The sequence below is a fragment of the Curtobacterium sp. PhB78 genome (assembly GCF_003751685.1).
In the GTDB taxonomy this organism is placed as follows: Bacteria; Actinomycetota; Actinomycetes; order Actinomycetales; family Microbacteriaceae; genus Curtobacterium.
Genome location: NZ_RKIA01000001.1, coordinates 1 through 55463, shown reverse-complemented (window position 1 = coordinate 55463; position 55463 = coordinate 1). Strand labels below are relative to the sequence as shown.

Here is a 55463-nt window from a genome sequence, read left to right as displayed (position 1 = left end):
CGCGACCAGACGCGCTGCGAGCCAGTGCATGTGTACGGACGAGTGCCAGTCGTACGACGTGGCGAAGGCGGGGTGCAGCTCGACCGGCAGCGCCCGGTCGTCCGGGCCGGACGTCGTGTGGTGCGCCGCGTACGGGTACTCGCGGGTGGTGTTCTCGGCGACGACGGACGCGAAGCGGTCGGCCCACGCGGCGCGGGTCAGGTCGAGCGGGGCAGCATCAGAAAGCGACAAGGTACATGACTCCCATGTTGACGACGAGCAGGATGGCGGCGGTCGGGATCTGCGCCTTGATCGGACCGTACTTGTCCCGCATCTCGAGCAGGGCAGCCGGCACCAGGTTGAAGTTCGCGGCCATCGGCGTGACGAGCGTGCCGCAGAACCCGGCGAGCATGCCGATGGCGAAGATCGCGGCGGGGTTGCCGTCGAAGCCCTGCACCAGGACGGGCCAGCCGATCGCGGCCGTCATGATCGGGAAGGCGGCGAACGCGTTGCCCATGATGATCGTGAAGAGCGCCATGCCGAGGCAGTAGACGACCACCGCGGCGATCAGCGACCCGCCGGGCAGGATCGACTTGATGATCGTGCCGACGGCGTCGCCGACCCCGGCCTGGGTGAAGACGATGCCGAGGGTGGAGAGCATCTGCGGCAGCAGCGCTGCCCACCCGATGGCCTGCAGCAGTCGGCCGCCCTCACGGATGGGCGTGGCGATCCTCGGCGGGCGCAGGACGAACACCGCGACGACCACGGCCAGCACCGAGCCGATGCCCAGTCCGGTCAGGGTCGCGCTGCCCTCGGCGAGCAGGGGTGCACCGCCGATCGAGACGAGCGGACCGAGCGTCGCCACGAGGACGGCGACCACGGGCACGACGAGCGCCGGGATGAAGAGCTTGTTGCCGAACCGGGTGGCGAACGCCGCGCGCTCGTCGGGGCTGGTGGTGGCGAGGACACTCGTGCTGGCGGACGGCTTCGTGGCCGCAGCGGTGGGTTCGGCCGGGCCGGTCTCCGCCCCCGTTCCGGCACCCGGGATGCTGGCGACGCGCGTGCGACTGGTGGTCCCGGTGAACCCGAGTCCGGCGAGGGCGACCATCACGAGGACGGCGATGCCGAGCACCCACGACGGCGCCGTCTTCGCGGCGACGAAGGTGCCGTAGAAGAACGAGACCCCGAGGATCCCCCAGAACGCCGCGTTGCCGAGTCGCTTCGCGTGCGAGGTGTCCGTGACGATGAGGACGGCGACCGCGATGAAGAACGCGCCGATGAGCCAGTAGAGCCATTCGCTGGTGATCACGCTGCCGCTCCCTGCGTCGGGGCGTCCACGCGTGCGTCGGCGGCCATCTTGTCGAGCGTGCGGTCGAACAGCAGCAGCCGCGTGCCGTGGACCAGGAGCGCGGCGATACCGGTCGGGATCGCCCACAGCGCCAGGTCGATGGGTTCGAGCGACAGACCGTAGGTGGCATCGACGAAGGTCGTGATGAGCAGGATCGAACCGACGGCGACGAAGACGTCCTCGCCGAAGAAGACCCCGACGGTGTCCGACGACGCCGAGTAGCCCTTGATCTTCTCGCGCATCCGCTCGTCGATCCGGCCGTACTTCTTGATCGCCGCCCCTTCGGCCATCGGGTGCACGAGGGGCCGCACGGTCTGCGCCGGCCCGCCGATGCTGGTGAGGCCGACCGCGGCCGTGACCTGCCGGATGGCCAGGTACCCGGCCAGCAGACGACCCGTCGTGAGCTTGTCGAGCTTCGCGATCAGGCGCTTGGCCTGGTCCTGCAGCCCGTAGCGCTCGATCAGGCCGATGACGGGCAGGACGAGCGCGAAGGTCGTGACGGACCGGCTCGACGCGAAGCCGTCGCCGAAGGCGGTGAGGATGCCGACGGGACCGATCCCGCCGATGGCCGCGGTGACGATGCCCGCGACGGTCACGACGAGCAGCGCGTTGATGCGCAACGCGAACCCGATGATGACGACGGCGACGCCGATGAGGACGAACATGCGGGACAGTCTGGACCGCATTGTTCAACAATCGCAAGGGGGTGTTCTGCTCTGTAACACGACGGTCACACGGTGCGGGGTTCGCACCTGCGATGCCCGAGGCCGTGTCAGGATCGGGACATGACCCGAACCGTCAGCGGTGCCGACTCGACGGCCGACCGGCTGCGCACCATGATCGCGGCGGGCGAGTTCTCCCCCGGGGCGCAGCTGTCGGAAGAACGGTTGAGCGACCAGCTCGGGGTGTCACGGAACACCCTGCGCGAGGCCTTCCGGCTGCTCGCGCGGGACCGGCTGGTCGAGCACGTGTTCAACCGTGGGGTCTTCGTACGACGACTCGCCGCCGAGGACGTCACGGACCTGTACGCCGCCCGACGGGTGCTCGAGGAAGCCGCGGTCCGCGCGTGCTCGCCGACGTCACCCGCGCTCGACGCAGCCGCGGCGGCCGTCACGGCTGCACGGGACGCTGCCGCCGCGGGCGACTGGGGCGCCGTGGGCACCGCGGACATCCGGTTCCACTCCGAGCTCGTCCGAGCGGTCCCGAGCACGCGGATCCACGGCCTGATGGACGGGCTGCTCGCCGAGATGCGGCTGGCCTTCCTGACGACCGACGACCCGGGGTCGTTCCACGCTGAGTTCGTGGACCGGAACGACGCCATCGTCGCGGCGCTGCGCGCCGGCGACCAGGCGGGGGCCTCGGCACTGCTGGCGGACTACCTCGACGATGCGGAGCGGACGCTGCGGGTGGCCGCGGACGCGGCAGGCTGACGGGAGGCCCGGTGCGGTTCCTGCCTGCGCGCTCGGCCCGCCTCGACTAGCGCTGGTACCGGCCGAGGCCGCGCTTCCTGTCGCGGAGTGCGACGGCGAGCATGCTGCCGCCCAGCAGGAGCCACAGGACGGCCATGATCGCGCGGAAGACACTCGGATCGATGATCGCCAGGACGCTCCAGAGCAACCCGACCGCGAGCCACACCACGCCGACCCAGACCAACGGCCGCCCGAAGGTCGCGCGGAGGAACCGGTTGTCGCTGCTCATGAGCCGAACCCTACGCCCGGCCGTGTGCCACGTCAGCCCCCGACGAGCGCCTTCACCGCGTCGATCACGATCTGCCGACGCCGCGCAGGTGCGACCGCCGCGACCAAGGAGCCGTACTCGGGGGAGGTCGAGCTCCAGAACGCGGCGAGGTGCATCACCAGACCGAGCAGCACCGCCGGCCGGTAGCTGCGCGGCAGGACCCCGGCGCGCTGGGCGTGTTCCACCGCGGCGACGGCCTCGGCATTGTTGGCGATGACGGCTTCGAGCGCACCGTCACTCCCCCGCTCGAGGCGGTGCCACGTCGCAAGCCGTTCGGCCCACGGACGCCGGACGTACGAGTCGTGCAGGCGAGCAGCCCACTCGGCGAGGTCGTCGGTGTCGACGGGGACCTCGTCGAACGTCTCGGCGACGGTCTGGGCGAGGAGCGCGTCGAACAGCCCCTCCTTGCTGCCGAAGTAGTGGAAGATCTGCGCCTTGTTGCTCGACGACGCCGCGGCGATCCGCTCGATCTTGGCGCCGACGAGCCCAGCCGCGGCGAACTCGTCGCGTGCTGCGAGCAGGAGTCGTGCGCGCATCGCGTCGGCGGCTGGGGGCGTGAAGCGTGCCATGGGGACAACCGTATCGACCGAGTCCGCACCGCGGAGCCGGACGGCCGCGATGCCGGGCCGGTCAGGCGCGCTGCCGCCGAACGACACCCCTCAGGACCAGCCCCACCGCCAGCAGGACGCCGGCGACCACCGATCCCTGGACCAGGTCGGAGAAGCCCTGGCGCACGTCGGAGTTCCAGAAGAGGACCACGGCGATGAGAGCTGCGGTCAGGCCGAGCACGATCGACCGGGCGCGCAGTCCCCCGCCGGAACGACTGACAACGACGTCGATCGCCACGAGCGGGACCGGAAGCAGCGCGGCGAGTGCAGTCGATCCTCCGAACACCGCGGTTCCCACGAGGGCGCCCGCGCCGAGTCCGATCGCTGCACCAAGCCAGTTCGCCCGGCGCACGCGGAGGGTCGTTGGAACAGCGCTCCTGCGCGATGCGAGCACGAGGGCGAGGGCGAGGAGCCCGAACACTCCCAGTACGAGCAACGTCGAGCCCACGTCCCACCAGGCAAGGTCCGGGCCGCCGACGATCGTGACTCCGAGGCCGAGGGCACCGAGGCACGCGAGTGACACCCACGATTCGTCGATCGTGCGGTCGCGCGGTTCCTTCTCTTCCACCTGACGAACATACCGCCGAATCCGACCATACGGCGTGTGAAACATCAGCACTGTAGAGAGCGAGGGAGGCCCCACGTCCGAGAAGTCTCGTGTCCGCCGCATCGTCAGCACTGGGCTCGCGGTCGGCTCAGTCCTGCTCGCCACAACCTGCGTCGTACTCGTCGCTGGTGGCTGGCCACTTGCCGTCGCAGCCGGAGCAGCCGGACTGTCCGCGTCGGGCTTCGCGGGCACCGTCGACCCGAAGAGCAAGGCCGCCCCGGCCGCCTTCTTGATCTGCGTCGCAGCGATCGGCCTGGCGCTGCTCTTCCACCAGATCCGCGCCTGAGCGGCGATGCGTTGCGCAGGGGATCGACTTTCCCGCGCGGAGAACGGCGCCGCGCACGAATCCCCCGGAAATGGGCAAGAATGCGTCCCCCGATCCTCCCTAGGCTCATGACAAGCGCACCACCACGCCGCAGATCCGCGGCTGACCCAATGACGGGAGGTTCGACATGTCACAGTTCGTCCAGGAGTTCACGCAGGGCGCCATCGTCGGAGAACCCGAGGTCGTCGAGGACCGTCCGTCGGTGCGCGAGGTCGCCGAGCATCCCGCGTGGACGCGGCTGAAAGCCGCTGTCGTGTCGTTCCGTGCGCTGCAGACAGCCGATGGCTCTGTACCCGACCAGGCGGACCACGCGACCGCTTCCGAGCACCTGGCCACGATCCTCCCGGCCATTGCCGAACTGGCCCCGTTCTTTCCGCACGATGCGGCGTACCTCGCTGCACTGCAGCGCGATTTCGCACGCTGGGAACGCGACGGTTTCGGCGTTCCCGACTTCCTCGACGCACTAAACGCATTCCAGCCGCAACAGCACCGCATCGACGGACTCGGCCACCTGGTCGTCTTCCCGATGGTGACGCAGAACGGCAGTTCCTCGCGGTTCGTCGAAGCCGTCCTGGTCGAGGTCATCTGGCCGGAGTTCATCGCGGAACTCGAAGCGGGCGACTACAGCAACACGCTCTTCGTCGCGTTACGGTTCGTCGACTTCACGCCCGGGTACGACACGAATTCTGCGGTGCTGTTCCCCGAGACGGTCGCGATGCGCGAGATCCCGACGTTCACGTGGGGCGCGATCTTCCAGGACCGCGAAGCCGCTCGCTACCGCCGAGTCGTCCGTGCCGCTGCGGAGATCACCAAACTGGAGTTGCCGGACGACGCTGCAGCAATGCTCGACGACCAGGAGCTGACGGAACAGGTCTTCGTGATGTGGGACATCATCCACGACCGATCGCACATGCGCGGGGACCTGCCGTTCGACCCGTTCATGATCAAGCAACGGATGCCGTTCTTCCTCTACTCGCTGGAAGAACTCCGCTGCGACCTGACGGCGTTCCGGGAATCCGTGCGGCTCGAGCGTGCACTTTCTGCTGTGCCGGACGCGGACCTCGACGAGGCGCAACGCGCAATCCGCGACCACGCCCACCTGGTGCAGTACGCCGTCGTCTTCGACCGCATCTTCCGGTTCGCGATCACCGGCAGCCGCGTCCGGAACTACGACGGACTCGGCGGGCAGTTGTTGTTCGCGTGGATGCACCAGCACGATGTCCTGCACTGGACGGACACGCAGCTCACCATCGACTGGGATGCCGTTCCCGATGTGATCATCGCGCTCAGTGATCAGATCAACGAGTTGTACCGGCGGTCGATTGACCGGCCGAAATCGGCGCACTGGCTCGCTGCGTACGAGATGCTCACCCGGACGCTCACGCCGCACCCGGCCTCGAGATGGGCGCGGGGACTGCCGGAGGAAACGCTCGCCGGAATGCCCAAGGGCTACACCGACGCGGTGCTCGACGACGAATTCCCGCTGTCGATGTTCTACGAGGCACTGAACAAGAAGATGGCTGCGGTCATCGCTTCGACGGCCGGCATAACCGGCTCGTCGTCGGTTGCTCCGCCCGCTGCTCCGTCCGTTCCGGACGTCGCCGCGTGAGCGCTGGGTCCCTGTCCGGTCGCACGGTGCTGGTCGCGGGCGCGACCAGCACCAGCGGCGCGGCGGTCGCGCGCGCACTCACCTCCGCCGGGGCGGCCGTCGTCGCGGTCGGCACCAGACCGGACGCACTGGAGGCCCTGCGCGCCTCCGTCCCGGGCGTCACGACCCACACGTGCGACCTCGCAGACCTCGGCGCGGTCACCGCGCTCGCGGCTGCGGTCCACGAGACGGCGGGACCGGTCGACGGGCTGGTCCACCTGGTCGGTGGGTGGCGCGGGGGCGGCGGCATCGCCGGCCAGTCGGACGACGACTGGGACTTCTTCGACCGGGCGTTCCGCACCCTGCGGAACACCACACGCGTGTTCTACGACGACCTGGTGGCGTCCCCGGCCGGACGGCTCGCGTTCGTCTCGTCCACCGCCGTCGACACCCCCACCGCGGGTGCCGCGAACTACGCAGCCGCCAAGGCCGCCTCCGACGCGTGGGTCCGTGCCGTCGCCCAGGGCTTCCGGAAGGACGCACCGCACTCGGCGGCAGCCACGGTCTTCGTCGTCGGTGCCCTCGCCGGTCTCGAAGAGCGGCTCGGCGACGAGGTCGTGCGGCTCTGGACGGCACCGCCGGCCGACGTGAACGGCGCCCGTCTCCCGCTCTCGGCCGCTCCAGCCGCGGCCTCGAACCTAGGATGAACCAGTGACCCTTCGACTCCACGACCTGGACCTGCGGGGCTTCGCCTCGGACAACTACGCCGGTGTCCACCCCGAGATCCTCGACGCGATCGCCGCGGCCAACGACGGCCACCAGATCGCCTACGGCGAGGACGTCTACACGGCCCGTCTCAACGAGGTGATCGGCGACCACTTCGGCTCGCAGGCGCAGGCGTTCCCGGTGTTCAACGGCACCGGCGCGAACGTCGTCGGGCTGCAGTCGATGCTGCCGCGGTGGGGCGCCGTCGTGTGCACCACGACCGCGCACATCCACACCGACGAAGCGGGCGCTCCCGAGCGCATCGGCGGGATCAAGCTGCTGCCGGTCGAGACCCCCGACGGCAAGCTCACCCCCGAGCTCATCGACAAGGAGGCCTGGGGCTGGGGCGACGAGCACCGCGCCCAGCCGCTCGTCGTCTCGATCACGCAGACCACCGAGCTCGGCACCGCCTACACGGTGGACGAGATCCGGGCGATCGCGGACCACGTCCACCCGCTCGGCATGACGCTGCACATGGACGGCGCTCGCATCTCCAACGCCGCCGCGACCCTCGGCCTGCCCCTGCGCGACTTCACCACCGATGCCGGCGTGGACGTGTTGAGCTTCGGCGGCACGAAGAACGGCATGCTCTACGGCGAGGCGATCGTCGTGCTCAACCCCGACGCGTCAGAGGGGCTGCACTACCTGCGCAAGATGAACATGCAGCTGTCATCGAAGATGCGGTTCGTCTCCGCGCAGCTCATCGCACTGCTGTCCGACGACCTGTACCTGCGCTCCGCCGGGCACGCCAACGCCATGGCCGCCCGACTCCGCGGCGCACTCGAGGCCCGGATCGCCGACGGCAGCATCCAGGGCGTCGGGTTCAGCCAGGAGACCCAGGCCAACGGGGTGTTCGCGACGCTGCCCGCGGGGGTGGCCGAGCGGCTGCGCAAGCACTTCCGGTTCTACGACTGGGACGCCAGCCGCAACGAGGTGCGGTGGATGTGCGCGTACGACACGTCGGAGCAGGACATCGACGACTTCGTGGCGGCGTTGACGCGGGAGCTCGACGCGGCCTGATCCAACGTAGAATCCCGTGTGATCTCCGAGCAGCCCGAACCCAGCGGCATCCTCCCCGAGGACCTCGACGCCACGCTCCGGGTGCTCGAGCAGATGAGCGACATCGACGAGACGCACCCCGACTTCGTAAGGGTGCGTCAGGCCACGGCGAAGATGTTCAAGGCCGTGAAGCGGGCGCACCGACTCGAGAAGCGCGCGGTCATCGCCGAGGCCGACCGCCTCGTGATCGCCGCGACCGCGACCGGCGCCGCCGACCGGATCGACGACGAGACCCGCGGCGTCCCGATCAGCACCTCGACGACGGCGTCCACCGCCGGCACCCTGCTGAAGTCCCGCCCCTGCTACATGTGCAAGCAGCAGTACACGGTCGTGGACGCGTTCTACCACCAGCTGTGCCCCTCGTGCGCGGCGATGAGCCACGCGAAGCGTGATGCCCGGACCGACCTGACCGGCAAGCGGGCGCTGCTGACCGGCGGCCGCGCGAAGATCGGCATGTACATCGCGCTCCGCCTGCTGCGTGACGGCGCCCACACGACCATCACGACGCGGTTCCCCCGCGACGCCGTGCGCCGGTTCACGAGCCTGCCGGACTCCGCCGACTGGATCTCGCGCCTCAAGGTCGTCGGCATCGACCTGCGCGACCCGGCCCAGGTCATCGGTCTCGCCGAGGACGTCGCCGCTGCTGGCCCCCTCGACATCCTGATCAACAACGCGACACAGACGGTTCGCCGGTCGCCCGGCGCGTACCAGCCCCTCGTCGACGCCGAACTCGCACCACTGCCGGACGGCCCGCTGCCCGAGCTCGTGACCTTCGGGCACACGAACGACCAGCACCCGCAGGCGCTCGCCCGCTCGGTGACGGCGCACCCCATCCTCGCGGCCGCTGCAGCCCGGGCCGACGAACTGACCGAGCAGGCCATGGCTCCGGGGTCGAGCTCGCTCGAGCGCCTGGCCATGGGCACCGCGATCGACGCCGGTGGTCTCGTGCCCGACCTGCACGACGTGAACTCGTGGACGCAGGCCGTCGACGAGGTCGACCCGCTCGAGATGCTCGAGGTCCAGCTCGCGAACACCACCGCGCCGTTCATCCTGATCTCGAAGCTCCGCCCCGCGATGGCGGCGAGCGAGGCGCACCGCACCTACGTGGTGAACGTCAGCGCGATGGAGGGTGTGTTCGGCCGCGCCTACAAGGGGCCGGGACACCCGCACACGAACATGGCGAAGGCTGCCGTGAACATGCTCACCCGCACGAGTGCGCAGGAGATGTTCGAGACCGACCGCATCCTGATGACGAGCGTCGACACCGGGTGGATCACCGACGAGCGACCGCACCCGACGAAGGTCCGGCTGGCGGAGGAGGGCTTCCACGCGCCGCTCGACCTCGTCGACGGGGCTGCACGCGTGTACGACCCGATCGTTCGGGGCGAGGCGGGCGAGGACGTGTTCGGCGTGTTCTTGAAGGACTACAAGCCCAGTTCCTGGTGAGCTCGGCGGCCGGAGCCGCTTCACTCCGGTCCGGCAGCGCTGCCATACTGACGACGTGACGAAGGCGCAGCCCGTCATCGGGCGTGAGCGGGAGACCTCGGCTCTCCGAGACGCGGTCGGTCACGTGGACAGCGGTGGTTCCGCGTTCGTGATCGACGGCGAAGCGGGCATCGGCAAGTCGTCGCTGGTCGCCGATGTACTCGAGCACGCGAGCCTCCGCGGACTGCGGACACTCACGACGACCGGCACCCTCGCCGAGTCGGCGGAGCCGTACTCAGCGCTCCACATGCTCCTGTACCCGTTGCGCGGCGGCATCGCGAACCTGCCGTCGCCGCAGCGACGGGCGTTGGACGTCGCGTTCGGGGTCGCCACGGGAATCCAGCCGTCGCCGCTCCTCGCCGGGCTCGCCGCGCTGACCCTGCTCTCGGACGCGGCGGCCGAACGTCCGCTCCTGATCGTCGCCGAGGACCTGCACTGGATGGATGCACCCTCCGAGTGGGCGCTCCGCATGATGGCCCGTCGCGTCGGTGAGGACCCGGTCGTCATCGTCATGACCACGCGGAACACCGATGCGGTGGAGAACCCGGGCATCCGACGCCTGCACCTCCGTCCACTCGACCAGTCCGCTGCCGACGAACTGCTCGACGGAGTGCCTGGAGCGCCGACGGGGCAGGCGCGACGCGACCTCGTGCTCCGCGCCGAGGGCAACCCCCTGGCACTGCACGAGCTCGGCCGGTCAACTGCGGCGGCCGAGCGCACGCGGGAACGACCCGTCGTCGGACGGGTCGAGCAGGAGTTCGCGGATCGGTACACGGAGCTCGACCAAGGGGTCCGGTTGGCGATCCTCGCCGTGGCACTGTCCGGCGGCACCGTTGCCGAGGAAGCCGCCCGAGTCGCCGCACGCGCAATCGGCAGGTTCCCGACGCCGACCTGGACCGAGCAGGCATCAGCGGCCTCGCTCCTCGAGTGGGTCGCACCCCGTGCAATCCGGTTCCGGCACCCGCTCGTGCAGTCGGCGGTCCTGTCGGTGGCGTCACCGCCGGAGCGCACCGCTGTCCTCCGGTCGCTCGTGCTCGAGCACCAGGACGACCCGGCACGGACCATCTGGTGGCGCGCCGAGCTCGCCACCGGTCACGACGATCCCCTCGCGGACGAGATCGCCGCGCTCGGCGACGAACGGACCGCGATGTCCGACACCTTCGTCGCGAGCCGGGCGTACGAGCGTGCCGCCGAGCTGACGTCGGACGTGGCCCGACGCGTCGAGCGTCGCATCGTCGCGGCGGAACTCGCCGGGCTGTCCGGCAGGACCTCAGACGCGTCGCTCTTGGTGCAACAGGCTCGCGGCGAGGCGCCTCCCGGGTTGCTCGCGGCGCGCGCAGCGTGGGTCGCCGAGACCCTGCCCACTGGTCGGACGGGCCTGGCAGTCGGCGACCTCGGACCGGCGCTCCACGCCGTCTCCGAGATGCAGCTGGCAGGCGGGGTCGAACACGCCACCGCCGCACTGCTCCACCTGGCCGCGATCGCCTGGGACCACACTGCCGAGGCGGACCCGGGCGACCCGATGCTCGTCGTCGTCGAAGCCCTCGCGCTTCCAGAGGACGACCCTCGGTCGATCCTGCTTGCCGCCCGGACCGAGCCGCTGGCCCGGGGCGATCGTGTGCTGGAGCTCGCGTTGGCGGCGGCGCCCGCGGCCCTGGACGAAGAGACCGCGTGGCTCCTCGGGTACGCGCTCAACCTCGTGGGCGAGATCGACACGGCTCGTGTCCTGCTCGACCGTGCCCTCGCGAGCATGCAGACGCGTGGCGAGTTGCGGACGTTCCCGCAGGCCCTCATGGGGACCTCGATGACCACGTACCTCGCCGGGGACGTCGCCCGGGCGCGCGCCCTCGCGCAGCAGGCCGCGTCGCTCGGACGGGACCTGGGCGACGCCGGGTTCTCCGCCGCGGCGCGGTGCGCGCTCGCCTGGTTCGACGCCCTCGAGGGCGAACAGCCCGACACCGAGCGGATCGCCGGCGGGACCGAGGCGGGCGCGCAGGTGCTCCGCTCGAGTGCGATGCGCGCAACGCTGCTCGGCGCGACCGGATTGGCGCACCTGGTCTCCGGCCGGGCAGCGGACGCACTCGAGCCCCTGCGACGTCTCTTCGACCCCGACGACGACGCGTTCAACCCGACCTTCGCCGTGCTGACCTCCCACGACTACGTCGATGCCGCGTTGGAGTCCGGCAACCGACCGGACGCCGAGCAGCGGTTGGCGGACCTCGAGCGGCTCCACGAGCGGTGGCACGCTCCCCTGGTGCGCACGGCCGTCCACTCCGCCCGGACCGCGCTCCTGTCGGACGACGACCTCGAGTCGGCGTGGGCGACCCTGCAGCACGATCGTTGGCCGGTCCCGTACGTGCAAGCGCGAGCGCTCCTCCGACTCGGTCGCCGTCTGCGTCGCGCAGGGCGGAGCACCACCGCCCGAGCAGTCCTGCACGCAGCCCTGGACCTGTTCGAGGCGATGCCCGCACCGATCTGGGTAGAGCGGACACGAGACGCCATCCGGGCCACGGGCGAGCGCCTGCCGACGACGGGGCAACGCAGCATCGACCTGCTCACCCCGCAGGAGCTCCGGGTCTGCACGCTCGCAGCCCAGGGCCTGAGCAACCGCGCCATCGGCGAACACCTCTTCGTCTCCCCCAGGACGGTGGGCGCCCACCTGTACGCGGCGTTCCAGAAGCTCGGCATCTCGACCAGGCAGCAGCTGCCGTCGGTCCTGGCACCCGGGGCGACCGCGGCGGACGACTAAGTCACACGACGCCACATCTCGGTCATCGTGACCGATGTGCACCGCCGGCCCGCGGCCCTAGCGTCACGGACGGAAGCAGACGCTTCCACCACCGACGGAGGTCCACGGCACCGGCTGCGGACCGGGACGGACCGCACCGTGACCGAATCGCCCACCATCGTGCTCATCCACGGCGCCTTCGCCGACGCCGCCAGCTGGGCGCCCGTCACGAAGCTCCTCCTCGATCAGGGGCACGAGGTCCTCGTTCCGCCCGTGTTCAACCGCAGCCTGTCCGGCGACGCGGCCTACATCAAGTCGTTCGTCGAGCAGATCGACGGACCGGTCCTGCTCGCCGGGCACTCCTACGGCGGCGCGATCCTCACCGTCGCAGGCGTCGCCGAGAACGTCGTCGGGCTCGTGTTCGTCGCCGCCTACGCGCTCGAGGAAGGCGAGAGCCTCGGCGCCCTCCAGGGCGGGTTCCCCGACAGCGACCTCGCGGCGAACCTCGTCTACGCGCCCTACCCCGTCGACGGCGCCGAGCCCGGCACCGACGTCTCCGTGGCCATCGACGCCTTCCCCGCGGTCTTCGCGGGCGGCCTCGACCTCGAGGAGGCCAAGGTCCTCGCAGTGTCGCAGCGCCCGCTGTCCGCGGTTGCGTTCGGCGAACCCGCATCCGTCGCGGCGTGGAAGACCAAGCCGTCCTGGGGCATCGTCTCCAGCGCCGACCACACCATCAACCCGGACGTCGAGCGTTTCGGCTACCAGCGCGCCGGGGTCCGCAAGGTGGTCGAGATCGACGGACCACACCTGGTGATGCAGACGCACCCCGCCGAGGTCGCGGCCTTCATCACGGACGCCATCGCCGAACTCGGCTGACCACCCACCGACCACCACAACCGAACACCAGCCACAGGAGACCGACCATGGGTTACGTGACCACCGACGACGGTGCAGAGATCTACTTCAAGGACTGGGGCAACGCCGATGCGCAGCCGATCGTGTTCCACCACGGCTGGCCGCTGTCCTCCGACGACTGGGACGCGCAGATGCTGTACTTCCTGGCCGAGGGCTTCCGCGTGATCGCGAGCGACCGACGCGGTCACGGGCGCTCCTCGCAGATCGGCACCGGCCACGACATGGACCACTACGCCAGTGACGTGTCCGCCGTCGTCGAGCACCTCGATCTGCACGATGCGATCCACATCGGACACTCCACCGGTGGTGGCCAGGTCGCCCGCTACGTCGCGAAGTACGGTCAGCCGCAGGGCCGGGTCGCCAAGGCCGTCCTCGTGTCCGCCGTGCCGCCCCTGATGGTGAAGACCGACGCGAACCCCGAGGGCACGGACATCGCGGTCTTCGACGGGTTCCGCCAGGCACTCGCCGCCAACCGCGCCGAGTTCTTCCAGGCCGTCGCCTCCGGCCCGTTCTACGGCTTCAACCGTGACGGCGTGACGCCGTCCGAGCCGGTCATCGCCAACTGGTGGCGTCAGGGCATGACGGGCAGTGCCGTCGCGCACTACGAGGGCATCAAGGCGTTCTCGGAGACGGACCAGACCGAGGATCTGCGCGCGATCACCGTGCCGGTCCTCGTCCTGCAGGGCGACGACGACCAGGTCGTGCCCTACGCGGACGCCTCGCTGAAGCAGGCCGAACTCCTCAGCGACTCGATCTTGAAGGTCTACGAGGGCTACCCGCACGGCATGCTGACGACCCACGCGGACGTCATCAACCCCGACATCCTCGCGTTCATCCGCGGCTGACGTCGCTGACGCTGCGTTCGCAGCGACCCGGACTGGAGGCGCGGTACAGGTGAGTCGATCGACTCACCTGCACCGCGCCTCCAGTCCGTTGCCCACCGTGCGTCAGCGGACCGGCCGGCGGTTCAGAACAGGTAGCCGCCAGACGCGACGTCCGTGACGAACTCAGCGACGACGAAGGCCGCCAGGAGGCCGGCGAGCGTGCCCAGGGCGGCGAAGGACCCCGGCTGCCACCGGCGCCGACGGGCGACGGCCCAGCACGTCCCGACGACGGCGATGACACCCGACACGAGCGGATACGCGATGAGGACGACCGAACTCGCGTCGTAGTTGCAGTTCCTCGCGGTGTCCGTGCATCCGACGAAGGCCATCTGGCTGAGCACGACCCAGAACCAGGCGAGGGGCGCGGCGACGTAGGTGACGGCCAGCGTGACAGCGGTCACGACGAGGTCGATCGCGCCGGGCTTCGTCGGGACGTACGGTGTCCGAGGCTGCGCTCGTGCCGGGCGGAGGTACGCGTCCTCATCGGGGCCGAACCACTGGTTGCGCTGTTCCCCCATGCGCTCACGGTAGTGGATCGTCGCACCACTCCGGGGATGCCTCGGTCCAGGGCTCGACGGCCGCACGGAGCAGCTCCGCCCCTCAGTCGCCCTCGTGCGCAGCCAGGGTTGCGAGTACGAGCTTCGTGATCCGACGCTGCCCCTCGTCGTTGGGGTGGATGCCGTCCGTCGAGTAGATCCCCGTCCCGGACGTGTCGGCCTCGGGGAAGGTGTCAGCCATGCTGACGTACGCGGCACCGCCCTTCGCCGCGGCACGCTTGATCTCGGCGAGGTAGCTCGACCACTCGCTCGACATGCCGTCCGTCATGCTCGAGGCCGGGGTGAACTCGCCGATCACGAGCAGCGAGGGCTTCGTGGGCAGCGCCGCGAGCGTCTCGAGGAACGCCACGTACTGGGCGCCGAGCTCGTCGGGTGTGAGGTTCGCCGCGTCGTTGCCACCCAGCGTGATGGTGATGAGGTCCGGTGCAGCACGACGCATCGCCGTCAGGAAGCCCTCCTGGTCATCGGTGAACGTCGCGATCGTCGAGCCCGAGTGCGCGGAGTCGTAGCGGTGGATCCCCTTGTCCCGGTCACCGTCGTAGATCGTGAACCCCAGCAAGGAGAACGGCGCGACGGCGGTGACGGTCACCGTGTGCTCCCCGCTCGACAGTCCGTCCACCGTCGTGATCGTCCCGGTACTGGCAGTCCCGGTGGTGGCGACGGTCGTCGGTGCTGCTCCGTCGACGCTGTAGGTGAAGTCGCCGGACCCGGGGTAGCGCGCCCACCAGATGTCGATCCCGGTGCCCGTGAAGCCGTAGCTCCGCGAGGCGCCCGCCTGCATCGCGACCGATCGGTAGCCGAGGTCGGGGGTGGTGATGTCGAACTGGCTCTTCCCCGTGCGCGCGGCCGCCCAGTCACCCCAGGTCGAGTCCGGTGCGTACACGGCGAACTGTGCCGGCAGGTACCCGGCCCCTCCGGCGACCCCGTCCGTCGGGTGCTCCGTGCGCAGCTGGTCGAGCGTGAGGTCCATCCACCGGGTGGAGCGTGACGAGGCGCCCTGCCCCTCGGTGATCGAGTCCCCCAGGGCGACCCAGTTCGCGGGCGCCTCGGTCCGGTCGGCCACGGCGGCGTTCCAGGTCGCGAGCGGCTCGGCGACCTCCGGGGTCTTCGCCGCGGAGCACCCCGTCGCGACGATCGACACGAGTGCGACGACCAGGCCGGCGACGAGCCGGGGAGCCCCTCGACGCTGACCGCGATCGGTGGTGCGCTCGTGGCCGTTCACGTTGTCTCCCTTGGGTGGGACGGAGTCCGCGACCGGGCGCCGGGTCGGGCAATGCTAACCGCGCAACCCTGGTGAACTACCGTCGTCTCCGTGCCCTCCTCCACCGGGACTCCGGACCCGACTGCCGGTCCAGCGACCGCGCCGCACTCCGTCAGACGGATCATCGCGGTCAGTCTGGCGATCGCCGTGTCGGCAGCTGCCCTGGTCGGCATCGATGCGGTCGCCGGGTCCGCTGACACCGCGGCGTCGCCGGTGACGGTCACCAAGGTCACCGCAGCGTCCACCGTCACCTCGACCGGCAGCGGCGTGCGGGCCACCCTGAAGGTCACGAACACCACCTCGGTGCGGAAGCCGGCTTCGTCCGCCTGGCTCTCCCTGTCCACCGGCACGAAGAAGTACTCGCTCGGCCGGGTCGCGGTGAAGCCACTCGCCCCGGGCTCGAGCACGACGGTCAGCGCGGTCCGCACGACGCCTTCCCGTGCCGCGGCCGGGAAGTACTCGGTGCTCGCCTGCGTCGGTGCGTACTCCGGGCAGCACTGCCGCACGTCTGCTTCGACCGTCATCACCAAGCCCACGTCCCGCGCACGTCCCCAGACCGGCGTGATGCTCGACGTCGCTCGCGCCTACTACCCCGTGGCACTGATCAAGCGGTACATCGACCTGCTCGCCGACGACGGCGGCCGCTTCCTGCACCTGCACCTCACCGATGACCAGAACGTCGGGATCGAGAGCAAGACCCTCGGTCAGACCCTCGCGAACGCCGATCTCGACCACGGCGTCTACACGAGCCGCGTGACCGGCCGTCCGTTCCTCAGCGCCGCACAGGCACGCACGATCGCCGACCACGCGGCGAAGCGGGGCGTCGCGATCGTGCCCGAGGTCGACACTCCCGGCCACATGGCTGCCGCCTTCGCCCTGCTCGAGGCGGAGCACGGCACGAAGTGGGTCGATCGCATCCGTTCGGGCGAGAGCGAGCTCGACCCGTCGGCGCCGGGCAGTCTCGCGCTGGCGACCAAGCTGTACGCCGAGGTGCAGCGGACGTTCCCGTCCAGTCGCACCGTGCACATCGGTGGAGACGAATGGGGCGGAGACGTCACCGCCGCCCAACGCGTCGCGTGGATGAACGCGATGGCGGCCGCGCTCGGCAACCGCGAGGTGTGGGCCTGGAACGACGGGATCGATCGCGCCGCGGTCGGGCGACTGGATCCGCGCATCCACGTCACGTACTGGAGCTTCGACGGCGACACCGAGGACGCAACGGAGCGTCGCGAACGCCGGGCGCGACGGGCCAGTGCGGTCGACCTGCAGCAGGCCGGGATCGACCTGCTCAACTACAACTCGTACTACCTGTACGAGGTGCCGACCGACCTCGACCCGGCCGACAGCGAGTACACCGTCGCCGATTTCCGCGAGCACCGGTCGCTCCGGACGTGGGACGGCGACTCCGGAGCACGTCTTGCTGCTCCGATGTCGGGCGCGGCCGTCGCGATCTGGGGCGAGGACCTCGAGAGCCCACCTGGTGACGCCCTCCTGCGGTGGAGCGCGCCGCACGTGACGGCGATGATCGAGACCGCAGCCTCCTGACGGACGCGTGACGGGCCTCCAGGCCGACCACCGGACCCGCCGGACCAACCGGACCCGCCGGATCCACCGCCGGACCTACCCCAGCGGCTCGACGCCGTAACTGGTGACCACCGCGCGCAACTCGTCCAGGTAGGTCTGCGCCTGCACGGTGAGGGGAACCGAAGCGTGCGCGATCCAGCCGATCTCGATGCGTTCGTCGACGTCGAGGGGGATGGCGACGATCTCCGGGTCGAGGTCGTCGCTGATGAGCCCGGTGGAGATCGTGTACCCGCCGAGGCCGATCATGAGGTTGAAGATGGTCGCCCGGTCCGAGACCCGGATCTCCCGCTTGCTCGACATCGTCGACAGGATCTCCTCCGCCAGGTAGAAGGAGTTGTTCGCGCCCTGGTCGAACGTCAGCCGCGGCAGGTCGGCGAGGTCTTCGAGGGTCGCACGCTCCCGTGACGCGATGGGGTTCCGACGGGCCACGAAGATGTGCGGCTCGGCGACGAACAGCGGTGTGAACACGACCCCTGCGTCCCGTAGCAGCTTGCCGAGCACCTGCTTGTTGAAGTCGTTGCGGTAGAGGATGCCCACCTCGCTCCGCAGGGTGCGGACGTCCTCGATGATGTCCCAGGTGCGTGTCTCGCGCAGCGAGAACTCGTACTCGTCCGCGGCCGCGCCCTCGACCATGCGGACGAAGGCCTCCACGGCGAACGAGTAGTGCTGGGAGGACACCCCGAGGAGCCGACGCGACCGCTGCCGGCCGACGTACCGCTGCTCGAGCAGGGAGACCTGCTCGATGACCTGCCGGGCGTACCCGAGGAACTCGACGCCGTCGACGGTGAGGACGACGCCCCGAGCCGATCGGGTGAAGAGCGGGCGCCCGATCCGCGTCTCCAGGTCCTTCATCGCCGCGGACATCGTCGGCTGCGACACGTAGAGCAGGTCGGCCGCGGCGCTGATCGAGCCCTCGGTCGCGACCTCGATGAAGTACCGGAGCTGCTGCAGGGTGATGTCGTTCGAGACACGGGCCATAGGCCGAGGCTATACCGGTGCATAGCGTCTCGGTATTACCTGATGGCCTGCGGTTCCCGCCATCATCGAGGTACCCCTTCCCCAGTGCCCTTGGGCGCTCGACGAACAGATTGCCGACCATGGCGAACGACCTCACCTTCAGCATCACCCGGACCCGGTTCGACGAGGACTACTCCCCCGCCGACAGCTCCCGGCTGACCACGAACTTCGCCAACCTGGCGCGGGGCGAGCACCGTCAGCAGAACCTCCGTGCTGCGCTGGCGATGATCGACGGACGCGCGAACGACCTCTTGGCGGCCGGGGATCGTTACCGCCTGGAGCTCGACATCGTCTCGGCCTCGCTGCAGTTCTTCGACGATGGAGCGGACGCCGAGTTCCCGCTGCTCGAGATGCTCGACGTCACGATCGTCGACCAGCACACCGGCGAGCACCACCACGGCATCCTCGGCAACAACTTCTCGTCGTACCTGCGCGACTACGACTTCTCGGTGCTGCTGCCGTCATCGCCGGGCTTGCCGTCTGACTTCGGGGCGCTGCACGGGGCGCTCTTCCAGCGCTTCCTGGAGTCCTCCGCGTTCCGCTCGGATTTCGGTGCCGAGCCCGTCGTCTGCATCAGCGTCTCGACGAGCCAGACCTACCGCCAGAACGGGTACGTCCACCCCGTCCTCGGCGCCGAGTACGAGCACGAGCACTCCTCGCTCACCGACGACTACTTCGGCCGGATGGGCATGCGGGTCCGGTACTTCCAGCCCGCCGGAGCGTCGGCCCCGCTCGCGTTCTACACGCGCGGTGACCTGACCGGGGACTACACGGACCTCCAGCTCATCGGCACGATCGCCACCATGGAGACGTTCCAGAAGATCTACCGCCCGGAGATCTACGCGGCGAACACCCCGGCCGGCAGCACCTACCACCCCACCCTCGACCACACCGACTTCACGCCCACCCCGGTCACCTACGACCGTGCGGAGCGCAGCCGCCTCGGGATCACCCAGGGCCGGTGGACCGAGGAGCACCTCGTGACGCCGCACCACGCGCTTCTCACGCGTTTCGCTGCCGACTCCGTCCCCGCCCGCTGACCGTCTGGATCTTCACCTCCATGAGTTCTCTCCTCCCCACCTCGATCGTCGGCAGCCTGCCGAAGCCGTCCTGGCTCGCCGAGCCCGAAAAGCTCTGGTCCCCCTGGAACCTGCAGGGCGCAGCACTCACCGAGGGCAAGCAGGACGCACTCCGCTCCGCCGCGCACGAGCAGGAGCGCCGCGGCATCGACATCGTCAGCGACGGCGAGCAGACCCGCCAGCACTTCGTCACGACGTTCATCGAGCACCTGGACGGTGTCGACCTCGAGCGCAAGGAGACCGTCCGGATCCGTGACCGGTACGACGCGGCCGTCCCGACCGTGGTCGGTGCCGTGAGTCGCCGGAAGCCGGTGTTCGTCGAGGACGCGAAGTTCCTGCGCGCCCAGACCGACCGGCCGATCAAGTGGGCGCTCCCCGGCCCGATGACCATGATCGACACGCTCTCCGACCAGCACTACAAGAGCCGCGAGAAACTGGCGTGGGAGTTCGCCACGATCCTCAACCAGGAAGCGCGCGAGCTCCAGGACGCCGGCGTCGACATCATCCAGTTCGACGAGCCCGCCTTCACCGTCTTCCACGACGAGGTGCAGGACTGGGGCGTGGCCGCGCTCGAACGCGCGACCGAGGGCCTGCGCGCCGAGACCGCCGTGCACATCTGCTACGGGTACGGCATCGAGGCGAACAACAAGTGGAAGGAGACGCTCGGAGCGGAGTGGCGGCAGTACGAGCAGTCGTTCCCGCTGCTGCAGCAGTCGTCGATCGACATCGTCTCGCTGGAGTGCATCCACTCGCACGTGCCGCTCGAGCTCGTTGAGCTGATCCGCGGGAAGAAGGTCATGCTCGGGGCGATCGATGTCGCGACCGAGACCGTCGAGACTCCGGAAGAGGTCGCGGAGGTGCTGCGGCGGGCGCTCGAGTTCGTTGATGCCGACAAGCTCATCCCGAGCTCGAACTGCGGGATGGCTCCCCTTGCGCGTGGGGCTGCGCTGGACAAGCTCGGGGCGTTGTCCGCTGGGGCGGACATCGTGCGGGCTGAGCTCGTCGGCTCGGCCGTTCCGTCGGCGCGTTAGTCGTCGTCAACTGCAGGGCGGCTCCCTTCCGCAAGGAGGGGAGCCGCCCTCTTCGTTTCGCCCGCCTCGTGGCCGGCTCTCGATCCGGCCTGGAGGCGCGGCTGCCGTCCGGCTGACAGGTCGCGTTGGTACTGCCGTCACTCTTCAGCGCCTCCAGCGGCTCGGTCATCGACCGTCGCGTTTCGATCGCACCTCCTGCTCGATGAGCGCCGTGGCGATCGTGTCTGCCGCATGCGGAGCCTTCGCGAGCGTGTGGACCACGGCGGTGACTCCTGCCGCGTTGGCGATGACCGCTCCTGCCGCTCGCACCTCTCCGTTGATCCAGATCGATGCCGCTTCCCGCTGCCAGCTCACCGTGCGGGAGCGCCCAGCGCCGGGCTCGAGCGCCCAGTCGGCGTAGCGGCAGAGATCGTCGAACGTGGACCAGACGCCGCCTGCAGCCGCGAACGACGATTCTCCGAGCGCCCACGGCTTGATCGCGCGACCGAAGAGCTTCGGCACTACCCGGTCTGCGTGCGCCGGTACGAGGGCCGCTGAGCTGATCCCAGCCGGCTCGAGGATGTGCTGGCGTACAGCGGCGAACCAGTCGCCGAGCAGCGCGTACCCGAGGTTCGAGTACACGAAGCGGCCTCGCGGCGTGGCCGGCACCGCGACTGCGTGATCGAGGGGGACGCCAACGGCATCTCGATACGGGTCGCCGAACAGTCGGTCGCGCATCGTGGCCGGAAGCCGTGGCAGACCCGAGGTGTGGTGCACGAGGTCAGCAACGGTCATGTCGGCATCGGGCACACCAGGGAGGTAGCGCGCGACAGGCCGGTCGACCTCGAGCGTGAGCCAGGCCGTCGTGCCGACGAGTCCCTTCGTGATACTCCCCCACTCGAGCATCGAGGCGGTGGCGTAGGGCCCACGGGGCCCACGAACGGTGCGCCAGCCATCGCCTGCACGAAGACTCGCGCGCCAGTGACCGGAACTCTCAAGCGGATTCCGCACCGCGTGCCTCTCTCTGAAAACCGGCCCAGATGCGGGCCCTCACGAAAAGAACACCGACCGGGCCATTGCTTCGCCCATCGGACACGCGAACGTGCTCACCCGCAGAAGCTATTGCTCGTGCGCGTGGGGGTGTTCCAGGGCGAAGCTCCGGGCGTCTTCGATCGCCGCTGCAGTGGCGTCTGGATCGCCGGTTTGGAACGCGACGTAGTGGTCCTGCGTCGTCACGACAACCGCGGGGCCCGGCCCGAGAAGGAAGGTGGTGTAACCGGGTCCGGAAGCAACGATGCCGATGCGAGGTGCCATCGGCCATGACGTCGGATCAACACGGATCTCGCCGATTTCGTCGAATCGAATCCGTCTCGCACGGAGCGGAAACGACCGCACCGTCAGAGCGTCTTGGCCGACGACCACGGTGATCGCGGCAGGCAAGAGCAGCGTTGCACCGAGTGTGAACGGAACGACGGCGATCGAACCGATTAGCGCACCCGGTTCGTCTGCCACGGCCGCAACGAACACCACGACGAACAGCACCCCGATGGCGAGAGCGGCGAACACGATTCCTGCCACCAGCAGTCGCCGCGGCCGCCGCAGTGTCCAGGCATGCCTGCGCGGCCTCCGCCCAGCCAGCGCGGGACCCATCTCACTGCTCATCATCGGCCTCCATTTGTGTCGAACTTGCGGTGGATGAGCGGGCCGCCGAAGGGGCGTTCCAGACGCAGCTGGTGCGCGCGGGGCGGGCCGGCGGTGGACCGCCCCACGCGGCTGCTCACGCGAAGGCAGCTGCGAGATCAGCGGCCAGCTTCTCGTTCGTCATGTCGTCCTGCGGCGCGTCTACGCTGAGTGGTACGACGGCGAGAACCACCCAGAACGCGAGCGCGACGACGAGGACGGTCGCACATTTGCCGCTACCCGTCCCCGTCTGGACACCGTGCTCAGCGGCGATCTTCTTCGAGATGCGTTGCAGCGCACGCAGCCCGTCGAGAGTGCGAAACGGGTCGCCACTTTGGACTGCTTCCGTAACGTCCGCGTGGAAGTTCGCGTCAGCGGCGCGATACTCCTCGGTGAGCTCTGTGAGCTCATCGGACGTCAGCGAGGGGGTCCCTGCAGGGACGAACCCGGCCAGATCCGCCTGCATACTCGCAAGCGGGCCTTGGCCCGTGGCAAAGAACTCAATGACCGCTTCGTCGCTGAACGTTGGCGTCGACGAGCGGGCGATCGTGGCGGCGTGTGCCTGCGCCGGCGGTGTCAGTGTGGTGGCGGGGAGCACCGCAGCCGTGACCAGCGCAGTCATGAGCAGAGTCTTCTTCATCATTTTCTCCTTTTCTCTCTGACCATTTGGTCAGATGACCGTCATTTCTCTTGGGCGACCGAGATCAGTCTTCGCCGATCTATCACGGGCGGGATTGGACAACTCCGCGGATCACGCCCGCTCGTCGCAATCGCAGCGATCGCCACTCCACCGATCATCGTGAGCCCGAAACTCCAGAGGCCGATAGTAACGATGATCGCACCGTGCAGGATTGAGCAAGCAATCAGCGCAAACTTGCGCGAATGCGGCCCACAGAGGATCAGCACAGCTATCGCCACTTCAAGCACTATTGCACCCCAGGTCAACGAAACGACGACAAACGTGTTCGAGGTAAGGGCCCTCATGACCGATGCGACTGGGCCCGAAGCGCCGAAATAGAGGTCTCGAATGACGTAGTACTCAGCGGTGCCAGTGACCCAGTCGTTCGCGAACACCTTCCCGATCCCGCTGCCAAAGTAGATCATCGCCACTTGGATGCGGATTGCGAAGAGCCCTGCGAGAGCAATCTGAAGCCGTGGAGCAGAAATTCGACGCCGACGGCGATCAAGTCCGTATCGGCGGTCGTCCGCGATGTTGACGACAGCCACGAGGATCAGGAACACAACCGCCGCTTGGTCACCGCCGTCGGGCAAAGCGATAGCGCTTGCGATCGAGAAGGCGACCCAGACATGCAACCAGCCGACGATCGCGGGCAAGACGCCAGCGAGAACGGCCAGGAGAATGCTGACGAGTGTCATCGTCGGCACCCAATGCGGCGCATCCTTCATCAGGCAGTAGGCTCCGATTGCGCGGACCCCAGCGCAGTGCGGTGCAGGGGTTGCACCTGCCACGGATTGCATGAGCGCCGCGTAGGGCGTGAGGAGCAGAGTGAGCAACTCCGCCGCGGCGATGAGCGAGCGACCAGCCCAGAGCTGAGATCCGCGAATCTCGAACATCGACAACGCCCGCTTCAGCGCGGGAATCCGCAGCTCTCCGAATATCAGTTGCATCTGACGCTCACTGACGCGGTGCGGACGATGTACGTGGATTCGTAATCAAACTTTCTGAATTCGAACGGAGTGGGCTTCACTTGTGCGAGAACCATCGGACCGCAGAGGGTTCGGTGTGCTGCGGCGTTCGCGACTACTTGCTGGACCCCGCGCTGAGCCTGCTTGACGCACGTCTCGGGCTGCGAGCGATTCGAGCATTTGACCCACTTCACGTCGGCCGAGATCAGAGCGATCTCCGGTCCCTGCGCACGTTGAGTTCGTGACATACCGAAGAGGTTGCGAGCGCGGGTCTGCGGCAAATCGAGTAGCGACGATGACGAGTTCGAGGAATACGCAGTGAGGGCAGACTTCTGCAGCGATGCGGTGAAGAACTCCCACCGCTGAGGGGCGACCGCCGCGACGAAGTCGCGCGCGGCCGTTCCCGCAGCGGTCCTCGACGTCATAGCGTTGGGTGCCAAGGACAGAAGCAAGGTCGCCACCAACCAGGCCAAGAGGATCCCGAGGGCTCCAATGAACACTCCGTATGCACGAAGGGTGCGGCTCACGAGCTCACTTCGGACGCGACGATCGCGGCAAACGCCCGGGTTGCCTCCGCACCCTCGGCAGCAGTCTTGGGCCACAGGTACGTCTTGTAGTAAACGGCAACAGCGACGGCCCCGACCGCGAGGACCGCTGCGGCCGCGACGACAAGGCACTTCCCATCGGAAGTGTTGGTGATGGCTGTTCCTTGCACGTCCTCGAGGGCAGCTCGGAACGTGTTCAGGGCCGACTCTACCTTGAATGGATCACCAGACTGGAACGGGATCGTCACGGAGGAATGGAACTCCGGATCTGCGGCGGTGAATGCTTCTTTCAGCTGAGCAAGTTCTGGCGCCGTGAGCCGGTCGTTCCCGCTGGGCAGGTATCCGGCGAGCACAGGATGGTCGTTGACCAGCTGCCCTTGACCAGCAACGAGCGCCGCGATGACTTCGACGTCTCCGTAGACGGTGGCGGAGTGGTCAACCGCCGCTGACGCTTCATGAATCAGCGGTTCGGCGGTAGCGGGGCCGCTCTGGACGCCGACCAGTGTTGCTGCGCACAGCGCAGCGACGGACAACCCGGTCGTGGTTCGAATCTTCTTCTTTGACGATGCGATCATGCGGCCAGCATTCCAATAAGGTGTCCAACATGTCAAGCATTGGATGCTGCAGATCGCAAGTCGCACGGATCACCATGTTCATCGCGCTGGCGTACGGCGGCGCCTGGGCTCTCCTCACGCCGGCGCTCCTGTCCAGCGCTGATCTCACGGATTCGGTGGGCAGCCCCGGGACCTATCTCGCCACAGTTGCGATGATGTTCACCCCCGCGGCGAGCGCACTGCTCGTCGCTGTCGTCCTGGAGCGGCACCGCGGCCGCTCACTCCTCCGCGGCGTCGGCCTCGACGCCTTCTTCACGCGGCGTGGTTGGCGTTTCGGGGTCTGGGCGACGGCGGCCTCAGCGGCTCTTGTGGTGGGGAGCTGGGCGCTCGGCCTGTCTTTCGGGTGGCTCGAACTGGACCCGGAGCGGTCCCCACTCAAGACCCTGATGGTGCAACTCACCGGCGAGGACCCGCCGCTACCGATGGCCGCTCTCGCCGCCCTCCAGCTCGTGAATCTCCCCATCGGTCTCGCTGTGACGAGCATCGCAGCGGCAGGAGAAGAGGTCGGTTGGCGCGGCTGGCTCCTGCCACGTCTCGTAGAGCTCGCGCCACGGTGGGCGCTCCCGCTCAGCGGACTCATCTGGGGCGTCTGGCACACGCCTGCGATCCTGCTCGGCCTCAACTACGACCAGCGCGATCTGCTTGGCGTCTGCATGATGGCGGTGGCGTGCACAGGCGTTGGAGTACTCATCGGTTGGTTGCGGCTGCGCAGCCGATCACTGCTTCCGTGCGTCCTCGCCCATGCAGGCCTCAACGTCTTCACCACCTACCAATCAGCGCTCTTCCCGCCCTTCGACCCTCGCCTAGTCGGCCCTCTCTCATTGACGGGGTGGATCGTCATCGCGGCGATGCTCGTTTGGCTGGGCGTCGCTTCGCGGCGACAACGCAGTGCGTTCGGCCAAAGAGCCTAGGAACCGCCCGACTCCGAGCGGCAGTGTTACGGATCGCCGGATCACCGGATCGACGCGTGAACCGACACGGGCGCTGCCCGATTCGTCTGGGTGGGAGCGTGGCGCGCGCCCGACAGGGGCTCGCGTCTCGCGCCGGTCTGGAGGCGCGGCTCGGTTCCGGTGGTCAGGTCGCGGTCGTCACTCCTGACCGTCGAGGCTCATCTTCTCGAAGTCCCCTGCGATGCACTGCGAGCTGCCGTCGATCGTGTACCCGCGGGGATCCGCGCGGAAGTCGGAGGAGCTCACCGGGCCACCCCTGCCCCGGACGCCGAGGATCGGGTCCTCGCCGCCGGTCTGGTACCGCTCGGTCGTGACCCCCAGCTCCTTCCAGTGCCGTTCCACCGCCTCGACGTCGGCCTTCGGCTCAGGGCTCGCGGACCGGACCATGGCGTAGGAGTACTCGACGCCGCGGACGCCCGGGGCGAGGCCGCACTTCCCGAGCCCAGGGCCCTCACTGACCTCCCAGCCGTCGCCCACCACGTCGGTCGAGCCCTCGACGAACGTGACGATGGACTCTGTCGCCTGCTCGGGAGTCTTCCCGATGCCGGCGCTGCAGCCCGTGAGGACGACCATCATGAGCAGTGCGGCTGCGGTCGCTTGGAGGCCGGCGACGGCCCTCCACCGAGTGGATGCCTCGCGGGAGTTCCTCGCAGACCGGTCGGCGTCTGCGAGGCGCACCCTCGTCCGGAGATCAGCGCTGCCGGACAGGATCGCTCCACTTCGGGAACGGCTCCGAGACACCCGGCTCGGATTCATCGGGGAAGTCGGCGGGGTCGCGCAGTGCGATCGCCTTGATGAGCTCCGGAGCATCGTGTGCCCAGAACGCCTCGCTGTACACACCGAGCGAGTACTGCCCGTTCGGCCGCACGTTCCAGGTCACCCACCATCCGTCACCGGTGTCGGCCCGGACCTCGTGATCCGTACCGACCTTCGCGCTGCTCCAGCGCCACCCTTCTTCATCGAAGTACCGCTGCATCGGATCGAGGTCCTCCACCACGCCGGTCGCACCCTCCGGTTCGATGATCCGTACGGCTCGGAACGCGTAGGAGTTCTCGTTGGTCGCACCCTCCGGCGCCTTGCCGAACGCATCGTCGCCTGCGGGCAGAGGACGGACGTCCCCGCCGTTCCAGTACCACGTGCCGTCCGAGATCTGTCGTTGTGCGGCTGCGAGCACGGCCTGCCCGTGCTCGTACCGCTCGCCAGCCAGCTCGAACTCGTCCTGCAACGAGAGATCGGCTACCTGCGCCTGGGTCTTGCCTGCTGCGTCTTGCGCGTCCTGTCCGGTCACGTCGCCTCCTCTGCCTGCGCCGCCTGAGACGCATCCGGTCGTCGCGAGCACCACGGCCGCGAGCATGGTCACGATCGCGCCGCGCAGTCGGGGACGAATCTTGACTCTCATGGCCCCATCTTCCCGTCTGCGACGATCTGCGCCAGCGTGCGGAGCGTGGTCGAGTCATTCGAGAGGTACCCGACGTCGTCCGAATCGGACTCGTGCCACATGTCGTGGCCCGTCACCCCTCTCGTACCCTCGGCTGCTTCCGAGGAGAACTCCTGCACGCCGTCGAACCCGAGCGGATCTGCCCGGGTCGCCACGCCCAGCCACTGACCGACCGGCGCGAACGGATCGTCCTTCGCGGCCGTCGCGTACACGTTTGCGGCGTGGACGTCGTCGATCTCGGTCCCGCGCGGGAAGCCGACGGACCCGTACGACACGAACGAGTCGACCTGGTGTTCCGTCAACTGAAGCCCCTGCACCGCGGTGGTGGAGCCGTAGGAGTGCGCTGCAACCGTGAAGGTGTCGGGGCCACCGTCCGACCTGCTGTCGAAGACACCGTCCACGAAGGAGGCCAGTTGGCCTGCGCCGGATTCCGATCGGTCGGGTGCGCCCACCTCCGCCGGGTTCGGCGCGTGGTAGCCAACCCAGGAAACGACGGCGTAGGTCTGCGATCGGTCATCGCTGTGCGCCTGGCGCAACAATCCCTCGGCGGCCACGACGCGCTCGCCCATGCCAGCCACGTCCGAGTTCATCCCCGGCACGTTCACCGTCACGTTCTTCGCCGTGTCGAGGTCACCAAGCGACACGGCGGCGACCAGCGCACCGTCGTGCACCCCGAATCCAACGAGTTGCGCCGTCTTGGACGCCGCAGGTCCGGGGAGTGTCTCAGCGCTGAGGTCGGCCGCGTCGACGGCCTCTTGCAGCGCGTTGACCTGTTCCTCGAAGTCCGACCGGCCGATGCGCTGCTCGCCGAAGCCCATGAGGGTGTACACGCGCTCCGGATCCCGCACCGCCGCCGCAAGCACGGCTCGTGACGCGATGTCGCGCTTCGCAGCAGGGATGCCGTCGAGGTTTGCGAGCAGGTACTGCGTCGCCAACGGCAAGGACTCGATGTACTCGTCCGTCTGCGGGACCTTCGCCCAGGCCGCGGCGACCTCGGCAGGGGTCAGACCCGGCCGGAGCAGCTCGGACAGCGCTGGCGACGCGGTCACCGTCGCCACGGCGTCGAGCATCAGGTCCGGGAGAGCGCCGCCTCCAGCGCGGTCGAAGGCGTTCGCGATGCCTTCGATCCAGCTCGCCTCCAGGGCGTTCTCGGCCATCAGCTGGTCGAACCCCGCCACGACTGTCGAACCCTGGACCGGCACCCACGAACAAGCCGAACAGAAGCGGGTCCAGGCGTTCTTCACCCGGATCAGGTGCTGCCCAGCGCTGCCGTCGGCCGCTCTGTTGGCCCCGACGAACGTCAGGAGCGCATCAGGATCCGCGGAGGACGTGCTTCCCGAGCTCCCGCCAGCCGTGCGCGGGCGCGCCCTCGGCAGGAACGTTGCCGTGACCGGGGTCGGGTGCACAGCCGTGTCATCCGGACGTCGGTCGATCACGCCATCGATGTAGGCCGACGCCACGGCGAGCGGATCCCCGGACGCGCGACGCTGCTCACGCTCCTCCTCACGCGCACTCCATTCGCGCGATTCCCGGAGTCGGCGCCGCTCGGATTCAGCCTCGCGTTTCGCCCGATCGATCGACGTCTTGAGGTCAGCGAAGACACCGGCGAGACGCTGCGTGTCCTCCGACCGGATCGTGCTGTCGGTCGTGAAGAGCGTCGCGTAGCTGCCGCGGAACTCCCGAACCGCTGCCTCGACTCGCACCCGATCCGCCATAGCCTGCGATCGCAGGTCCCCGGAAGCCCCCTCCGCAGCAGCGATGAGGGCATCGGCTGCCCCGTCATCGAACACAATCGTCACGCACACCCCCGTGTGGATCGCAATCTGTCCTTCGACCCTACTGGACGGCCGATGACCCTGCGCAACCAGGCGGTCGATGGGCATCGCGGCTCCTCGTCGGACCTCGCGGCAATCCGGAGGTGTGATGGGCCAGTTCAGCGACGGTCGTCTGAGGATCGGACCCGTCCGGGAGGGAGGGTACGACCGGCCGATCCAGTTCCAGCGAGAGCGCAGCCGTCGTCCGGTGCCCCCCCCCCCCCCCTCGTGATGCTTCCCCTCTCGGGCAGCCATCTCTCGACGTTCAGTCGAGTCGGCTCGCGGCCGGTCCCCGGCCATCAGCGTCGGGATGCTCGCTCGCCACCGTGCATCCGGAATGTTGCCGTTCATGCTCCAGGGCGTTAACGTCGTCACCATGCCCTGAGCAATGGTGTCCGCACTCGCCCTCGAGATCGGCGGAGCGGTCCTCGTGATGTGGTTGACGTGGAGAGCTGCGACCGGGCAGCTCGGCCGGAACGACCTCGCCGGCGTCCGGACGCGCGTCACGATGTCCAGCGACGACGCCTGGCGGACCGGGCACCGAGCGGCGCTGCCTCCGACGCTGATCTCGGGCGTGATCACCATCCTCTGGTGCGCGGTGTGCATCCTCGTGCCCGCGCTCCGCACCCCGCCCCGGTGATCGTCGCGTCGGTCATCCTCGTGGGCGGCGCAGCCCTCTCCGTTCCTGCTGCCCGCCTCGCGGTACGCCGAGCGGCGCTCGAGGATCAGACCGGTCACGAGGACGCGCAGACTGACTCACCGGCGTCAGGCCGAGGGCGTTGACTGCACACATGATCACGAAGGACCAGATCCACGAAGTGGAGCACGCGACCGTCCGAGACCGCGACGGCGCATCGGTCGGCAAGGTCGCGCAGGTGTTCCCCTCCGACGAGGACGGCAGCGCTGCGTTCGTCAGCGTCGCGACCGGACTCCTCGGGGGCCATACCGCGCTCGTCCCGGTCGAGGACGCCACCTTCGACGGCACGGACCTGCACGTCGGGTACACGAAGAGCGCGATCAAGGGCGCGCCCTCCCCCGGAGCCGGGAACACGTTGTCCGTCACCGAGGCGAACGCCGTCCGCAAGCACTTCGGGCTCTCCCCCGCTGGCAAGGCCACCGGCGACATGGGCGACGCGCACGAGAACCTCGATCAGGCCGGCACCGGCCCGGCGGGCGCGGACGACACCGAGGGCGCCGGGACGACGCCGCCGGCGTGAACGGTGCCTGAGCGATGACATCCGCCCGCGTTCCCTCCTCCCTACAAGCGGACCTCGGCGCGCCCCGCCCACGTGCCAATAGGAGTCTTGAGCCGAGCGTGCGCCAGCGGCTCAACATACGATCCGATGGCGGGATCTAGCAGGGCTCGGGGATGGCGGTGGACGAGGGCTCTGGTTGGGCACCCCTCGCCGATCGCCGTCGTGCAGGGTGGCCGCTAGAGGACTAAGGCCAGGACGACCCATCCGACGATCGCTGATGCCACTACCAACAAGAGCGGGGAGACCGACACTGGTCGTCCCTCAGGCGGTCCTCGCCGTTCTCGCACGACGACGAAAACGACGCTGGCTGTGAGAACCCCAAGTACGACGGCCCATACCGCCCACCAGGCATCCCCACGTCCCAATGCAAACGCAAGCCAGCCGCCCTGGGCCGGAAGTAGGAGGGCTCCGCCAGCTCGGTCGGCCACCGCACGTCGTCGCCGGCCACGGTTCCACCGCGCGCCGAGCTCACGATCACGGACCATCCGCTCAATCTAGCGAGCGAGCGGGCTATGACCCGATTCTGTCAACCGCTGTGGTTTCGGAGCATCCAGGGCGTCCGGTCAACGATCGTGAACCGAACGATGTGCAGGGCCGGAGGTGCCCCGCTACGTCGTGAGGATCCAGAGGAATCCGAGTACGGCGAGAACCACGCCCCCGATACACCCGGCGACCCCGATGAGAGTGGCGATCTGAGCGAACGTGCGAGCAGCCCCTTCGGCGTAGAACCGGTCCTGAGCCGCGGAGGCCAGGAGCGTGGCCGCGACGGCGACCGGGAGCGAGGTGATCCACGTGAGGCGCAGAAACTCAGTGGCACCCACGACTTCCGGGGCTCGGGCTCGAAGCACCCCTCGGCCGTCTGCCGGGAACGCGGCGTCCATTCGGGCAAAGTGCAGGTACACGACCACACATAAGAGAGCACACGCAGCCAAGAGCGCGAGAGCAGCGCCCGGCAGGGCCCAAACGATCACTCGCTCCCGCATCCCACCCCTCACGCCTTCAGCCTGCCAGACCGATTAGGGCGAATCATGGCCGAGAGGGCGAGGAGCTGCGTGCCGAATGCGTCCGGTAATCGACCGTCTAGCAGGCAGCGAAGAAGCAGCCCCAGGGCGGAAGGCAACTGCTGCCTTCCGCCCTGCGCGCGCTAGCTTCCGTATTCGCGGATGGTGATGTTGGAAAAGGTTGCGGTGCCGCCGTCGGAGTAAAGCGAGATGCCCGTGTCGCCGGCGTCGAAGTTCACCTGATTCGAGAGCACGGTGTAGCCGGCGTTGACGAACACCTCGACGCTTTGCGTGTCGACGAGGATCTGGAGGTGCACGGCGCGGGCGGCGGAGTCGATGGGCGCTGCGGCACGGGTGTAGGGCGTCAGTGCGAATCCTGCACGGTCGGACGGGGCCCTGTCGACGTATAGGTCGCTCCCGTACTTGCCGATGTTGGTGTGTCGCGCCCCGTCCGCCGAGCGTCCGACCGAGACTCCGACGTTGGTGGCGTTAGTCCAGGTGGCGTCGAGCTCGATCTCGTACGCGCGGCCGTTGTAGGGCAAGACCACTGAACCGTTGACGGTCTGGTTCGTGATCGGCACGGTCCGCTTCGCGGTGCCCTTGAGCGCCGCGATCGGTGCGCTGAGCAGCGTGTAGCGACCATCGGCCTGCTTCTGCAGCGTGATCTCGCGGACGATCGAGTTCTGGCCGTTGTACCCGTCGGATGCGTCGGTGGGGACCTGCCGGTTCGCGTACTTCCAGTTGTTCATCCAGCCGAGGCCGTACCGCTTCGTTGTCGGCGCTTCGTTGGCAGGCCAGGTGACTGCCGCGTACCAGTCCCATCCCCAGTCGAGCCATTGCGGTGTGAGGTTGTCCGCGGTGTACGTGGTGCCGTTCCACGAGCCGGTCCAGTACGCGTACGTGCAGGGCAGCCCCTCGTTGTAAGCGTCCATGCTGCCGGCAAGGACCCAGTGCTTGGTGCCGTCATCTGCTGTGATCTGGAAGAGGTCGGGGCACTCGATGCCACCGAGGTTGTGGTCGGGGTAGTCAAAGTTGTGCTGCAGTGTCCAGTCGATGAGGTTCTTTGACGTGTAGAACGCGGCGTAACGCTGCCGCCCGATGACGCAGACCCATTCGTTGCGGACGTCGTCCCAGGCCACCTTGGGGTCGCGGAACCACTCCGCGTTGGAAATCTGCGCGTCGGTGGTGGCGGTACGCCCGTCGGTGTTGACGATGACGGGGTTAGGTCGGGCGGTGAAGGTGAAGCCGCCGTCGGTGGAGTAGAAGAGGTACTGCTCCTGGTACTTCCGCACGCCTCCGGTGGGGCGGGTGGCCAGCGCGATGACGGCACCGGCGCCGTAGCCGGCGGTGTTGTTGGTGTCGATCAGGGTGCAACCGGTCCAGGTGGGCAGGCCGGTTTGCAGGGGGATGACGGTGCCCTGGAAGGTGAAGTTGATGCCGTCTGTGGTGGAGACGTGGTCCCATCCGCCGTCCCCGTTGTCGACGTCGGAGTGCAGGTAGTACAGCTGGTAGGCGCCCCGTGTGAATACCGGTCGTTGCGGGTCGGAGAGCCACCCTGAGGGCGGGGTCATGTGGTACTTCGCCCGGAAGGAGGTCGCTGCTGTGGTTGTGGTGGAGGCGGATCCCGCGGTGGCAGCCTGCGCGGCTTCAGCGGGCGCTGCTGTGGCGAAGAGCGCCAGGGCGCCGATGCCGGCGCCCTGGAAGAGGGTTCGGCGGTGGAATTCAGATGTCATCGTTGACTCCGGTTCGGGGGTTGGTTGGTCCTGCAGTGTGGGTAAGCGCCGTTGGTCCTGCGGTGGGTTCGTGTGGTGTCGGAGGTTGCGTGAGCGCGTCGCGGATGATGCGGCGCGGGTCGTAGCGGCGCGGATCGAGTTCGGACCAGTCGATGTCGACCCCGGTCTGCTCTTCGATCTGCGCTTTGGTCATGTCAGCCCATCCCCGCAGCTGACGCAGGAGAGCGGTGAGCTGTTTGGTGTGGGTGGCTAGGCGAGCCGGTCCGAGACAGAACCCGGCGATGGCGGCGATGACGAGCATTTTCTCGACGTCCACGGTGCTTCCTCGTCAGCTACCCGGAGAGCAGCTCACTCGTGCGACGGCACGGTGCCGTCGTGTGCGACCGGGGTGCTGGCCTGGTCGGCGCGTTTGTTGTTGTCGCCCGCGTGGATCTCGCTGCGGAAGATGTTGAGCGACTGCCCGAGCCCCTTTGCCAGGGCGGGCAGCTTGGTGGCGCCGAAGAGCAGTACGACGATGCCGAGGATGATGAGCAGGTGGATGCCGGTGAGGTTGCCGAGCATGATGGTGTCCTTCGTGTGCAGGCGGCGCAGCGGACGCTACGTCACGGGGTGGTGGTTGAGGAAGCTGCCGCGAGACGGCGGGCGAGACGGCGGTCGTGCAGCCAAGCGACCGCGCACGCTGCGAGGTAGAGCACGCCCATCGGGATGGCGAGGAGAAACATCGATGCAATGTCGGCGGAGGGTGTGACGAATGCGGTGAAGATGAGGATGCAGAGCACGGCGATGCGCCATGCGCCGAGGATCGCTTTCGCGGTGAGGACCCCGACGAAGTTGAGCAGGACGAGGAACACCGGCAGGACGAACGCGATACCGACGGCGAGGACGAGCTTCACGGCGAAGTCGTAGTACGCCTTCGCGTCGACGATCGAGGTGTCTTGGTGTGCGACGAAGCTGCCGAGGATCTGCACGATGTGCGGCAGGACGTACCAGCCGAACCAGCAGCCGCCGAGGAAGAGGGGAATCGCGGATCCGAGGAACCCGACGGCGTAGAGCCTTTCCTTTCGAACCAGGGCAGGAACGATGAACGCCCAGACTTGGTACAGCCAGGCGGGGCTGGCGATGACGACCGCGATGGTGATCGTGATTTGGAGGCGCAGGTCGAAGGCGCTGCTGATGGCGGGGAAGTTCAGTTCCGCGGTGTGACCGCCGCCGGCGGTTGCGAGCTCGGTGACGGGTGCGCGGAGTTGATCGAGCACGAATGGTGTGAGGAACCAGCCGATGACCGCGCAGACTGCGATGGCGAGCACCGCGCGGAAGAGCCGCTTCCGGAGCTCGTTGAAGTGTTGCCCGAGTGACATCGTTCCGGCATCGGGGCGCTTCTGCCGCGTCGTCCCGCGGGGAACGGACGGGGCGCTCATCTGGTGGGCTCGCCCAGTGCTGCGAGCACGTCATCGGCGGTTGGTAGGTCCGCACCACGACGGCTCACCGTGATCGCAGCGGCGCTGGTGCTGACCTGGCCGAGTCGTGTCAGAGCTATGGAGTCCAAGGCGTCGAGCGTGATGGTGTTGTCCTGGAGTTGCCAGATGAGGGTGGCCATATACGTATCTCCGGCGCCGACCGTGTCGACGACATCGACGCGTTCGCTTGGGACGGTGACCCTCTCCCGGGTCGTCGCGAGCGTTGCGCCGGCGGCACCGCTGGTGATGGCGCCCAGCATCACACCGAGCTTGAGGAGCCGTTCGAGGACGGCGTTGGCGCTGTCGCCCGGGTAGAGCCAGGCGGCGTCCTCGTCGGAGAGTTTCAGCACACTGGCGTCTGCAGCGAGCTGCTCGAACCAGACCCGTGCAGCCGCCGGGTCGCCGAGGAGCGCGGGCCGGATGTTCGGATCGAATGAGACCGTGCCGCCGGCGGCTGCGGTGCGCTGGGCGAGCTCTCGCACTTTGCCCGCTCCGGGCTGCAGGAATGCGCCGATCGATCCGATGTGCAGCCAGCGAGGCGTTTGCGGCAGGTGCGGCAGGTCCCATTCGATGCCGAACTCGTAGGTGGGTTGGCCGTCCGGAGCGAGCCGGATTGTCGCCGTGGAGGTTTTCGTGGCACCGAAGACGCCGGGAACCAGCTCGACCCCTGACGCCTCGAGGTGATCTGCGATCTGCTGGCCGCGGGCGTCGTCACCGAGCCACGTGGCGAATTCGACCGGCGCGCCGAGTCGTCCGAGCCCGAGGGCGACGTTCGCGGGGCTCCCGCCGGGGATCTCCCGGGTGGCGTCGTCGTGGACGATGTCGACGAGCGCTTCTCCGGCAACGGTAATTCGATGCACAGTCATCTCCTTCGATGATCGGGAACGAGTTGGTGCCGGCGAACCTGTCGGCGCCGCTCCGCTAGATCGATGGGGATCCAGCGGTGATGTCAGCGGCGGGAGCCGAAATGGTCCCGACGGTGTGCTCGAGTTCCCACACCAATGCCTGGCTCGGTGCGTCCACGGTCCACGGCGGCGCCTGCGTCGGGTAGACGCGGGTGGTGATGGAACGTCCGGCGCTGGTGAACAGTTCGACGACCGATCCGTCCAGCACCACTCGGACTGCGGGTCGGTCCGCGGTCCGGTCGAAGGGACCACGAATCACCGCGGGACTCGGGTCAGCGCGGTGATCTGTGCTGGCGTGCGCCCGGTCGACGGTGAGGGTGTCTGCATCGACGTCAACGTTGATGTCGAGATATTCGGCTTCGGAGAAGCGCAGCCGGATGCAGCCGGTGACGGCGACGGGCAGCACGATTTCGGCTTGTGCTCCGATGCGAGCACCGTGCGCAGCCTCCGAGCTGCCGACGCGGAGGGCGTCGATTACCGGGTGGGGTTCGGTGCCGAGCCGACCGTTCGTGATCCACGCCCGGCGCGGCAGAGAGATCGCGCCGGACCAGCCTGCCTGCTCGGTCCACTGCTCGGTTCGGCCTTCGGTGACCCATCCGAAGAGCACCGGCCCCCACGAGCTGGTCCGCATCACGGAAGCCGCGTAGAAGTGCTGCCCGTCGTCGACCTTGAACGGCGAAGGAGACCCGGTCAGGGGGATGGCGACGACGTCGCCCGGGCCGTCGGCGTGGGACCAGGACGCCACGATCGCGACGTCGGTGCCGTCGACGGTGAGGATCTGCGGGCACTCCCATCCTTCACCGGTGTCGATGCCGTTGGCCGTGTCGCGTGTCATCGATACCAGATCGCCCGCGTGGGTCCAGCTGATGCCGTCGACGGATCGGTAGTGGCGGATGGACGCTGTTTGATTCCTGGAAGCCGCGCCGACCGCCATCGACCAGCCGTCGTTCGTCTGCCAGACGAACGGGTCGCGGAACATGGTGATTGCTTCGTCGGCGGACGGATCGGCGACGACCTGCACGGGGGCGCCGAAAGTGTACCCACCGTCGGTGGATTCCGCGAGGAGGACCGACTGAAACGGACTGTGATCGACTTTGCCGGAGTAGTAGGCGCGGACGGTGCCGTTGTGCAGGACCGTGTTGCCGGACCATGCGCCCCCGGAGTCGGTGCCGCCGGGGACGGGAACGATCGCGGGTCGGTGGAGGGTCCAGTGCACGAGGTCGTCGCTGGTGGCGTGTCCCCACTCGACGGGGATCTCGAGGTCGACCCGGGGTCGGGACTGGAAGTACAGGTGGGCCTGCCCGCCGATGTCGATGGGTCCGTTCGGGTCGTTGACGTACCCGCGAGGGAGTCGGACGTGGAACTGCGGGAGGTGGTGGTCGGCGACGGTCACGGCGCTTGCGGCTTCCTGGGGTGCTGTTGGCAGGGCTTGGGGGTCGGTCATCGGGACGACCCCGCGGTGACGCCCTCGATGAAGTACCGCTGCGCGAAGATGAACAGCAGCACGCTCGGGATCATGGTCAGCACGACGCCGGCGAGGACGACGGAGATCGATCCGGTGCCGAGGTTGCCCTGCAGGCCGACGAGTCCGAGCGGCAGTGTGAAGGTGTCCTGCTGGTTGAGGAAGATCAGCGGTCGGTAGTACTCGGCCCAGAAGCCGGAGAAGTTCAGGATCGCGAGAGTCGCGATCGCGGGGCTGGCCATCCGCGAGTACACGTGCCAGAACACCCCGAACTGGCTGGCGCCGTCGATGCGGGCCGCCTCGCCGAGCTCCTTGGGCATCTGCATGAAGTACTGCCGCATGAGGAACGTTCCGAATGCGCTGCCGAGAGCAGGGACGATCAGGGAGGCGATGGAGCCGGTCAGGCCCATGTCCTTCAGGATGACGAAGACCGGGATGATGATCGTCTGGATCGGGACCATCATCGTGGCGAGGAAGATCCCGAAGATGGTGTTCTTGCCGGGGAAGCTGATCATCGCGAACGCGTACCCGGACAGGGTGCACGTGATCGTCTGGCCGACGACGATGAGCAACGTCACGAGGACGCTGTTGATGAAGAACTGCCCGATCGGGATCTGGTTAAACACCGCGGCGTAGTTGCTGAAGTCCCAGGACAGGGGTAGCCACTGCGGCGGGTTGTTGAACGATTCCGCCGGTGTGCGTAGCGAGGTGGTCAGTGTCCAGAGCAGTGGCCCGAGCGCGAACACGGCGGCAATGATCAGGATGATCATCCCGATGATGCTCCCCACCTTGGCGACAGGCTTGCGGCGACGAACGATGTGACTGACAGCTGGTTGCGCGACGGTTTCTGGGGCGTGCAACGGGTTGAGGGTGTCCGTGGACGTCATTGGTAGAACACCAGCTTTCGTGCGGCGATGAATTGGAGCCCGGTGATGATGCCGATGATGACCAGCAGCAGGATCGCGATGGCCGAGGCGAACCCGAACTGCAGGTTCTGGAATCCGGCCTGGTACATGGAGATGGTCGCGGTCGTCGTCGCGGTGCCGGGTCCGCCCTTGGTCATGATGAACGGCTGGTCGAACAGCTGCATCGCGTTGATCATGGCGATGACGGTCGCGAACAGGATCGTCGGGCTGATCAGGGGGATCTTGATCCGGAACAGTGTCCGCCAGGGGCCGGCACCGTCGATCGCGGCGGCTTCCTGCACGTCGACAGGCACCGCGAGGAGTGCGGCGACGAAGAGCACGAAGGTGAAGCCGACCTGCTGCCAGACGACCACCATCACGACCGTGACTTTCGCCCAGAACGGATCGTTGAGCCAGTGTGCGCCGGGCAGCCCGATCTCGTTGAGGTAGTAGTTGATGAGCCCGAACTTCGTGTCGAAGATGTAGCCCATGAAGATCGACACGGCGGCGGTGGAGGCCAGCAGCGGCAGGTAGAACGAGGTGCGGAAGAACACGCGGGTGGCGTTGCGCTTCCGGTTGTTCGCCAGTACCGCCAGGAGCAGGCCGAGCGAGATCTGCAGCACGACGATGGCGATGGCGAGTGCGACGGTCACGCCGAACGACGCGAGGACCGGCCCGTCGGTGAAGAGACGCTTGTAGTTGTCGAACCCGACCCACTTGGGGCTGCTGATGACGTCCCATGAGGTGAATGAAAGCCCGAGGGAAGCGAGGATGGGGATGAGGGTGAACACGGCGACGAAGGTCATCGCGAGCCCGATCATCAAGAAACCGAACGTGGATTCACGTCGGCGGGCGCGCTTGGCCGCCGGCCGGCGGGCTGCGACCTTGGCAGCCCGCCGGATGGGTGTTTCTGTTGCTGTTGTCATCACGAAGCCTGCGAGGCTGCCTTCTCGATGTCTGCCTGGAGGCCGTCGAGCGCCTTCTTGGCATTCCCGGAGGAAATCGCCTGGGTGGTGCGCTGGTTGAGGGCGGTGGCGAGGGCGTTGTAGTACGGCGGGGCGGAGATGGGCACTGAGTTGTCGAGCTGGTCGTAGAACACCGACCAGTGCTCCGGCCCGGTGGTCTTGTACCGGTCGGCGGTCATCAGCGACTTCTGCGCCGGGGTGGTGACGTTGCCGGGCCAGAGTGCGTCGAAGCTCTCCGGCTGCACCATGACCTTGATGACCTCGAACGCGAGGTCCTTGTTCTTGGATGAGTTGAAGATGCCGTAGCCGCCGGCGCCGAAGAGCGACTTGTTGCTCTTCCACGTCGGGAACTCGACGACGTCAAAGCTGCCGTTCTTCATCCCGGCGTTGTGGAGGCCACCGGCCCAGAAGCCACCACCGATGGTCATACCGATCCGGCCGGATGCCATCAGACCTTGCAGCGTGGCGCCACCGCCAACGTCAGGCGAGGGCGACGCGCCGGACTTCTGCAGGTCGATGACGTACTGCAGCGCCTCGACGGCGGCGTCCGAGTTCGCCGTGGGGTCGCCCCACTTCCAGCCGCCCTTGCGTCCGGAGACCCCGATCGGGTTGTCCGCGAAGGCCTTGCTGTTCCACAGCCAGTCGCCGCCGGAGTACTTGCCCTCCTCGAGGAGGTTTCCGTCGTTAGCGTAGAGGAACGAGGTCCAGCTGCCCCAGAGGCGCACCACCCAGTCGAAGGCGTAGGTGCCGCCACCGACCTTTGCAAGGCTCGCTGCAGAGGAGTGGAAGTCGTCCATCGACCACTTGCTCGTCGGACGGGACAGGCCTGCCTTGTCGAACAGGTCGGTCGAGTAGAACATGCTGCCCGCGTTGAAGCTGTCGGGCAACGTGTAGAGGTGCCCCTGGTACATCGTCGACTCCAGCAGCACCGGGTGGGCGCCGGTGAAGTACTTGTGCAAGTCCGACAGGTTCTTCGTGACGTAGTCGTCGAGCGGAGTGAGGAGGTTCTTCGACGCCAGAAGCTGCTGCCCCTCGGTTGCGACGCTGACGATGTCCGGCACGTCGCCCGAGGCGATCTGCGTGAGAACCTTTGCGAGGAAGTCGTTCCAGTCGGTCCCGTTGATCGCGGTGACCTGCAGGCTGGCCTTCTTGTCGAGCTGCTTGATCTTCGGCTCGATGGCCTTCTGCAGGGCAGTGGCTGCGCTCTGCTCGCCGAAGTAGAGCATCTTCACCGTTCCGGAGCTGCTGCTTCCACCGCCAGTGGTCGAGCATGCAGCCAGCGATCCGATGCCGGCCAGGGCGAGCCCGGCCCCGCCGAACTTGAACAGCGTGCGCCGGTCGATCGGGGTGCTGAATCCGTTCGCCATGGGTCGCTCCTCTCTGAGCGATCGTGGCCCCGCTTGATCGGGACCAATACGTATTTGTGGTGCGAGCGTACACACGGGGCGGGCGAGACGCAATACGTATTTGTTCTGGCATGATGAGAGCAACGGAGGAGGGTCGATGGCGAGCCGCAAGCAGACAACGCAGCCACAACGCGTCACCATGAAGGACGTTGCGCGCCATGCTGGGGTGTCGCAACCGACGGTGTCGTTCGTGTTGAACGACCGCCGCGATGTGTCCATCGCAGCCGAGACGCGCACCCGCGTCCTCGAGGCCGCGAGGGAACTGAACTTCCAGCCGAACCGTGCAGCACAGTCGTTGCGGTCGAACCGGTCCTACACGGTCGGCGTGATCGCCGACCGGCTCGTCTCGCAGCCCTACGCCGGTCACATCGTGCTGGGTGTCCAGCAAGCCGTGCAGGAGGCTGGATACGTCTGCTTCGTGGTGGAGACGGCGCAGACGACCGATGGCGGCAAGGCGGCCGTCGAGAATCTCGTCCAGCAGGGGGTCGCCGGCCTGGTCTACGCGGCACCCGGCCCCGAGTACGTCATTCCGGTCAAGGGGCTCGACACTGTTCCGACGGTCTTCGTCAACTGCTTCCCGCCCGGTGAAACGCCTGCGGTGACGGTGCTCGCCGACGAGTACCAGGGCGGCTACGACGTCGCCGCCGCCGTGTTCGCAGCTGGCCACGCCGATGTGGCCTTCCTCGGCGGCCCCGAGGACGACTACGCCTGTCAGGAACGAAAGCGCGGACTCCAGTGCGCCGCCGTAGACGCGAGCATCGCACCAGAGCGCATCCACATCGCGTTCGGCACGTTCCAGGTGGGATCAGGCTATGACCTCGCGATAGAGGTCCTCGCGGATGCAGGCACGTGTCCAACGGCGATCATCTGCGGGAACGACCGGATGGCGGTCGGCGCGTTGATGGCCGCGCAGTCCCTGGGGATGCGCTGCCCAGAGGACATCAGCATTGTCGGCTTCGACGACCAGCCCGACCTCGCCGATCAGATGCATCCGCCGCTGACCACCGTCGCTCTCCCGCATCAGCAGATGGGTTTCGAAGCCGGAACCCTGCTGCTGGCGGAAGCAGAACAGCCCGGCCGACACCTTGTGCCGTGCGAATACATCTCCCGTAGCTCGCTCGCTGCGCCGCGACCCGAAGGAACCTGAGTGACTCTCCCGTCCAGCACCCACTTCCAGCCTCCGAACGGCTTCGTCGGCGACGTCATCCCGTTCGAACACGACGGAACAGCGTGGCTGTTCTACCTGCTCGACGAACGGCCGGATGCTCCGCCGCTCGAACGTCCGACGGGTATGCCTTGGGCGGCCGTCACGACGACCGACTTCGTGACATTCGATGACAAGGGCGTCGTGCTGCCCTCCGGGGGGCCCGACGCAAGCGATTTCGACTGCTACACCGGAAGCGTCGTTCAAGACGACGAGGGGACGCTCCACTTGTTCTACACGGGGCACAATCCCCGAATCAAGACCGGATCCGACGGCGACGGTAAAGACGCGCAGGTCGTGAGCCACGCAACGTCCTCCGGCGACCTGACCGACTGGACCAAGCACCCCGACTGGGACTTCCCCGCACTCGCCGGCTACTCCCCCGAAGACTGGCGAGACCCCTTCGTGTTCCGCCCCGCTGCCGACCGGCCCTGGCAGATGCTCCTCGCCACGCGGCGACTCGGTGAGCCGTACCGGCGCTCCGGCCTCGTTGCACGCCTCGAATCCGATGACCTCGTCACATGGCGAGACGCCGACCCGATCTGGGAACCGCACCGCTTCATCACGCAGGAATGCCCGGACGTGTTCCAGTGGGGCGAGTGGTGGTACCTGGTGTACTCCGAGTTCTCCGACGCGTTCTGCACCCGCTACCGCATCGCGAAGTCGCCGGACGGCCCATGGCTCGCGCCGGCAGATGACACCGTCGATGGCCGAGCCTTCTATGCTGCGAAGACGGTTGCGCTCGGGAACGAGCGGTACTTCGTTGGGTGGATCGCCTCGAAGGAAGACCGGCGCGATGGCGGCCCGTGGCAGTGGGCCGGCACCATGGCAACACTGCAAGCACACCAGCGCGCTGACGGATCGTTGCGGTTCGACCTTCCCGACGGCGTCAGAGCCGCGTACACCGACGAGGTCGATGCCACGGCGCTTCTCGAACCGGTCAACGGCGCTGCAGCAACGGTCGGCGCTGGCGCAGCCAGCCGATACGCATCTTGGGTTGGGCCGGAACTGCCCGCTGAGGCGCTCGTAGCCGTGGACCTGACTCTTGAAGCAGAATCCAGGTCATTCGGGGTGCTCCTGCGCACTAGCGACGATGGCGAAGAGGGCTACGCACTCCGCCTCGAACCTGACCGGAACCGGCTCGTGCTGGACCGGTGGCCGCGTGGCACGACTGGCGCCGAGCAATGGCAGATCCTTGGCGATGTCCCGCACGCCGTCGAGCTCGAGCGCCCAGTGGAACTCGCCCCCGGCGCACATCACCTCGACGTCCACTTGGACGGGGAAATCTGTGTTGCCATCATCGACGGGTCGGTCGCGCTGAGCACACGCCTCTACGACCACCCTGCTGGCCACGTCGGCGTGTTCGTGCAGGACGGCGCCATCACACTTGATCGCCTGACGGTCCGCACTCGCTGACGCTGGCACAGACAAAGTGCGCCTGCCCCGGACAACGGGGCAGGCGCACTTCGTTGTGGCGTTACTTCCCGATCGATTTCAGGGGCCAGGCTCTGAGATCGCCGACCGCGAACGGTCACCAGCCGGATATTCGCCTGGTACCGGAAGGATCCCACCAATCCCGATTCGCGCCCGAAGATGAAAGCGCCTGTAGTCAGCGCCTGCGCGCTCACCACATCCAGGCGATCCACGTGCTGCTCTCGAGCGCCCGATTAGCGATCGTTTAGCGGACGAGCTTGCTCGAAACTGCCTGGCCGCGTCCGTTACGGTTCCGGTCGCAGGTGAGGCTCCGCTCTCGAACGCCTGCGTTTGAGAGCGGAGCTGAGGGATTAGCGGTTGGGGTGTGCTTGTCGTTCGATGCAGCGGTAGACAGTGGCTCGTCCGATACCGAACAGCTCGGCGAGTTCAGCGACCGAGTGAGTGCCGGCTTGGTGGACCTCAAGGAGGTGGCGTTGTTGCGCGTAGCTGAGTTTGGGCTGCCGGCCGCGGAGATGGCCCTTGGCTTTCGCGATCTGCATCCCTTCCCGTGTTCGGGCGCGGGCTCGGATCAGATCGGATTCGAACTCGGCCACCATGGCGAGGACGTTGAACAATAGCCGGCCGACGGGATCGTTCGGGTCGTGGACGGAACCGCCGATGTTCAGCTTGACGTTCTTCGCAGTGAGCTCGTCGACGATGTCCTTCGCGTCGCGGAGGCTTCGTGCGAGCCGGTCGAGCTTCGCGATTACGAGAGTGTCCCCGTCACGACAAGATGCGAGCGCTTCGCGCAGCCCTGGTCGAGATCTGTTCGTGCCAGTCAGGCCATGATCGGTGTGGATGTTGGGCGGGAGGACTCCAAGCCGTTCAAGCGCGACTCGCTGAGCGGTGAGGTCCTGTTCGTAGGTTGAGACGCGGGCGTACCCGATGAGTAGAGCGTTCATGGCGCGAGGATCCGCCGACTTCCCGGTTCCGCCTCGTCTCGCACCGCGATAGTTCACCGGGCGCTCGACAGGCACCCGTTGGCAGCGTCCTCGCGCTTCCCCGAGCGGAAGTCATCGAGGCTGAGATAACGTCAGCCCGTGGATAAGTTCCTCAGCGACCCGGCAGGCCGGCTGTACCGATTCCTGGAGCACTGCGCAGGCGTGCACCCGAACACTTCAATACTCGAGGGGTGGCGGAGCTATCTCGATCTTCCAGACGGCACAGGGCCCGGCCCGATCATCACCGGCATCGCCCCGCTCTTCGTGCTCCCGGACGTAGTCGAGGGCCTGCTCCGATCCACCGAGCACGCCGAAGAGAACCTCGATGACTACACCCCTGCTCTCACGGCGGCTCGGGCCGCCATGTCAGTCGTCGCTGAGGCGACAAACGGCATGTCGCTGATGAAGCAGCGTTTTGACACCGGACACGTCCAGTCCCTCAGGAGCTGCAGCCGCCTTCTGCAACGCCTACCTGGAGTCGCTGCCCCGTCCGAGGGCCAACTAGCGGAAGTACGAGACAGCGCGCAGGCGTTGATCGAGTCGATCAACGACGCAACGGATCTCCCAGCCGCAGTGCGGGAGACCTTGCTCGGTTACGCGTACTCGGCCATCCACGACGTCGATCTCTTCAAAATCGGTGGCGCCGATGCTCTGATTCGAGAGGCCAAGCGCTTCCGGGGTCAGCTGGCGCTTGACCCGTGGTCGATGGTGCCGCCCCCATCGGAAAAGGGCGTGTTGTCTGGCGTGAAGCGACTCGCAGCGGCATTGGGTGTGATCGCGTTGGTCGTTCATACCCCGGTCGCTATCGGTGCCGATCTCGATGAGTACAAGAAGGCGCTCACTTCGATCACGGAGGAAGTACCCGCGGAGCTCCTTGCTCCCGGACAATTGTCGCTACCTGCCTTAGAAGCGCCAACAACAAACGACCCAGTGTGACCAAAACCTGCCAGTTCGTGACTTCAAAGTTGCAACTCCACCCGTGCAGGTTCGTTAGTCGGATTCTGCCGGGTCATGTGGCTTGGGCCGGCGGTGCAACGCTCGCAGCCAGGACGAGATCGCTCAGACGTCACTGGCTGAAGACGACGTCGGCCACGGCCTCGCTGACGAGCACGGATGTGTGCCCTAGATGAGGTGCTGCACGGTGATCGTGACGAGCCAGTGGTTACCTCGTCGAGTACCGAGCTCGCTGACTATGAGGAACAGTGAGTCACGACCCTCGAACCTGCCCGCCAGCCGCCGATCGCGGATATCGCCAGCCTCAATAGCCGGTCGGCTTCCGGGACCCGATCATGACCCGCAGCGAAGCGAGCGCACGAACGGCGCTGCTCGAGCCGGTACCGTGACCTCGATGGCGAGGAGGCTACATGCTTGGATCAGATGCGCCGGGGTATGACGAGGCTAACGACCAGCGTTGGCGAGAGTATCTCCAGTTGTTGCGGAATGTCCGCGGGGGCGACGAGGCGAGCGCGATCGCTGCAAACGACGACATCCGGTTCCTTTTTTCGATGCAGCCGGAGGTTCTGATGAGCCGGATGCAGAACGAAGCACGATGGGCGGGCACTAGTGAGCACTTCGATGGCGGGCAAATCGAGAACGTCGACGAGGACGAAGCGCTTCCAATACCTCGACGCGGCAGCACCCCCGTCGACTCTCAGCTCGAACTGCTGCGACAAGCCATCGACGACGATCGCTCGGAAGACACGACAGCTTGGGCAGTCGACGGTGATTCAGAGGAGGCCATCGACTACCTCATCGACCACGCCGGCGACAGCTCAGCGGCGACGCTTGGACTCGTCAACCTCGCGATCAATGCTCACCTATCTCAGGGGCAAGTGCGGCGGATCTACGAGTTGGATCTGCTCGCAATCGGCGAGGGGTTAGAGGGCTTCGCGATGGAGCTGACTTTCGAGGAGAACGTACTCATGAACATCGCGAGTAATGACGCGACGCCAGCGGACATCCTCCAGACTCTCACTAAGCATGAGAACGGCGAGGTCGCGGAGTACGCGCGGGAGGGCCTGCGTTGATAGCAGTCGCACCCGGTCTAGGCCGCACGCAGGAACGGGAGCGTCATGCGCAGCAGAACCATTGTGTCCTTCAGCCGATAGCTCAGCGGGCGCAGTCACCTGAGGAGCACACCGAAGGGGCTGGCATCAAGATCACTCGATTTGAAGCGGACGAACACCCTAGGCTCTCCGCATGACTGAGCTCCCGACGTGCTGGTGGTGCGGGAGCACGGCGGACTCGCGCGAGCACAAGTTCAAAGCGAGCGAGCTTCGGGCCAGCCACGGACCTGAGTGGCGCGGAGAAGCAGCGGTCGTCCATGGCAGCTTCGGGGGTCAACAACAAGAGGTGCGCGGGCCCAAGGCAGACGAACTCAAATGGCCGCCTTCAATGTGCAAGGACTGCAACAACCGCCGCAGTCAACCGTTCGACCACGCCTACGACCAGTTCTTGCGGTTCCTCGAATTGAACGAGACAGCCGTGCTTGCGCGCGGCGGGCTGTCCTTCCGAGACGTCTTCGGCAAGGAGTGGCGTGCTGGCCGAAGTAACCTCATCAAGTACTGGGTAAAGCACGTCTGCTGTCGTGCGGTCGAGGTGGGCCTCTCGGTCCCGCCCGCCACATGCGCCTATCTCGACTCACCATCGTCATCTGGTGCGCCTCCCCACATCCGCATGAGGCTGATGATCAACAAGGCCGTGATCGACATGGCGGGAACCGATTCGCTCCACCTCGGGTCTTACTTCACGGACGCTTTGGGCTGGTCGGACCCGGACAGTGGGGAACTCATCGGATTCGATGCGGCGGTGGGTTGGGGATGGCTCGCTCTGGCGTACGAGTTCAGGATCCCTGATCCCTCGGGTGCCACAACTTTCCCAAGGGCCAGGCTCCGTCTGAACTGATCCGGCAGTTGACGACATTTGGATCCGTTCGCAACGCGTTCGTGGCCGTCCGCTAGTCGGTCGGCCACCGGACGGTCCGAGGAGCGCATCGTCGCGTCATGAACGCACTACTTATCGGATACGCACGCGTGTCCACATACGAACAAGACCTCACCGCCCAACGCGTCGCCCTCGAGCGACTCGGCGTCCTTCCGGCCGACATGCATACCGACCATGGGCTGACCGGCACGAACAGAGCTCGACCAGGGCTCCGCGAAGCCCTAGCTGCCTGCCGCGACGGCGACACCCTCGTCATCGCGAAGCTGGATCGGCTCGCGAGGTCGCTCCGCGACGCGAAGGACATCATCGACGAGCTGACCGCGAAGAACGTCAAGCTCAACATCGGGGGGTCGGTTCACGATCCAAACGACCCCGTCGGCAGGCTGCTCTTCAACGTCCTGGCGATGGTCGCGGAGTTCGAATCGGACCTCATCCGTGCCCGGACCAAAGAGGGCATGCAGATCGCGCGAGCGAAGGGCCACCTGAAGGGCCGACAACCGAAGCTCAGCACCGCGCAGCAGCGACATCTCCTTGAAGTGCACCAAGCCGGTACGCACTCGGTACAGGAGCTCGCTGAACTGTTCGCCATCGGGCGAGCCACGGTCTACCGCTGCATCGAGCGGCAGTCCCACCTCAACCACTGACCGAACTGGCATCCGCTCTCGGACCTCGTCCGAGAGCGGATCGGCTTGTGGGACATGCTTTGGATCCCGCTACCGTCGAAGCATGGCGAGCATCACCTACCCAATGCCGCTCCGAGCAGGCGGGCGGATCGAGGTTCCTGCACCGTCGATGGGGGTCCCTGCGCATCTCCTCGAGCGATTGCAGACTTCGGTCGAAGCGCTCACGACACTCGGGTTCGAGATCCACGTGCGCCCGCACACGTCCACGGCTGGTCTCACGCCGGCGCCTGCCGCTGCCCGCGCCGAGGATCTGCACGCTGCGTTCGAGGCAGCCGACGCAGTACTTCCGCCGTGGGGCGGGGAGCTTGCTATCGAATTGGTCGAGAAGATCGACTGGGACGCCCTCGCCGAAGCTCGCCCGTGGTTCGTGGGCTGGTCGGACATCTCCACACTGCTGTTGCCCCTGACCACGCGGACTGGGCTCGCGACACTTCACGGCGCCAACCTCATGGACGAGCCGTACGAGCTACCCAGCGAGTTCGAGCGATGGACCGACGTCGCGGCGCTTCCGCCAGGAAGCACCTTCGAGCAACGCAGCGCACCTCGCCGGCGCAGCCGCCCTTGGGGAGCATGGGCCGATGAGCCGTTGGATCGCGAGCACGCGTACGAAGCAGCTACGAAATGGCGGTCCCTCGACGGAACGGATCACGTCACGATGCGCGGCCGTTTGATCGGCGGCTGCCTGGAAACCGTTTCGCTGCTCGCCGGAACGCCCTACGGCGACGTGCCCGGGTTCGCGCGGAAGTACGCCCCGGAGGGCACGATCGTTTACCTCGAAGCGGCCGAGTCCAACGCGATCGCCGTGGTTCGGCTGCTCACCTCGCTGCGTCTCGCGGGCTGGTTCGAGGACGCAAACGGTGTTCTGATCGGACGCACCGACGGCCCGGCCGTGCCCGAACTGGCCCAGGACGAAGCAGTGCGTCGAGCGCTGGGCGACCTCGACGTGCCGGTACTCCTCGACTTCGATACCGGACACCAACCGCCGCAGATGCCACTCGTGAACGGCGCCATGGCAGAAGTCCGACTCAACGGAGCGGACAGTTCGATCGTGCAGCACCTCGTCCCGTAGGTCGACCGGTCAGGGATCGGCTACCGGGTAGGACCGCCAAGTGCGGAGCAGAGGGCTTTGAGTTCGCGCATCCACGCGACTTCCCGCTCGAGCTGGCCGGTTTCGGTGAACAGGCGCACTTGCTGCGTGTCGGACAGCACGGCGGCGAGCTCATCCCGGTCTGCCCGGCCGAATCCGATTTTTTGCCAGAAGGGCCCCGATCGGCGTGAGAAGAGCCATGCCCGCGTCGCGCCCGAGCTAGCTGCTTCTTCGAGGGCGAACCTCGCGAGACGGGTGCCGGCACCCGCGGTGCGCCGTCCGCTCGAGACCGCGACGCTCCGGATCAAGACGTCCGCACCGTCAGTGCTGGCTTCGTAGCCGGTGCTGCCGACGATGTTGCCATCGTGGTCGCGCTCTACCCACAGTCGGACCGCGGTCGAGTCGAGCCCAGCGATAGTGAGGTCAGCTTCACTGAGGAACGCGCGGAGCTCCTGGACATCGTCGTTCGTCACTGGCGAGTAGGCCATACCTCATGCTCTCGCACTACGCCGCCCGGTCAGGGATCGGCTACCGGACGCCCGTAGCGTCGTGATCATCAACTGCCGCTGAAGAGTTCGATAAGCAGGAGGGTGATGCCCGTCACCGCCACAGCAGCATTGCGCGCGCACAGCGCCTTCCGGGGGCGATGGCTCGGCTGCCTTCGCTGACGAGTTTGCTGCAACTCCGATCCGCGACCTCCGAAAGGGGTACAAGCTAGTGGGGCGAAACACCCGCTCGAGACATCGCGGCTCGTCTGTACGGTTATTCAGGTACGCCGACAGCAACGAGAAAGGCTTCAACGATGAAGTTCAGAACCGCCGCCTTCAGCGCAGCGACCCTTGTCCTCCTCAGCACTCTCGGGCTTGCTGGCCCCGCCAGCGCGGCCACGTCAGCGACCGACGACAACGGCGCAGCTGGTCAAGCCTGCGTCCAAGCGGCAACCGACCTCACCAGCAGCGGTGGAACAGGCGACTTCGCCTGCCTCATCACCATGTCCTCCGAAGAGGCGGCGAACCTCGCGCCACAGTCGAACGCCCGTGCCGACAGCGTCGGCTGCTATAACAGCACCCCCGTGCGCACGATCTGGGCTCCATCGTCGAGCGACATCGTCTACGGCGTGATCTACGGACAGGCGAACGACCCGACCAACGGCTCCTGGAGCAACTGCATCGACCTCACGTTCACCATCGGACTGCAGACCGACAAGCACATCTTCGGCCTGTCCGCTTTCTCCGTCCTCCGCAACTACAACGTGGACCTCAGCGGTGGCATCACTCTTGAGCAGATGGAAGGACTCCTGCCCAGCCGGACGGTGGACTCCACGGGCTACTCGAACCTCTCCGGCGACGGCTTCAACTTCACCGGCTCGATGGGCGGAACACACAACGGCACCTACATCTTCAAGCTCGGCAACATGAAGATCCAGGACTACGAGCGTGCGCACACGTTCAACCTCAACCTCGACCTCTCCACGTACCGTTTCCTGTGCACCCCGGGAGACAGCTGCCGGTACCCGGACGGCAAGGAAGCGCCGGTCTTCGGCTGAAACACCTAAGAGGAGGAGCGCACGTGAACAACCGCATCGAGGCAATTCGTGAAGCCATCAGAGCAGACACCGACCGTAGCGTCACCGCGACAGTCCTCATGCAGGACTTCAACGGTGTCGACGAGTGGAGTGTGAAGACCGACCTCCGGGACGCCAGCTGGACCGCCATCCACGTTGCAACACAACGCACCATCGTCTCCGACGGCTACAACGAGCGCATCGGTGAGGGGCACAGCAAGCGCCCCCATCCGGCCGCGAGCCTCATCTATCCCGACAGCATGTTCATCTGGGGTGGTGATCAGTCCGACTGGCATCCGACCGACGCAGAAGACGGGGACGGCTTCACCGTGCTCGTCCTTCGACACCGATTGGACCGTTCTCTCCTTGCTTCCATCACCTACGACCAAGAGCTGAATCTCTTTAGCAGGTTCGACTCGCCAACCCGCCTCATCCACCTTCGAGACGCCGCAGTCAGCCGGTGACAGGTACGTACGCCGTCACCCTTTCGTTGGGCGATGACGAGGGCATGAGGTCGTCCTTCTTCCCACGGATGAGGAAGATCGCCAGGAGCGATGCGAAGACCATGGCGATGCCGGAGGCGAGGAACGCGGCTGAGTATTCGTCGGTGAACGCAGTCAGCTGGTCACCACCGGCGGCGAGGGTGTGCTCGACGGCGCTGGCGTAGAAGACGGTAAACACGGCCAGGCCGATCGATCCGCCGATGTGGAAGGTCGAGTTGACGGTCGCGGAAGCGACGCCGGCATCCTCGGGCTGCACACCGGTGAGGGCGAGGTTTTGCAGCGGCACGAAGAGCATCGCCAGTCCAATCCCGAGGAGCACGAGCGCAGGGAGGCTGAACTAGGACCAGCCAGTAAATAGCCGGCAGGCCAACGAATCGAGGGGTGCGATGGACCTGTCTCGGTAGACAATCGGCTACCGGAACGACCCAGGACGCTCATTCAGACGGAGCCGCTGCCGTGCCATCCCCGGGGTCCGGCGGCAGCGGTGAGGCGTGCGTGTTCTTCGGTGTCGGTCTGATGCCATCCGTAGTTCGCGACGACGACGTAGCTCTCGCCGCCGTGATCTTCACGGAGGCGTCCCGTTCCCAAGCCGTCGGTGAACACCTCTTCGTCGATCCAAGTGAGGAGTTGACCGACCCAGTCGGTAGCATCCTCTGGCCGGGCGTAGACCCAGTACTGAGGCGACCCGGAGGCGGGCATCCTGATGAGCAGACGAGCGGACTCGCCGTCGCGCTGTGTGATGCGCACGTCGAGGACGTGTCCGTCTCGGACGCGGACGTCCGTGAGTCGGTAGTCCAGCCGACTGCTCTTCCGAGGGTCGAGAAGACGCCATGCTGTTTCCCGGCGCAGAACATCAACGATGGCCTCGTCACTCAGCATGACCGGATCCTCCCACGCGGCCGGTGGCCGATCCTCTATCGAACGGCGTTTGTCCTGAGTGGTGAGCACATCGCGACGATGACGGCGCCAGCGAACACGAGGGTCACCACGAGCAGCGCGGCGCCATCCCCAGCGACGGTCATGAGCGCACCGCCACCTACTGCTCCCGCAGCCGCAAGGGTCCTGTTTGCGCTGCGCATCGTGCCATTCATCCGGCCGAGGAGTGTGTCGGGTGTGACGGTCTGGCGGAGGCTCATCTCGTTCGCGTTCTCGCAGCCCGCGGCAGCGCCGTGTACGGCGAAGGCGACGAACAAGACAACGACGGTCGCCGGCGGTGCCGCGACGCCGATGCCAACGGTCGTGAGCGTGATGGCCGCCCACGCGATCGGGTACGCGGCTCGAGCGGCGATGATCGTCCGGCCGGCACCGAAGCGGGCGCCGAGGCGCGGCGCCGCAGTGGCACCGACCAGCATCGCGACGCCGCTGACGGCGAGGATGGCCCCGTACACGGCCGCTGGGAGCGCGAGCGTGCGGAGCGCTAGGGTCGCGAACACCGTCAATCCTGCGGCGTTGGCGAGGAACCAGAGATGTGTCGACAGTGCCAGCGGTGCGAGCGTGGCATGACCGTACGTCCACCGCAGACCATCAGCGATGTCGCTCCGCAGCCGCGCACCCGCCGTGCGCGCTGCCTTCCGCTCAACAACGCGGACCCGGCCGATGAGGACAGCGTTGACGAAGTAGCTCACCGCATCGAGCGCCATCGCGACCGGCGCTGTCACGACGCTGACCAGGACACCTCCGAGAGCCGGGCCGACCGTCTGCGCTGCAGCGTCACTCTGATCCACCCGCGCGTTCGCCGCCAGGAGGAGAGGACGCGGCACGATTCGAGGCAGGAGCGACTGCGTCGCAGCGAATCCCACAACGGACAAGATGCCGAACCCGAACAACGCGGCTGCCGTCACCCAAAGGTTGAGAAGTCCTGCCAGCCAGAGGACGGGGATCGCGCCGAGGCAGATGCCACGACCGACACTCGCCCAGATCAGGAGTGGCTTGCGCCGGAACCGATCGACGTACGCGCCGACGATCAGCCCGAACAATGCGTACGGCAGGAACTGGGCAGCGTTCACCAGCCCCACCTCGAACGGGCTAGCGTGCAGCACCGTCACCACGAGAACGGGCACGGCCACCGCGCTCACCGCTGATCCGAACGACGAGACGGTCGCCGCAGACCAGTACGAGCGGAACTCGGGCACTCGGCCCAGCGTGGTCACGTCCTCGCTCATGCGCCAACGCTGGCAGACCGCAACGCTGCGAGCAAGACAGTTCGCACCACCCGTCCCTGTCTCGTTCGGCGATCGCTCACCGGTCGGGCTGGAACCGCACCTGATCGTGCCGTTCGGCGGCATACCTGTGGCCGGGGTAGCGCAGGCTGTCGAAGAACATGTTCGTGTGCGCGACGATCTGCTCGCCGGCGATGAGGACGCGGTCGTGCTCGGCGTCCGTCGTCGTGTGCGCGTCGGACACCAGCGTGACGTCGAACCCACGCGCGGCCGCTGCTTGCGTGGTCGTTCGGATGCAGTAGTCGCTTTGGGCGCCGGCAACGACGAGGTGTTGAACACCCAAGGAGTGCAAGACGTCGGCGAGGTCGGTGTCTGCGAAGGAGTCGCGGTACTGCTTCCGGACGAGCGGCTCGTTCACCCTTCTTTCGAGCGGTGCCGCAAGTGCCCACTCATTGGTGCCCTCCGCGAAGCTGCCGTGGTCCTGCACCCACACCACAGGCACACCTGTCGATCGCGCGCGCTCGACCAGCTGCGCAGTGCGACCGAGCACGCCGCCGGCGTCGAAGCAGCCCTGCACGACGCCACGCTGAAGGTCGATGACGAGAAGCGCAGTCGTAGCGGGCATACCCAATCCTCTCAACCAACGCGTCGGGCGGCCGATCAGCTGACGAGACGCGACCACGACACGGAACGGTGCACGGTGATGACACCCACCGAAGCTGCTCAGAACGTCCCCCTCTGGAGCGTCGGCTATATCCCGAATCACTAGAAGCGGTTCAGGTGAACGTAAATTCAGGTGTTGCCAGGTGATTGCAAGGAATGGTTTTTGATCGCCGATAGCGTCCTTCGCAGCAGCTCGGGGGGAAAGGGGCTTCCTCCGCGCCTTCGGGAGGAAACATGCTGAACAAGAACAGATCCAAGCTTCGCCTGCTGGCAAGCGCTGGCGCACTCATCGCGGTGACTGCGGGGATCGTCGTGCCGGTCTCATCGGCGACTGCGGCGACCGCTGGCAGCGTCATCCTGAATTCGTGGGAGGACTACAAGGGCCGCAACGTCTTTGTCCGCGAGGGTGCGTACAGCACTACGACAGCGAAGGGCTTCGGGATGAAGAAGATCCGCACGAAGCACAACATCAAGCTGATCAACTCGCTGAAGTTCGCCACGAACAACCCCAACGGCGGAACGGCGAAGGGGCAGAAGCGGCAGTACGACGCTTGGGCAAACAAGATCGAGTGTGTCAACGGCAAGAACTGTAAGTACACCGACAGCCGTCCGTTCCACGTCGTCATGGACTACCGCAAGGTCGGCGTGTACTACGGCGTCGACCTGCACCAGACCACTCTCGGGATCGCCACGGCGTACTGCACGAACGAGGACAAGGCGCACGATTGCCCGAGCTGGGTGGACACAGCCTTCCAAACTCCGACGGACCGGATCGGCAGCAAGCGTGCCGCCGTGCAGTCCGACGCCGACGTAAGCGAGGATTCCGTCACGCTCAGCTACGAGCCGCTCGGCCCGGTCACTGAGCCGTCGACCGGTGAGTCCGGACTCGACGCCGACGACTGAGCGTGCTTGCATCATGACCATGGACTACGCGACCGCAGACGACCGGCGCGCATATACGGAAACGTTCATCGCCCAGCTTCAGCACCTTTTCCAGACCGACACGGACTGGAACACGGGCATGGAGTGGGTCGGCGCCCGCGCCCTCACTGATGATGTTGCCGTCGTGCTCTACCGGGATCGGCCGAACGGCCCGGTCCTTGGCCGCCGCTACGACCTAGCGCAAGAACGCGCACTGTTCACCGACAACAGCGCGAAATCGTTGGCAGCTGAGGCATGGACGGGGGACTTCGTAGACCCGTCGGGCCCCGGCGAACCCCGTGCTGTGGATTGGGCTGACGGTCTCTGTGACACCCCGGGCGACGTGTGTTGGGTCGGAGTGGCTTGATAGCCCTGGCTTGCTGGCAGGCGTGGACGCAACGCGAAGCTGCGTTCACGCCTGCTCTGCTTTGAGCGACGGCTGTTGCGATGCGCGAGCTTCGCCAGCTGTACTCCGAGCTGGCTCGCTGTGCCGTCCGGGTTGCAGGAAGAGATGCTCGCACGTCGCCCGTCCCGGTAGACGATCGTTCAGTGAGACGAGGGCGCCGGTGGTGGTGTCTATGCTGCTGCACGATGTCGGCGATCTGCCCGAGCACCTTCGATAGGTGGAGATGTGACCTGATCCTTGGTCACTCTGGAGAGCACGAGTGTGTCTACGGGAGCGAGCGGGTGCGTTGGAACGAGCGGGCCACAGGTCACGCGCTCCGTGAACGAACTCGATTGCCGAGGTAACTGGCGGCACGTCGGACGTCGCCTGCTTCCGCTCCTCGGAAACAAGCAACGCCCCGTCGCGAGCGACGGGGCGTTGGCCGTTCCGGTCTGCCATGCACAGCCGGAGTACGTGGGGTGTTACTTGATCTGTGCGGTGATGGTGGCGGTGCCGACGAGGAGGCCGCGCTTGACGGCGTCGGTGCCGAAGGTCTTGTTCAGCAGGCCGGCGGCGTCTTCGGAGACGTGGACGGTGGTGCCGGTCAGGATGGCGTTGTCGCC

At 67.1% G+C, this 55463-nt stretch carries 59 protein-coding genes (1 of these 59 running past the window's edge); 25 read left to right on the top strand and 34 right to left on the bottom strand.

From position 1 onward, the window contains the following. The 3 genes in view from EDF53_RS00305 to EDF53_RS00295 are tightly spaced (each overlapping or abutting the next) and all read right to left on the bottom strand, a layout consistent with a single transcriptional unit that may run on beyond the window. A protein-coding gene (locus EDF53_RS00305; RefSeq protein WP_260215139.1) for a DUF2891 domain-containing protein crosses the window boundary here: on the bottom strand, positions 1-231 show its beginning. 825 nt of this gene lie to the left of the window's left edge; the window shows 231 of its 1056 coding nt (coding positions 1-231); it begins with the start codon at positions 229-231; its stop codon lies beyond the left edge, outside the window. Next, entirely contained in the window at positions 218-1288 is a 1071-nt protein-coding gene (locus EDF53_RS00300; RefSeq protein WP_123291729.1) for a DUF979 domain-containing protein, read from the bottom strand. The genes EDF53_RS00305 and EDF53_RS00300 overlap by 14 nt, the downstream gene beginning before the upstream one ends. Then, positions 1285-1992, bottom strand: coding sequence for a DUF969 domain-containing protein (locus EDF53_RS00295; protein WP_123291728.1), 708 nt, complete (start codon positions 1990-1992; stop codon positions 1285-1287). Before EDF53_RS00295 ends, EDF53_RS00300 begins: the two co-directional genes overlap by 4 nt. 120 nt (positions 1993-2112) lie before the next feature. On the opposite strand from EDF53_RS00295, the gene EDF53_RS00290 reads away from it, so the two are divergent. Next, entirely contained in the window at positions 2113-2757 is a 645-nt protein-coding gene (locus EDF53_RS00290) for a GntR family transcriptional regulator (RefSeq protein WP_123291727.1), read from the top strand. Between the two features lie 46 nt (positions 2758-2803). Here EDF53_RS00290 and EDF53_RS00285 read toward each other — a convergent pair whose 3' ends face one another. The 3 genes from EDF53_RS00285 to EDF53_RS00275 form a co-directional block, all read right to left on the bottom strand. Next, on the bottom strand, positions 2804-3025 hold the full coding sequence (locus tag EDF53_RS00285) for a hypothetical protein (protein WP_123291726.1): 222 nt from the start codon (positions 3023-3025) through the stop codon (positions 2804-2806). 32 nt (positions 3026-3057) lie between these two features. Then, positions 3058-3633, bottom strand: a complete 576-nt coding sequence (locus EDF53_RS00280) for a TetR family transcriptional regulator (RefSeq protein ID WP_148058235.1) — start codon at positions 3631-3633, stop codon at positions 3058-3060. A 61-nt stretch (positions 3634-3694) separates the two neighbouring features. Then, on the bottom strand, positions 3695-4240 hold the full coding sequence (locus tag EDF53_RS00275; protein WP_123291724.1) for a hypothetical protein: 546 nt from the start codon (positions 4238-4240) through the stop codon (positions 3695-3697). Between the two features lie 491 nt (positions 4241-4731). Between EDF53_RS00275 and EDF53_RS00270 the strand changes: the two genes are divergently transcribed. From EDF53_RS00270 to EDF53_RS00240, 7 genes are all read left to right on the top strand, one after another. Further along, the gene (locus EDF53_RS00270; RefSeq protein ID WP_123291723.1) at positions 4732-6213 is read left to right on the top strand and encodes a DUF6421 family protein; all 1482 of its coding nucleotides are present in this window, start codon (positions 4732-4734) and stop codon (positions 6211-6213) included. Beyond that, the gene (locus EDF53_RS00265; RefSeq protein ID WP_260215138.1) at positions 6210-6899 is read left to right on the top strand and encodes an SDR family oxidoreductase; all 690 of its coding nucleotides are present in this window, start codon (positions 6210-6212) and stop codon (positions 6897-6899) included. The genes EDF53_RS00270 and EDF53_RS00265 overlap by 4 nt, the downstream gene beginning before the upstream one ends. A 4-nt stretch (positions 6900-6903) precedes the next feature. Then, on the top strand, positions 6904-7977 hold the full coding sequence (locus EDF53_RS00260) for a low specificity L-threonine aldolase (protein ID WP_123291722.1): 1074 nt from the start codon (positions 6904-6906) through the stop codon (positions 7975-7977). Positions 7978-7995: 18 nt separating this feature from the next. Beyond that, on the top strand, positions 7996-9462 hold the full coding sequence (locus tag EDF53_RS00255; protein ID WP_123291721.1) for an SDR family NAD(P)-dependent oxidoreductase: 1467 nt from the start codon (positions 7996-7998) through the stop codon (positions 9460-9462). Between the two features lie 55 nt (positions 9463-9517). Continuing rightward, complete coding sequence (locus EDF53_RS00250) at positions 9518-12250, top strand: AAA family ATPase (RefSeq protein ID WP_123291720.1); 2733 nt, start codon at positions 9518-9520, stop codon at positions 12248-12250. A 138-nt stretch (positions 12251-12388) separates the two neighbouring features. Beyond that, on the top strand, positions 12389-13105 hold the full coding sequence (locus EDF53_RS00245; protein WP_123291719.1) for an alpha/beta fold hydrolase: 717 nt from the start codon (positions 12389-12391) through the stop codon (positions 13103-13105). A 47-nt stretch (positions 13106-13152) separates the two neighbouring features. Next, entirely contained in the window at positions 13153-13989 is an 837-nt protein-coding gene (locus EDF53_RS00240; RefSeq protein ID WP_123291718.1) for an alpha/beta fold hydrolase, read from the top strand. 122 nt (positions 13990-14111) lie between these two features. On the opposite strand, the gene EDF53_RS00235 is transcribed toward EDF53_RS00240, so the two are convergent. After that, a complete protein-coding gene (locus tag EDF53_RS00235; protein WP_123291717.1) occupies positions 14112-14546 on the bottom strand; it encodes a hypothetical protein in 435 nt (144 codons plus the stop codon). Positions 14547-14628: 82 nt separating this feature from the next. After that, a complete protein-coding gene (locus tag EDF53_RS00230; RefSeq protein ID WP_123291716.1) occupies positions 14629-15807 on the bottom strand; it encodes a GDSL-type esterase/lipase family protein in 1179 nt (392 codons plus the stop codon). A 90-nt stretch (positions 15808-15897) separates the two neighbouring features. Between EDF53_RS00230 and EDF53_RS00225 the strand changes: the two genes are divergently transcribed. Further along, complete coding sequence (locus EDF53_RS00225) at positions 15898-17391, top strand: family 20 glycosylhydrolase (protein ID WP_123291715.1); 1494 nt, start codon at positions 15898-15900, stop codon at positions 17389-17391. 75 nt (positions 17392-17466) lie between these two features. On the opposite strand, the gene EDF53_RS00215 is transcribed toward EDF53_RS00225, so the two are convergent. Then, positions 17467-18408, bottom strand: a complete 942-nt coding sequence (locus EDF53_RS00215; RefSeq protein ID WP_123291714.1) for a LysR family transcriptional regulator — start codon at positions 18406-18408, stop codon at positions 17467-17469. 119 nt (positions 18409-18527) lie between these two features. Here EDF53_RS00215 and EDF53_RS00210 point away from each other — a divergent pair, with 119 nt between their 5' ends. Both EDF53_RS00210 and EDF53_RS00205 read left to right on the top strand, forming a co-directional pair. Then, positions 18528-19487: a putative oxygenase MesX gene (locus EDF53_RS00210; protein ID WP_123291713.1), complete on the top strand. Its 960-nt coding sequence runs from the start codon at positions 18528-18530 to the stop codon at positions 19485-19487. Between the two features lie 20 nt (positions 19488-19507). Further along, positions 19508-20557 (top strand): methionine synthase, encoded by a 1050-nt coding sequence (locus tag EDF53_RS00205; RefSeq protein ID WP_123291712.1) that lies wholly within the window; start codon positions 19508-19510, stop codon positions 20555-20557. Positions 20558-20722: 165 nt separating this feature from the next. On the opposite strand, the gene EDF53_RS00200 is transcribed toward EDF53_RS00205, so the two are convergent. The 6 genes from EDF53_RS00200 to EDF53_RS18905 form a co-directional block, all read right to left on the bottom strand. Next, positions 20723-21547: a serine hydrolase gene (locus tag EDF53_RS00200; RefSeq protein ID WP_123291711.1), complete on the bottom strand. Its 825-nt coding sequence runs from the start codon at positions 21545-21547 to the stop codon at positions 20723-20725. Positions 21548-21655: 108 nt separating this feature from the next. Further along, the gene (locus EDF53_RS00195; RefSeq protein WP_148058234.1) at positions 21656-22198 is read right to left on the bottom strand and encodes a hypothetical protein; all 543 of its coding nucleotides are present in this window, start codon (positions 22196-22198) and stop codon (positions 21656-21658) included. Positions 22199-22313: 115 nt separating this feature from the next. Further along, positions 22314-22856: a hypothetical protein gene (locus EDF53_RS00190; protein WP_148058233.1), complete on the bottom strand. Its 543-nt coding sequence runs from the start codon at positions 22854-22856 to the stop codon at positions 22314-22316. Positions 22857-22897: 41 nt separating this feature from the next. Further along, on the bottom strand, positions 22898-23845 hold the full coding sequence (locus EDF53_RS00185) for a sporulation-delaying protein SdpB family protein (protein ID WP_123291708.1): 948 nt from the start codon (positions 23843-23845) through the stop codon (positions 22898-22900). Continuing rightward, positions 23836-24288: an SdpA family antimicrobial peptide system protein gene (locus EDF53_RS19795; protein ID WP_395873110.1), complete on the bottom strand. Its 453-nt coding sequence runs from the start codon at positions 24286-24288 to the stop codon at positions 23836-23838. Before EDF53_RS19795 ends, EDF53_RS00185 begins: the two co-directional genes overlap by 10 nt. A 98-nt stretch (positions 24289-24386) precedes the next feature. Further along, complete coding sequence (locus tag EDF53_RS18905) at positions 24387-24983, bottom strand: hypothetical protein (RefSeq protein WP_148058231.1); 597 nt, start codon at positions 24981-24983, stop codon at positions 24387-24389. 74 nt (positions 24984-25057) lie between these two features. Between EDF53_RS18905 and EDF53_RS00165 the strand changes: the two genes are divergently transcribed. Then, positions 25058-25933: a CPBP family intramembrane glutamic endopeptidase gene (locus EDF53_RS00165; RefSeq protein WP_185020881.1), complete on the top strand. Its 876-nt coding sequence runs from the start codon at positions 25058-25060 to the stop codon at positions 25931-25933. A 177-nt stretch (positions 25934-26110) separates the two neighbouring features. On the opposite strand, the gene EDF53_RS00160 is transcribed toward EDF53_RS00165, so the two are convergent. The 3 genes from EDF53_RS00160 to EDF53_RS00150 all read right to left on the bottom strand — a co-directional run bounded on the left by EDF53_RS00160 (position 26111) and on the right by EDF53_RS00150 (position 29575). After that, complete coding sequence (locus tag EDF53_RS00160; RefSeq protein ID WP_123291703.1) at positions 26111-26548, bottom strand: hypothetical protein; 438 nt, start codon at positions 26546-26548, stop codon at positions 26111-26113. A 115-nt stretch (positions 26549-26663) separates the two neighbouring features. After that, on the bottom strand, positions 26664-27260 hold the full coding sequence (locus tag EDF53_RS00155) for a hypothetical protein (protein ID WP_123291702.1): 597 nt from the start codon (positions 27258-27260) through the stop codon (positions 26664-26666). Between the two features lie 107 nt (positions 27261-27367). Further along, on the bottom strand, positions 27368-29575 hold the full coding sequence (locus EDF53_RS00150; RefSeq protein WP_148058228.1) for an alpha/beta hydrolase: 2208 nt from the start codon (positions 29573-29575) through the stop codon (positions 27368-27370). Positions 29576-29612: 37 nt separating this feature from the next. Between EDF53_RS00150 and EDF53_RS00140 the strand changes: the two genes are divergently transcribed. Together EDF53_RS00140 and EDF53_RS00135 are read left to right on the top strand one after the other, a co-directional pair. Next, positions 29613-29864, top strand: coding sequence for an SdpI family protein (locus EDF53_RS00140; protein WP_123291700.1), 252 nt, complete (start codon positions 29613-29615; stop codon positions 29862-29864). 151 nt (positions 29865-30015) lie between these two features. Beyond that, positions 30016-30441, top strand: a complete 426-nt coding sequence (locus EDF53_RS00135) for a hypothetical protein (RefSeq protein WP_123291699.1) — start codon at positions 30016-30018, stop codon at positions 30439-30441. 647 nt (positions 30442-31088) lie between these two features. Here the strand turns inward: EDF53_RS00135 and EDF53_RS00130 are convergent. The 10 genes from EDF53_RS00130 to EDF53_RS00090 all read right to left on the bottom strand — a co-directional run bounded on the left by EDF53_RS00130 (position 31089) and on the right by EDF53_RS00090 (position 40275). Then, entirely contained in the window at positions 31089-31361 is a 273-nt protein-coding gene (locus EDF53_RS00130) for a hypothetical protein (RefSeq protein ID WP_148058227.1), read from the bottom strand. A 263-nt stretch (positions 31362-31624) separates the two neighbouring features. Next, positions 31625-33214, bottom strand: coding sequence for a glycoside hydrolase family 32 protein (locus EDF53_RS00125; RefSeq protein ID WP_123291697.1), 1590 nt, complete (start codon positions 33212-33214; stop codon positions 31625-31627). Further along, positions 33204-33530: a hypothetical protein gene (locus tag EDF53_RS18900; RefSeq protein WP_148058226.1), complete on the bottom strand. Its 327-nt coding sequence runs from the start codon at positions 33528-33530 to the stop codon at positions 33204-33206. The genes EDF53_RS00125 and EDF53_RS18900 overlap by 11 nt, the downstream gene beginning before the upstream one ends. A 32-nt stretch (positions 33531-33562) precedes the next feature. Continuing rightward, complete coding sequence (locus tag EDF53_RS00120; protein ID WP_123291696.1) at positions 33563-33775, bottom strand: twin-arginine translocase TatA/TatE family subunit; 213 nt, start codon at positions 33773-33775, stop codon at positions 33563-33565. Between the two features lie 41 nt (positions 33776-33816). Beyond that, positions 33817-34572 (bottom strand): twin-arginine translocase subunit TatC, encoded by a 756-nt coding sequence (gene tatC / locus EDF53_RS00115; protein ID WP_123291695.1) that lies wholly within the window; start codon positions 34570-34572, stop codon positions 33817-33819. A 56-nt stretch (positions 34573-34628) separates the two neighbouring features. Beyond that, positions 34629-35537 carry a carbohydrate kinase gene (locus EDF53_RS00110; RefSeq protein ID WP_123291694.1) on the bottom strand — a complete coding sequence of 303 codons (909 nt, stop codon included), beginning with the start codon at positions 35535-35537 and terminating at the stop codon, positions 34629-34631. Positions 35538-35592: 55 nt separating this feature from the next. Next, positions 35593-37020: a glycoside hydrolase family 32 protein gene (locus EDF53_RS00105; RefSeq protein WP_123291693.1), complete on the bottom strand. Its 1428-nt coding sequence runs from the start codon at positions 37018-37020 to the stop codon at positions 35593-35595. After that, positions 37017-37808: a carbohydrate ABC transporter permease gene (locus EDF53_RS00100; RefSeq protein ID WP_250899913.1), complete on the bottom strand. Its 792-nt coding sequence runs from the start codon at positions 37806-37808 to the stop codon at positions 37017-37019. Before EDF53_RS00100 ends, EDF53_RS00105 begins: the two co-directional genes overlap by 4 nt. A gap of 113 nt (positions 37809-37921) precedes the next feature. Further along, positions 37922-38764 (bottom strand): carbohydrate ABC transporter permease, encoded by an 843-nt coding sequence (locus EDF53_RS00095; protein WP_250899912.1) that lies wholly within the window; start codon positions 38762-38764, stop codon positions 37922-37924. 104 nt (positions 38765-38868) lie between these two features. Continuing rightward, positions 38869-40275: a sugar ABC transporter substrate-binding protein gene (locus EDF53_RS00090; protein ID WP_123291690.1), complete on the bottom strand. Its 1407-nt coding sequence runs from the start codon at positions 40273-40275 to the stop codon at positions 38869-38871. 136 nt (positions 40276-40411) lie between these two features. On the opposite strand from EDF53_RS00090, the gene EDF53_RS00085 reads away from it, so the two are divergent. Then, the gene (locus EDF53_RS00085) at positions 40412-41461 is read left to right on the top strand and encodes a LacI family DNA-binding transcriptional regulator (protein WP_123291689.1); all 1050 of its coding nucleotides are present in this window, start codon (positions 40412-40414) and stop codon (positions 41459-41461) included. Further along, the gene (locus tag EDF53_RS00080; protein WP_123291688.1) at positions 41462-42934 is read left to right on the top strand and encodes a glycoside hydrolase family 32 protein; all 1473 of its coding nucleotides are present in this window, start codon (positions 41462-41464) and stop codon (positions 42932-42934) included. 368 nt (positions 42935-43302) lie between these two features. On the opposite strand, the gene EDF53_RS00075 is transcribed toward EDF53_RS00080, so the two are convergent. Continuing rightward, positions 43303-43893: a recombinase family protein gene (locus EDF53_RS00075; protein ID WP_123291687.1), complete on the bottom strand. Its 591-nt coding sequence runs from the start codon at positions 43891-43893 to the stop codon at positions 43303-43305. A 138-nt stretch (positions 43894-44031) separates the two neighbouring features. On the opposite strand from EDF53_RS00075, the gene EDF53_RS00070 reads away from it, so the two are divergent. From EDF53_RS00070 to EDF53_RS00050, 5 genes are all read left to right on the top strand, one after another. After that, the gene (locus EDF53_RS00070; protein WP_123291686.1) at positions 44032-44868 is read left to right on the top strand and encodes a hypothetical protein; all 837 of its coding nucleotides are present in this window, start codon (positions 44032-44034) and stop codon (positions 44866-44868) included. A 428-nt stretch (positions 44869-45296) separates the two neighbouring features. Next, positions 45297-45959 carry a hypothetical protein gene (locus EDF53_RS00065; RefSeq protein ID WP_123291685.1) on the top strand — a complete coding sequence of 221 codons (663 nt, stop codon included), beginning with the start codon at positions 45297-45299 and terminating at the stop codon, positions 45957-45959. Positions 45960-46131: 172 nt separating this feature from the next. After that, the gene (locus EDF53_RS00060; RefSeq protein WP_148058225.1) at positions 46132-46836 is read left to right on the top strand and encodes a hypothetical protein; all 705 of its coding nucleotides are present in this window, start codon (positions 46132-46134) and stop codon (positions 46834-46836) included. A gap of 98 nt (positions 46837-46934) precedes the next feature. Beyond that, positions 46935-47519 carry a recombinase family protein gene (locus tag EDF53_RS00055; RefSeq protein ID WP_123291683.1) on the top strand — a complete coding sequence of 195 codons (585 nt, stop codon included), beginning with the start codon at positions 46935-46937 and terminating at the stop codon, positions 47517-47519. An 82-nt stretch (positions 47520-47601) separates the two neighbouring features. Next, a complete protein-coding gene (locus tag EDF53_RS00050; protein WP_123291682.1) occupies positions 47602-48627 on the top strand; it encodes a S66 peptidase family protein in 1026 nt (341 codons plus the stop codon). A 20-nt stretch (positions 48628-48647) separates the two neighbouring features. Here the strand turns inward: EDF53_RS00050 and EDF53_RS00045 are convergent, their stop codons facing one another. Continuing rightward, a complete protein-coding gene (locus tag EDF53_RS00045) occupies positions 48648-49133 on the bottom strand; it encodes a GNAT family N-acetyltransferase (RefSeq protein WP_123291681.1) in 486 nt (161 codons plus the stop codon). A 503-nt stretch (positions 49134-49636) separates the two neighbouring features. Between EDF53_RS00045 and EDF53_RS00040 the strand changes: the two genes are divergently transcribed. Both EDF53_RS00040 and EDF53_RS00035 read left to right on the top strand, forming a co-directional pair. Continuing rightward, the gene (locus tag EDF53_RS00040; protein WP_123291680.1) at positions 49637-50191 is read left to right on the top strand and encodes a hypothetical protein; all 555 of its coding nucleotides are present in this window, start codon (positions 49637-49639) and stop codon (positions 50189-50191) included. 23 nt (positions 50192-50214) lie between these two features. Continuing rightward, complete coding sequence (locus EDF53_RS00035; RefSeq protein WP_131921972.1) at positions 50215-50673, top strand: hypothetical protein; 459 nt, start codon at positions 50215-50217, stop codon at positions 50671-50673. On the opposite strand, the gene EDF53_RS00030 is transcribed toward EDF53_RS00035, so the two are convergent. From EDF53_RS00030 to EDF53_RS00015, 4 genes are all read right to left on the bottom strand, one after another. Continuing rightward, complete coding sequence (locus tag EDF53_RS00030) at positions 50663-51007, bottom strand: hypothetical protein (protein ID WP_123291678.1); 345 nt, start codon at positions 51005-51007, stop codon at positions 50663-50665. The two genes, EDF53_RS00035 and EDF53_RS00030, sit on opposite strands and share 11 nt — an antisense overlap. 143 nt (positions 51008-51150) lie before the next feature. After that, the gene (locus EDF53_RS00025) at positions 51151-51591 is read right to left on the bottom strand and encodes a hypothetical protein (RefSeq protein ID WP_123291677.1); all 441 of its coding nucleotides are present in this window, start codon (positions 51589-51591) and stop codon (positions 51151-51153) included. A gap of 35 nt (positions 51592-51626) precedes the next feature. After that, entirely contained in the window at positions 51627-52874 is a 1248-nt protein-coding gene (locus EDF53_RS00020; protein WP_123291676.1) for an MFS transporter, read from the bottom strand. A 76-nt stretch (positions 52875-52950) separates the two neighbouring features. Further along, the gene (locus EDF53_RS00015; RefSeq protein ID WP_260215131.1) at positions 52951-53553 is read right to left on the bottom strand and encodes a cysteine hydrolase family protein; all 603 of its coding nucleotides are present in this window, start codon (positions 53551-53553) and stop codon (positions 52951-52953) included. Positions 53554-53768: 215 nt separating this feature from the next. Here EDF53_RS00015 and EDF53_RS00010 point away from each other — a divergent pair, with 215 nt between their 5' ends. Continuing rightward, positions 53769-54437: a hypothetical protein gene (locus EDF53_RS00010; RefSeq protein ID WP_123291674.1), complete on the top strand. Its 669-nt coding sequence runs from the start codon at positions 53769-53771 to the stop codon at positions 54435-54437. Positions 54438-54456: 19 nt separating this feature from the next. Further along, positions 54457-54822, top strand: a complete 366-nt coding sequence (locus tag EDF53_RS00005) for a hypothetical protein (RefSeq protein WP_185020880.1) — start codon at positions 54457-54459, stop codon at positions 54820-54822. Positions 54823-55463: the final 641 nt, after the last annotated feature.

What these genes read in the sequence shown, in the direction of transcription:
- EDF53_RS00090 (WP_123291690.1), bottom strand. Translation starts at nt 40,275, where the DNA reads ATGGCGAACGGATTCAGCACCCCGATCGACCGGCGCACGCTGTTCAAG.
- EDF53_RS00110 (WP_123291694.1), bottom strand. Translation starts at nt 35,537, where the DNA reads ATGACTGTGCATCGAATTACCGTTGCCGGAGAAGCGCTCGTCGACATC.
- EDF53_RS00285 (WP_123291726.1), bottom strand. Translation starts at nt 3,025, where the DNA reads ATGAGCAGCGACAACCGGTTCCTCCGCGCGACCTTCGGGCGGCCGTTG.
- EDF53_RS00160 (WP_123291703.1), bottom strand. Translation starts at nt 26,548, where the DNA reads ATGATGGTCGTCCTCACGGGCTGCAGCGCCGGCATCGGGAAGACTCCC.
- EDF53_RS00055 (WP_123291683.1), top strand. Translation starts at nt 46,935, where the DNA reads ATGAACGCACTACTTATCGGATACGCACGCGTGTCCACATACGAACAA.
- EDF53_RS00020 (WP_123291676.1), bottom strand. Translation starts at nt 52,874, where the DNA reads ATGAGCGAGGACGTGACCACGCTGGGCCGAGTGCCCGAGTTCCGCTCG.
- EDF53_RS00095 (WP_250899912.1), bottom strand. Translation starts at nt 38,764, where the DNA reads ATGATCGGGCTCGCGATGACCTTCGTCGCCGTGTTCACCCTCATCCCC.
- EDF53_RS00295 (WP_123291728.1), bottom strand. Translation starts at nt 1,992, where the DNA reads ATGTTCGTCCTCATCGGCGTCGCCGTCGTCATCATCGGGTTCGCGTTG.
- EDF53_RS00025 (WP_123291677.1), bottom strand. Translation starts at nt 51,591, where the DNA reads ATGCTGAGTGACGAGGCCATCGTTGATGTTCTGCGCCGGGAAACAGCA.
- EDF53_RS00125 (WP_123291697.1), bottom strand. Translation starts at nt 33,214, where the DNA reads ATGACATCTGAATTCCACCGCCGAACCCTCTTCCAGGGCGCCGGCATC.
- EDF53_RS00005 (WP_185020880.1), top strand. Translation starts at nt 54,457, where the DNA reads ATGGACTACGCGACCGCAGACGACCGGCGCGCATATACGGAAACGTTC.
- EDF53_RS00120 (WP_123291696.1), bottom strand. Translation starts at nt 33,775, where the DNA reads ATGCTCGGCAACCTCACCGGCATCCACCTGCTCATCATCCTCGGCATC.
- EDF53_RS00215 (WP_123291714.1), bottom strand. Translation starts at nt 18,408, where the DNA reads ATGGCCCGTGTCTCGAACGACATCACCCTGCAGCAGCTCCGGTACTTC.
- EDF53_RS00010 (WP_123291674.1), top strand. Translation starts at nt 53,769, where the DNA reads ATGCTGAACAAGAACAGATCCAAGCTTCGCCTGCTGGCAAGCGCTGGC.
- EDF53_RS00290 (WP_123291727.1), top strand. Translation starts at nt 2,113, where the DNA reads ATGACCCGAACCGTCAGCGGTGCCGACTCGACGGCCGACCGGCTGCGC.
- EDF53_RS00190 (WP_148058233.1), bottom strand. Translation starts at nt 22,856, where the DNA reads ATGAAGAAGACTCTGCTCATGACTGCGCTGGTCACGGCTGCGGTGCTC.
- EDF53_RS00050 (WP_123291682.1), top strand. Translation starts at nt 47,602, where the DNA reads ATGGCGAGCATCACCTACCCAATGCCGCTCCGAGCAGGCGGGCGGATC.
- EDF53_RS00100 (WP_250899913.1), bottom strand. Translation starts at nt 37,808, where the DNA reads ATGATCATCCTGATCATTGCCGCCGTGTTCGCGCTCGGGCCACTGCTC.
- EDF53_RS00030 (WP_123291678.1), bottom strand. Translation starts at nt 51,007, where the DNA reads ATGCTCTTCGTGCCGCTGCAAAACCTCGCCCTCACCGGTGTGCAGCCC.
- EDF53_RS00165 (WP_185020881.1), top strand. Translation starts at nt 25,058, where the DNA reads ATGTTCATCGCGCTGGCGTACGGCGGCGCCTGGGCTCTCCTCACGCCG.
- EDF53_RS00085 (WP_123291689.1), top strand. Translation starts at nt 40,412, where the DNA reads ATGGCGAGCCGCAAGCAGACAACGCAGCCACAACGCGTCACCATGAAG.
- EDF53_RS00210 (WP_123291713.1), top strand. Translation starts at nt 18,528, where the DNA reads ATGGCGAACGACCTCACCTTCAGCATCACCCGGACCCGGTTCGACGAG.
- EDF53_RS00105 (WP_123291693.1), bottom strand. Translation starts at nt 37,020, where the DNA reads ATGACCGACCCCCAAGCCCTGCCAACAGCACCCCAGGAAGCCGCAAGC.
- EDF53_RS00140 (WP_123291700.1), top strand. Translation starts at nt 29,613, where the DNA reads ATGGTGTCCGCACTCGCCCTCGAGATCGGCGGAGCGGTCCTCGTGATG.
- EDF53_RS19795 (WP_395873110.1), bottom strand. Translation starts at nt 24,288, where the DNA reads ATGACGTCGAGGACCGCTGCGGGAACGGCCGCGCGCGACTTCGTCGCG.
- EDF53_RS00185 (WP_123291708.1), bottom strand. Translation starts at nt 23,845, where the DNA reads ATGCAACTGATATTCGGAGAGCTGCGGATTCCCGCGCTGAAGCGGGCG.
- EDF53_RS00135 (WP_123291699.1), top strand. Translation starts at nt 30,016, where the DNA reads ATGATCACGAAGGACCAGATCCACGAAGTGGAGCACGCGACCGTCCGA.
- EDF53_RS00040 (WP_123291680.1), top strand. Translation starts at nt 49,637, where the DNA reads ATGTCCTCCGAAGAGGCGGCGAACCTCGCGCCACAGTCGAACGCCCGT.
- EDF53_RS00065 (WP_123291685.1), top strand. Translation starts at nt 45,297, where the DNA reads ATGCTTGGATCAGATGCGCCGGGGTATGACGAGGCTAACGACCAGCGT.
- EDF53_RS00270 (WP_123291723.1), top strand. Translation starts at nt 4,732, where the DNA reads ATGTCACAGTTCGTCCAGGAGTTCACGCAGGGCGCCATCGTCGGAGAA.
- EDF53_RS00240 (WP_123291718.1), top strand. Translation starts at nt 13,153, where the DNA reads ATGGGTTACGTGACCACCGACGACGGTGCAGAGATCTACTTCAAGGAC.
- EDF53_RS00235 (WP_123291717.1), bottom strand. Translation starts at nt 14,546, where the DNA reads ATGGGGGAACAGCGCAACCAGTGGTTCGGCCCCGATGAGGACGCGTAC.
- EDF53_RS00280 (WP_148058235.1), bottom strand. Translation starts at nt 3,633, where the DNA reads ATGGCACGCTTCACGCCCCCAGCCGCCGACGCGATGCGCGCACGACTC.
- EDF53_RS00075 (WP_123291687.1), bottom strand. Translation starts at nt 43,893, where the DNA reads ATGAACGCTCTACTCATCGGGTACGCCCGCGTCTCAACCTACGAACAG.
- EDF53_RS00060 (WP_148058225.1), top strand. Translation starts at nt 46,132, where the DNA reads ATGACTGAGCTCCCGACGTGCTGGTGGTGCGGGAGCACGGCGGACTCG.
- EDF53_RS00150 (WP_148058228.1), bottom strand. Translation starts at nt 29,575, where the DNA reads ATGAACGGCAACATTCCGGATGCACGGTGGCGAGCGAGCATCCCGACG.
- EDF53_RS18905 (WP_148058231.1), bottom strand. Translation starts at nt 24,983, where the DNA reads ATGATCGCATCGTCAAAGAAGAAGATTCGAACCACGACCGGGTTGTCC.
- EDF53_RS00130 (WP_148058227.1), bottom strand. Translation starts at nt 31,361, where the DNA reads ATGGACGCCGCGTTCCCGGCAGACGGCCGAGGGGTGCTTCGAGCCCGA.
- tatC (WP_123291695.1), bottom strand. Translation starts at nt 34,572, where the DNA reads ATGTCACTCGGGCAACACTTCAACGAGCTCCGGAAGCGGCTCTTCCGC.
- EDF53_RS00195 (WP_148058234.1), bottom strand. Translation starts at nt 22,198, where the DNA reads ATGAGCAGTGAGATGGGTCCCGCGCTGGCTGGGCGGAGGCCGCGCAGG.
- EDF53_RS00045 (WP_123291681.1), bottom strand. Translation starts at nt 49,133, where the DNA reads ATGGCCTACTCGCCAGTGACGAACGACGATGTCCAGGAGCTCCGCGCG.
- EDF53_RS00205 (WP_123291712.1), top strand. Translation starts at nt 19,508, where the DNA reads ATGAGTTCTCTCCTCCCCACCTCGATCGTCGGCAGCCTGCCGAAGCCG.